Genomic DNA, 57671 nt, shown 5'->3' on the forward strand with positions numbered 1-57671 from the left:
CGACGTGTGGAGCTGACGAATACTAATCGATCGAGGACTTAACCAAAAAGATCAATGGAGTTCTATCCAGTTTTGAGCGAACAGGCTCATGTCCAGTGATGATGGCGAAGAGGTCACACCCGTTCCCATACCGAACACGGAAGTTAAGCTCTTCAGCGCCGATGGTAGTTGGGGGTCTCCCCCTGTGAGAGTAGGACGTCGCTGGGCAACACGGAGGTCATCCCGAGAGGGGTGGCCTTTTTTGTATGCTTAGATGTGGAAGGCGTTCGCCCAGAAATGCTTCGGAGATCAGGCGTACCCATAGAGGCGTCCTCTGCCTCTGTGGGTGCGAATGATCTTTGAATGTATTTCTAACGCCTGCAACTCGATTACGAGTCGAAGCGCAACTGACTCTTAGGGCAAGCCTTTTAATGGTAGAAGGGCCTTTCTAGCAAGAGCATATATGGTGGAGACTATTGGTGCAGATACTTGAAAGTGTGGCCGATATTCGAGCAACTGCGGCCGATAAGCTGTCATCTGCAGCAGATACTCAAGGAACTACGGCAGATACTTGTAGATGCGACCGATATTCGAGCAACTGCGGCCGATAAGCCGCCATCTCCAGCAGATACTCAATGAACTGCGGCAGATACTTGGCGATACGACTGAAACTAGAGCCACTGAAGTAGGTACTCCATGCAGGTCTCGACGCAAAAGCGTCATCTGCCGACGTAAACTCGATATCTGCCTCCGTAAACGAATCATCTGCCGCCGATTCGCATAGGACCGAACTACGTCTCGACGCAAAAGCGTCATCTGCCGACGTAAACTCGATATCTGCCCGCGTAAACGCTCCATCTGCCGACGATTCGCCTATGACCGATCCAGGTCTCGACGATTCCGGTCGATCTGCCGACGTAAAATTGGCAACTGCCTCCGTAAGCGTTGCATCTGCCGACAATTCGCATCGAAGCAGCAATCACCGGCCCACTTTTTAGATCACCGCAAGTCATTTCCATAGCCACCCAATGAAAAATTCTCCTCAAATGAATGAATGCCCCAAAACCAGCCCTTTCTAGAAAATCCCTAAAACCATCAAAGCTCTTAAATCCCTACACCTTTTAAGGGTCCTGGAGCCGTTAAGCCATACTAACACTATCCACTTCACTCCAAACAAAAAACCTCCCTCCACCAAGGTGGAGAGAGGTCTTCAAAACAAGATTATTCATTGATTGTTACATCACGAAGTTGGTAGATACCGTCAGTGCCGATATCAAATCCTTGTACGTTGTCAGAAATACCAGTTAGGTACTCTGTGTGAAGTAAGAACGCCATTGGAGCATCGTCAGTTAATAACTGAGCTACTTCAGCGTAGATTGCTTCACGAGCAGCTGGATCTGTCTCACGGCGACCTTGGTCAAGTAGTTCGTCCACTTCTGGGTTTTCGTAGAATGAACGGTTACCTGGGTTCCCTTTTTGTGAAGAGTGGAATAATGCATACATACCGTAGTCAGCGTCACCAGTTGGGTTAGACCAACCAAGGATGAACATGTCGTGCTGGCCAGCAGCAGTTTGCTCTAGGTACGTACCGAACTCCATAACTTCGATTTCAACAGTGATGTTCAATTCAGCTAGAGCTTCTTGAACAAGAACTGCGATTGCTTGACGTTGTGGGTTATCGTTTGTCCATAGAGTTGTTTCGAAGCCGTCTGCCATACCTGCTTCTTCAAGTAGAGCTTTTGCTTCGTCCATGTTGTACTCAATTGCATCGATGTCTTCAGTGTAACCGAAGATACCAGGTGCAAGAGGTCCAATTGCTGGAATACCGTAGTTGTCATAGATACCGCTGATGATAGCTTCGCGGTCGATTGCTTTAGAGATAGCTTGACGCACTAATGGATCATCAAATGGAGCTTTTTCTGTGTTGAAACCAAGGTAAGCTAAGCTTGAAGAAGCTTTTTGGTTTACAGAAGCCACACCAGAGTTGTTGATCCGTTCTACTTCGTTTGGTTGAACTGGATCGATGATATGAACGTTTCCAGTTTCAAGGTCTGCTGCACGTACTTGAGAGTCAGGAACCACGCGGAATGTAACTGAATCTACTTTCGCGCCTTCTTCACCCCAATAGTCTTCGTTCTTTACAAGTTTGATTTCAGAACCTGGGTTCCAAGATTCAAATTTGAAGAAACCAGTTCCAACCGGGTTTTCTGAGATAACAGAACCTGGGTCAGCCCCGCCATTTAATGCTTCATAGTCAGCCTCGATAGAAGCTGGAGACACCATACCGCCACCGTTGTGTGAAAGGTGAGCAAGTAGTGGTGCAAATGGGTATTCCGTTGTGATGTTGACTTCGTAGTCGCTCACAACTTCAACGTTTGTAATCATTTCGAATAAGAAGAGACGTGGAGAAGCAACAGCTGGATCAAGGATACGATCCAAGTTCATTTTTACAACTTCTGCGTTGAACTCTTCACCGTCGTGGAACTTAACGCCTTCACGCAATTTGAATGACCAAGTCGTGTCATCCACTTGCTCCCATGACTCAGCTAGTCCTGGAACGATTTCGTTGTTTTCATCACGGTTAACTAGTGTTTCATAGATGTTAGCCTGAACTACTGAAGATGGTACGTCATTTGAACCTGCTGGATCAAGTGAAGATGCATCAGATAGAACTGCAAGAATTAAATCTCCGCCCTCAGCGCCTTCAGACGCAGTGCCTTCAGAACCTTCAGTTCCTTCTGTTTCTTCTGTTGGTTCTTCTGAAGTGTTTTCAGAATCACTACCGCCTGCACAAGCTGCTAAAACTAATGCTAGCATAAGTGTTAACAGAAGGAACAAAAGCGACTTCTTGTTAATAGCCATACGTGAATTGCCCCCTATACATTAAATGTTTTGAATATTAGAGTGAACATAATATTCAAAAAATAATATAGCACACTACAGAAAATGAAACAAGGCAATATCTTACAATTAAACAATCTTTAAGATAGATGATTCGACTTATAAAAAAGAAAAAAATAATATTTTTATGATTTTCTTGCCAATAAAATACAATTAACAGATAAAATAAATATTTTAATATAGTTCTAATTGCGAATGAATGCGCTTTCTCTTATAAATAAGATGTGTCTAATATAATATTCTTATTATTTATATTTTCAGATTATTTTATTTCTCCCTCTTTGAACAAAATTTCGAATCTAGTCAGACAAGCGTGAATCTTGTAAAATAAGCTAGTCTACGTTTTTGACAGAATAGTTAAATAAGAAAGGGTGCTTACTTCATGAGTGAAGAAACAGTGAATCATCCTGTGACTGCCAAAAAAGTGAATCCGCAGCTTGAAAGCTTCAAACAGTTTTGGCGTCGACTTGCTAAAAACAGAGCGGCACTCATTGGTGGGATCATGATTCTGTTTTTTGTGATCATGGCTTTCCTTGGTCCTTGGATCATTTCCACATTTACAGATTGGGAGCCTAACAAGACAAGTGTGGCTAATAAGTTGCAAGGTCCATCAGCTGAACATTGGTTTGGCACAGATAGTTTTGGACGTGACATTTTTACACGTATTGTATTTGGAATGAAATTGACTCTATATGTTGGATTCCTTTCAGTATTCGTCGGGGGGATTGTCGGAGTAATTCTCGGGATTGTCTCGGGCTATTATGGAGGAAAAGTCGATACGATCATCATGCGTCTGATGGACGTCTTACTAGCGTTCCCTGGTATCCTTTTAGCCCTTGCTATTGTGGCAGTACTTGGAGGAAGCTTGACGAACGTGATTATCGCAGTAGGGATTTTCTCAGTACCTGCATTTGCGCGGATTGTTCGAGGATCTACTCTATCCGTCAAGAAGCTTGAATATATTGACGCTGTCAGAGCCCTTGGTGCTTCAGACTTCCGTATTATCTTTAAACATATTTTGCCGAACGTTATGTCACCAATCATCGTACAAGCCTCGTTACGTATCGCAACCGCGATTCTGACAGGAGCAGGTCTAGCTTTCCTTGGATTAGGTGCGCAACCACCAGCTCCAGAGTGGGGGGCTATGCTGAATGAAGGACGTCAGTATATGTATGAAGCAGGACATGTCGCGTTGTTCCCGGGATTAATGATTGTTGTCGTAGTACTTGCATTCAATATCTTTGGTGATGGCGTGAGAGATGCATTAGATCCAAAAATGAAAAAATAGGGGTGATTAACGTTGACTAAATATATTATCCGAAGACTTCTTCAGACCATTCCAGTATTAATCGGTGTAACGATTTTAGTATTTTCGTTAATGCACCTCGTACCTGGTGACGCTGCAAAAATCATTGCAGGTGAAGGGGCATCCGATCAGACAGTAGAAAACATTCGTGAACGATTAGGTTTGAATGACCCGCTTTACGTACAATATGGAACATTTGTTGGAAACGCAGTTCAAGGAGATCTAGGGTCTTCTATTCGCTCAGGTCGTCCAGTCATGGACGAAATTGGTGCGCGATTCTGGGTTACATTTGAATTAGCATTTTACTCTACAATTGTGGCGGTATTCTTAGGGCTTATTGCAGGAATTATCTCTGCAGTCCGGCATTACACCTTGACCGACGTGACCGTAATGATTATTGCGTTATTCGGTCTTTCCATGCCCAACTTCTGGTTTGGACTCTTATTGATTCAATGGTTTGCAATCGGAAACTGGATGCCAGAATCACTCGAATTCCTGAAGATGCGGCCATCCGGTTGGGGAGATGACTGGAGACAGGTTGTCTTGCCAGTACTGACACTTGGAACTGGTGGAGCGGCCATCATTGCACGTATGACCCGGTCTTCGATGCTTGAAGTCATTGGACAGGATTACATTCGTACAGCGCGAGCGAAAGGGTTGACGGAACGGATTGTCGTATACCGTCACGCTCTCAAAAATGCCTTGATTCCAGTAGTGACAGTAGTAGGACTTGAGTTCGGTGGGTTCCTTGGAGGCGCCGTGCTTACGGAGACGATTTTTGCCATCAACGGAATGGGGCGTCTGACGATCGATGCAATTCGTACACGTGATTTCCCGATGGTACAAGGGACTGTGCTTGTGATTTCAGTGTTGTTCGTAGTTGTAAACTTATTAGTAGACGTTTCGTATCGCTACTTGAATAAACGTATTGATTTAAATTAGGAAGGAGTGTCTCGAGTTGATTTCAAAAGATAATGTACTTGAAGTGAGAAACCTGCAGACGTCCTTCTCTACAGATAAAGGTGAAGTACGTGCAGTAGACGGTGTGAGCTTTGACGTACCGAAAGGGAAAACGATCGGAATCGTAGGTGAATCCGGTTCTGGGAAGAGTATCACATCACTTTCCATCCTCCGTTTACTTGCTGAGAATGGGAAAATCAAAGGTGGAGAGATTCGCTACAAAGGCGAAGATTTGACAAAGGTCAGTGAAAAGCGGATGCGCGAGCTTCGAGGAAATGAGATTTCGATGATTTTCCAAGAGCCGATGACGTCGTTGAATCCCGTATACACAGTGGGACAACAAATCAGTGAGGCGCTGATTTCACACCAAGGAATGAACAAAAAACAAGCTATGGTGCGCTCGGTAGAACTTCTGAAATTAGTTGGAATTCCGTCACCTGAAAAACGTGTGAAAGCGTATCCCTTTGAGTTGTCAGGTGGTATGCGTCAACGTGTGATGATTGCGATGTCACTAGCGTGCGATCCTGAAATTCTAATCGCAGATGAACCGACTACGGCACTTGACGTGACGATTCAAGCACAGATCTTAGAATTGATTAAAGATCTTCAAGAACGTCTCGGAATGTCTGTTATTTTCATCACACATGATCTAGGTGTTGTAGCAGAAACATGTGACTATGTTGCCGTTATGTATGCGGGTCAAGTAGTAGAGTATTCGGATATCCGGACGCTCTTCAAACAGCCGAAGCATCCTTACTCGATTGGTCTATTGAATTCATTGCCCCGTCACGATATTGACCAAGAAAAACTCATGCCAATCAAAGGGAATGTTCCAAGTCCACATGAGATGCCTACAGGCTGTCGTTTTGCTCCACGCTGTCCTGCAGCTACTGATCTGTGCCGTGCGAAGATGCCGGAACTGATGACCGATGACTCAGGTAACCAAATCCGCTGCTGGATCTACTCAGACGAGTGGCCAGGTGAGAAGGAGGTAAACGTTTATGGCGAAACAAGAATTGCTAAAGGTTGAAGGCCTGAAACAATACTTCCCTATTAAAGGTGGCTTTTTAGGTCGCACAGTCAACCATGTCAAAGCAGTAGATGATATCAGCTTTACGATCTATGAAGGTGAGACAGTTAGTATCGTAGGAGAGTCTGGTTGTGGAAAATCAACAACAGGGCGGTCTATTCTCCGTCTTGAAGAACCAACAGAAGGAAAAGTCGAGTTCCAAGGCGTAGACTTAGCAACCATCAGTAAGCGTCAAATGCGTGATTACCGCAAAGATTTGCAGATTATCTTCCAAGATCCGTATGCTTCTATCAATCCTCGCCAGACAGTGGCATCTGTATTAAATGAAGCGATGGAGATTCAAAATGTGTTGCCTGCAAACAAACGCCGTGCTCGCATTGAAGAGTTATTAGAAACTGTAGGACTTCTGCCGTATCAAGCAGACCGTTTCCCGCATGAATTCTCTGGTGGACAGCGTCAGCGTATTGGTATTGCGCGTGCGCTTTCTGTCGATCCGAAGCTGATCATCTGTGATGAAGCTGTGTCGGCCCTAGACGTTTCCATTCAAGCTCAAGTGTTGAATCTGTTGGAAGATTTGCAGGAACAGTATAACTTGACGTATTTGTTCATCTCGCATGACTTAGGTGTCGTACGTCATATTTCTGACCGCATCATTGTTATGTATCTCGGGAAGATTGTAGAGATTGCAGACAAGCACAGCTTGTTTGAAAATCCGCAGCACCCGTATACAAAAGCCTTGCTGTCTGCGATTCCGGTACCAGATCCAGATAAGAAGAAAGAGCGTATTGTGTTAAAAGGGGACGTTCCGTCTCCGATTGATCCGCCAGCTGGCTGCCGTTTCCACACGCGCTGTCCGTTTGCGACAGACAAGTGTCGAACGGAAGAGCCGAAATTACGCACTTCAGATTTGATGAAGGAAGGCCATGAAGCGGCGTGCCACTACATGGAAGAGATTTCTGCAGGAGCTATGCAGCCGAATTATTAAGTAGAAAGCCTCGCCCTTTGGGTGGGGCTTTTTTGGTATACTCATCAGGTGAGGTGTTTGTATGAAAAAACAATGGCTGGCAGTTGAAGCAGGCGAAACGATTGGAGAAGCCTACGAACGACTGCAAAACAGTGGGTTTCAAATCGTTGGTCGGCGTGAAGTGCCCGTATTTGAAGAAGTGGACGGACAACCGGTCCCACTTCGCCAACAGATTGAATTTTGTGTGATTCGCCTAAAAGACGAACAATGAATTGTCAGAAAAATTTAATGTTCGGTTATTGGGTTGACTCGAACGAGAATGCCTGCTAAACTAGCGTTAGATTGATGAATAGATTTCCCCATATATGCTTAAGAATTGGCTTAAGTGTCTCTACCATGTCACCGTAAATGACAGGACTATGCGGGAAAGCGGCTTTTGATGTTTCGAGCAGGAAAGGTGTGTTTACTGATGGGTAAATACGTGGATCCTCATGAATTCCTCAAATAGTCTGCTTTCGTGCGTATGTCCGAAGCAGATTATTTGGGGAATTTTTGTTTTCACAAGACCGAATGAAAAGGCGGGAACTCATACATGACAGCAAAAGTTGGCGTTATCATGGGCAGCACAAGCGATTGGGAGACTATGCAACAGGCATGTGACATCTTAGAAGAGCTTTCGATTCCTTATGAAAAGAAAGTCGTCTCGGCTCACCGGACACCGGACCTAATGTTTGATTACGCGGAACAAGCACGTGCTCGCGGGATACAAGTCATTATCGCAGGAGCAGGCGGAGCAGCCCACTTACCAGGAATGGTTGCTGCGAAGACAACACTTCCAGTCATCGGGGTACCTGTTCAGTCGAAGGCACTTAACGGACTTGACTCCTTATTATCGATTGTTCAGATGCCAGGAGGCGTTCCTGTAGCGACAGTCGCCATCGGAAAAGCGGGAGCGACGAACGCTGGGCTTCTAGCAGCACAGATTCTTGGATCTACAGATGCTGAAGTCGCTGAGCGCCTTGAAGTGCGACGGGAGAAGACGCGTCAACTCGTTGAAGAAAGTTCAGGTGACCTACTATGAGTAAAGTCATTTATCCAGGACAAACCATCGGCATCATTGGCGGCGGACAACTTGGCAGAATGATGGCTCTCGCGGCGAAAGAAGCAGGATTTCGAGTAGCCGTTTTAGATCCCGCAATGGATTCTCCTTGTGGCCAAGTGGCAGACATCCGCATCGTTGCAGGCTATGAAGACCAAGAGGCGTTAGCAGAGCTAGCTGAAGTGAGTGATGTGATCACGTATGAATTTGAGAACATCGATTACGCAGGTCTAAAAAAAGTGATGGAATATGCGTATGTTCCACAAGGGGCAGAGCTGATTCGCATCACACAAGACCGTCGAATTGAAAAAACTGAAATTGAAAAAGCGGGGGTTCCGGTTGCACCGTTTACAATCGTAGAAACGGTCGAAGATCTGCACCGAGGCATTGAACAACTTGGGTATCCTGTGATCTTAAAAACAGCTCGTGGTGGTTACGATGGTAAAGGGCAATTGAAGCTCACCTCGGAAGGGGACTTGCACGAAGCCCAAACAATCGTCGAGAGCGTTCCGTGCGTACTCGAGAAGATTATTCCATTCACGACTGAAATTTCAACCATCATCCACCGAAATGCAGCAGGAGAAAGCTATATCCTGCCAATTGCCGAAAATATTCATGTCAATCATATCTTGCATCAAAGTATCGTCCCGGCGCGTGTCACAAACGCCATCGAGAAAAAAGCAGAACTAGCAGCGAAAGCAATCGCCGAGCATTTAGATCTGATCGGAACACTTGCTGTCGAGATGTTCGTTGTCGAAGAAGATTTGATTATCAACGAACTGGCACCTCGTCCGCACAACTCTGGACACTACTCGATTGAAGCCTGCAATGTCTCGCAGTTTCACCAGCATATCCGTGCTATCTGCGGCTGGCCGTTAAGAAAGCCAAGATTGTGGGAGTCTTCGGTGATGGTGAACTTACTCGGGCAACATGTTGTTCCAGCAACGAACCAACTGGCGAAGCACCCGGAATGGTCGCTGCATCTTTATGGCAAACACGAAGCTAAAGAAAATCGCAAGATGGGACACATCACTATCATGACAGATGATATGGAACGAACCTTGTTTGAATTAGAAGAGACCACGATTTGGTCCTAGGAGGAAACTAGATGATTGAACGCTATACGCGCCCCGAGATGGGCAACATTTGGACAGAACAAAACAAATACGAAGCTTGGTTAGAAGTGGAAATCTTAGCATGTGAAGCATGGGCCGAGCTTGGTGAGATTCCGAAAGAAGACGTCAAAGTACTGCGCGAGAATGCTACGTTTTCAGTTGATCGAATTTTAGAAATTGAAGAAGAGACACGCCATGATGTAGTTGCTTTCACTCGTGCCGTATCCGAGACGCTTGGCGAAGAAAAGAAATGGGTGCATTACGGCTTAACTTCTACAGATGTAGTGGACACAGCTCTTTCATATTTGATCAAACAAGCCAATGTCATCTTACGTCGTGACATCGAAAACTTCATTGAAATCTTGGCTGTCAAAGCAAAAGAACACAAATACACAGTCATGATGGGTCGCACACACGGTGTCCATGCGGAACCGACAACTTTCGGTTTGAAGCTTGCGTTATGGCGCGAGGAAATGAAACGCAATCTAGAGCGCTTTGAAGCAGCTGCTAAAGTGATTGAAACTGGAAAGCTTTCTGGTGCTGTAGGGACGTATGCGAACATCGACCCGTTCGTCGAAAGCTATGTATGTGAAAAACTAGGACTTCAGGCAGCGCCGATCTCAACTCAAACATTACAGCGTGATCGTCACGCTCAGTACATCAGCACGATTGCCTTGATCGGTGCTTCGATCGAGAAGTTCGCAACGGAAATTCGTGGTCTTCAAAAATCAGAGACTCGTGAAGTGGAAGAATTCTTCGCAAAAGGTCAAAAAGGCTCATCTGCGATGCCTCATAAACGCAACCCGATCGGTTCTGAAAATATGACAGGTCTTGCACGTCTCCTTCGTGGTCACATGGTAACAGCAATGGAAAACGTTGCATTGTGGCACGAGCGCGATATCTCTCACTCATCAGCAGAGCGCGTGATTCTTCCGGATGCGACAATCACTTTAAACTACATGTTGAACCGTTTCGGCAACATCGTGAAAAACTTGACAGTGTTCCCAGAGAACATGAAACGCAATATGGATTCAACACTTGGTTTGATTTACTCGCAGCGCGTGTTGCTAGCGCTTATCGATAAAGGCATGTCTCGTGAAGCGGCCTATGATACAGTACAGCCACTAGCGATGGAAGCTTGGGAGACGCAGTCTCACTTCAAGCCACTCGTTCAAGGAAATGAAACAATTTCAAGCAAGTTATCAGCTGCAGAAATTGACGATTGCTTCGATTACAACTACCACATTCAGCAAGTAGATGCGATTTTTGAGCGTGTCGGCTTAACCAACTAGGAGGGTTTTTCGTGCAAAAAGGTGCTCTAGTTTATGAAGGGAAAGCAAAACAGCTTTTCTTAACTCCGGATCCTGAGGTCCTATATGTCCAGTACAAAAACAGTGCTACAGCGTTCAATGGCGAGAAGAAAGAAGAGATTGAAGGCAAGGCACAGCTCAACAACCAGATCACGGCGCTGTTATTCGAAAGACTAAAAGAGCAAGGAATTCCTTCTCACTTCATCGAGCAGTTGTCTCCGACCGAGCAGCTTGTTCGCAAAGTGGATATCATTCCACTTGAAGTCGTCGTCCGTAACATTGCAGCAGGGAGCCTAGCGAAGCGTCTTGGATTTGATGAGGGCCAGCCGCTTAAGCAGCCGCTCGTTGAGTTTTATTACAAAGACGACGCGCTTGGTGATCCACTGCTGACAGATGCGCATATTGCCCTACTGGAGCTCGTTTCAGAAAGTGAAAAACAATCACTAGAGCACTTGGCACGACAAATCAATACCGCTCTTCAAGAGATTTTTGTTTCTATCGGAGTCACTTTGGTCGATTTCAAAGTAGAATTTGGCCGCACGGCAGACGGTGAGATCCTGCTTGCTGATGAAATTTCACCAGACACGTGTCGCTTATGGGACAAAGAGACGAATCAGAAATTAGATAAAGATGTTTTCAGACGCAATTTAGGTAATTTAACAGACGGCTATTCCATTATTCTTTCTCGACTAGGAGGCAATTCTCAATGAAAAAAGTAAATGTCTATGTCACGTTACGTGAAAGTGTTCTTGATCCACAAGGTTCTGCAGTCAAAGGTGCTCTCCATGCAATGGATTACACGGAAGTTCAAGATGTCCGTATTGGAAAGTTTTTAGAGCTTCAAATTGAAGAAGGCACACGTGATTTAGACCAAGTCGTAAAAGAGATGTGTGAACGCCTGCTTACGAATACGGTCATTGAGGATTACCGCTACGAGATTGAGGAGGCGGTCTCGCAATGAAATTTGCAGTGATCCAGTTCCCAGGATCCAACTGTGATCTTGATATGTACCATGCCATCAAAGACGAGCTTGGCCAAGATGTCGAGTATGTCTGGCATGACAAAGCCGATCTCAGTGGATTCGATGCGATTTTATTGCCAGGGGGCTTCTCTTATGGAGATTACCTACGATGCGGGGCTATTGCCCAGTTCTCTAACATTATGGCAGAAGTGAAACAAGCAGCAGCAGCCGGAAAACCAATTCTCGGTGTCTGCAATGGCTTCCAAGTGTTAACGGAAGCACGTCTGTTACCAGGTGCTCTCCTTCGCAACAAGAACTTGAAGTTCATTTGCCGCACGGTAGAACTTGAAGTCGTGAACAATGACACGATCTTCACAGCAGAATACCAAAAAGGGCAACACATCCAGATTCCAATAGCACACGGAGAAGGCAACTATTTCTGTGATGACGAGACAGCGAAACAGCTAGAAGCCAACAATCAGATCGTCTTCAAATATACAGGCGAAGGTCCGAACGGCTCGGTTTCCAATATTGCAGGAATCATCAATGAACAAGGCAATGTCCTTGGCATGATGCCTCACCCAGAGCGCGCAGTACATGAAGTCATGGGTGGTACAGACGGCTTAGCTTTGTTCCGATCAATCTTAAAACAGTGGAGGGAATCCCATGTCAGTCATGCTTGAACCATCAGCTGAACAAGTGAAAGAAATGAAGCTTTACGCCCAAATGGGGATGTCAGACGAAGAGTTTGAGCTGGCAACGTCGATTCTTGGACGCACACCGAACTATACAGAGACAGGACTGTTTTCGGTCATGTGGTCTGAGCACTGTTCGTATAAAAATTCAAAACCAGTCCTTCGCAAGTTCCCGACGACGGGTCCTCAAGTGTTACAAGGTCCGGGAGAAGGCGCGGGGATTGTCGATATTGGAGATGGCCAAGCGGTCGTCTTCAAAATGGAATCTCACAACCACCCATCTGCTATCGAACCGTACCAAGGCGCAGCTACAGGTGTGGGCGGTATCATCCGTGATGTGTTCTCGATGGGAGCACGTCCTATCGCACTTCTCAACTCTCTTCGTTTTGGAGAGCTCAAGACGCCTCGCGTGAAGTACTTGTTCGAAGAAGTCGTTGCAGGGATTGCAGGTTACGGAAACTGTATCGGGATTCCGACAGTCGGAGGCGAGATCCAGTTTGACCCTTGTTATGAAGGAAATCCACTTGTAAACGCTATGGCTGTTGGACTGATCAATCACGAAGACATTCAGCGCGGGATTGCTGCTGGAGTAGGAAACACAGTACTCTATGCGGGTGCTAAAACTGGACGTGACGGAATTCACGGAGCTACGTTTGCTTCTGAAGAGTTGAACGAAGAGTCCGAGAAGAAACGTCCAGCGGTTCAAGTAGGCGATCCGTTCATGGAGAAACTATTACTAGAAGCGTGCCTAGAAGTCATTAAATCGGACGCTCTTGTCGGGATTCAAGATATGGGAGCAGCAGGACTAACGTCTTCTTCTGCAGAGATGGCTTCAAAAGCAGGGTACGGAATCGAGATGCATCTTGACCGCGTGCCACAACGCGAGACTGGAATGACCGCTTATGAAATGATGTTGTCTGAGTCTCAAGAACGCATGTTGTTGGTCGTGAAAAAAGGACGCGAACAAGAAATCGTTGAGATCTTCGAGAAATACGACTTAGATTGTGTTGCAGTTGGACAAGTAACGGATGACAAGATGCTTCGTTTGATTCATCACGGCGAAGTAGTTGCAGAAGTGCCAGCAGATGCACTTGCAGAAGAAGCACCGGTCTACTACAAACCGAAACAAGAGCCAGCTTACTTTAAGAAGTTCAAAGAGCAAAAGAACGAGGAACCAAAAGTAGAAGACGTCGGGCAGACTTTGAAAACATTGTTGTCTCAACCGACGATTGCTTCTAAAGAGTGGGTTTATGATCAATACGATTACCAAGTACGTACGTCAACAGTTGTTACACCAGGATCAGACGCAGCAGTTGTTCGCGTCCGAGGTACCAACAAAGCACTTGCGATGACGACAGACTGTAATTCTCGTTACATTTACTTAGACCCAGTCACTGGAGGCAAGATTGCAGTTGCTGAAGCAGCACGTAATATCGTTTGTTCTGGAGGAAAGCCACTGGCTATCACGGACTGCTTGAACTTTGGGAATCCAGAAAACCCAGAAATTTTCTGGCAGTTGGATCAATCAGCCGAAGGTATTTCAGCAGCGTGTCTAGCACTTGATGCGCCAGTTATTGGTGGGAACGTCTCGCTATACAACGAGCGTAGCGGAACTGCGGTTTACCCTACACCGACAATTGGTATGGTTGGTCTCGTTCAAGAATTAGAACATGTGACTACACAATATGCAAAAAAAGCAGGAGACCTCGTTTACATCATCGGAGACACGATGACTGAATTTGGCGGTTCTGAACTTCAAAAATTAGTGGACGGTGCGATTTCTGGTCAAGCTCCAACAATTGATTTAGATATCGAAGCACGCCGTCAACATCAATTGCTGACTGCTATTCGTTCAGGTTTAGTCGCTTCTGCTCATGACGTGTCAGAAGGCGGAATGAGTGTTGCGCTAGCTGAAGTCGTTTTCGGAACAGAATTAGGTTTAGATGTAACTCTAGAAGGGTCTGCAGTTACAGCACTATTTAGTGAATCTCAATCACGTTTTGTCGTTACGGTTTCTCCAGAGCACGCAGAAGACTTTGAAGCGGCGATGCCAGAAGCGAAGCGTGCAGGTGTTATTACAGCATCTCCATCTTATACGGTGAAATCTACTACGGGTGAGGTCTGGATCGACCAACCAGTAGCCGAGCTGTTTGCAGCTTGGAAAGGAGCTATTCCATGCTTACTGAACTCAGAGGACTAAATGAAGAGTGTGGCGTATTTGGCGTGTGGGGTCATCATGACCCTGCACCCATGTGCTATTACGGGCTACATGCCCTCCAACACCGTGGACAAGAAGGTGCTGGAATCGTAGCAACTGACGGAGAATTCTTACGTGCTGTTCGCGGAGAAGGACTCGTCAATGATGTGTTTGATGAAACGAAACTAAAAGCTTTGCAAGGAAAAGCTGCCATCTCGCATGTACGTTACGCCACAGCGGGTGGCTCCGGTCTTGCTAACGTGCAACCTTTGCTATTCAATTCCACAACAGGGTCTCTAGCAATTGCTCATAACGGCAATATCGTTAACGCCACCGATTTGAAACGCAGTCTAGAGCGTCAAGGAAGTATCTTCCAAACAACGTCTGATACAGAAGTATTGGCACACTTGATCAAACGCAGTCATTTGCAGTCGTTTGAAGAGCGCGCTAAGCAGGCTCTGCGCTTACTTAAAGGAGCATTTGCTTTCTTGATTTTGACGGAAGACTTTTTAATGGTCGCACAAGACCCAAACGGGATGCGTCCTCTTTCACTTGGAAGATTGAACGGTGGCTTTGTCGTTGCATCGGAAACGAGCGCGTTCGATTTGATTGGAGCAGAAGTCTTGCGTTCGGTTGAACCTGGAGAAATGTTGATCATTGATGATACAGGTGTCCGCTCGTCGTTCTATACAGAAGAGCGTGGACGTGCGATCTGTTCTATGGAATATATCTACTTCTCTCGTCCGGATTCGGATATTGACGGTATCAACATTCATACGGCTCGTAAGCGCCTCGGTATCCAGCTCGCAAAAGAGATTCAAGTTGAAGCAGACATTGTTACTGGTGTACCAGATTCTAGTATTTCTGCAGCCATCGGATTCTCCGAGCAAACGGGGATTCCATACGAGATGGGACTAATCAAAAATCGCTATGTCGGTCGGACGTTCATTCAGCCGTCTCAAGAACTTCGCGAACGGGGCGTAAAAATGAAGTTATCTCCTGTCCGCCAAGTCGTTCAAGGAAAACGCGTCGTCATGGTGGATGACTCAATCGTCCGTGGTACAACTTCTCGACGTATCGTCAATATGCTCAAAGAAGCGGGAGCAAAAGAAGTTCACGTGGTCATCAGTTCACCTCCGCTGAAAAATCCATGTTTCTATGGAATCGATATCAGCTCGGATTCGGAGCTTATTGCAGCGAATCATTCGATCGAAGAGATGCGCGACATCATTGGAGCCGACTCGCTGTCATTCTTATCTGTAGAAGGGTTATTACAAGCGGTAGGCCGCTCACCAGAGTATAAAAACTGTGGCCAATGCCTCGCTTGTTTCACAGGAGAGTACCCGACATCGATCTATTCCGATACAAAATTACCTCATGAAAAAGAATTTGTGCGCTAGGAGGCCCTACCATGTCAAAAGCATATGAACAAGCAGGAGTGAACATCGAGGCTGGCTATGAAGCCGTCAACCGCATGAAAAGCCATGTGGAACGGACAACGCGTCTTGGTGTGCAAGGAACTTTCGGAGGCTTTGGAGGCCAATTCGATCTATCAGCACTTGGCTTAAAAGAACCCGTTTTGATTTCAGGGACGGATGGCGTTGGCACCAAGCTGAAGCTTGCGTTCTTAGCTGACAAGCACGACACGATTGGGATTGACTGCGTAGCGATGTGTGTCAACGACATCGTGGCACAAGGGGCAGAGCCGTTATTCTTCTTGGACTATGTAGCGTTAGGTAAAGCGATTCCAGAAAAGATCGAGCAAATCGTCAAAGGTGTAGCAGACGGATGCGTGGAAGCAGGTGCTGCTTTAATCGGCGGCGAGACTGCTGAAATGCCTGGCCTTTACGAAGAAGACGAGTACGATTTAGCAGGATTTGCAGTCGGTGCTTGCGAAAAATCGGACGTCATTACAGGCGAAGCCATTGCAGCTGGACAGACACTGATAGGACTTTCTTCTAGTGGAATCCATTCCAATGGGTACTCGCTTGTACGTCATATCTTGTTCTCGCAGCATCAAGTGGAGCTTTCGGATTCCGTTCCATTTGATGAAGAATTAAGTTATGCAGATGTTCTGTTAGAGCCGACGCGAATCTACGCAAAACAAGTAGCCGCAGTCAAACGGCAAGTAAAAATCAAAGGAATGGCTCATGTCACGGGTGGCGGTTTCTACGAAAACTTACCTCGCATGTTGCCAAGTGGCTTAGGAGTCAAGATTCAACTCGGCGCTTGGCCGGTGCCTGAAATTTTTACTCATCTTAAAGAATTAGGTCAGCTTCAAGATAAAGACTTGTACGGTGTGTTCAATATGGGTATTGGGTTTGTCTTGGCGGTCGACGAAAAAGACGCGGAGACCACACTCTCTGCTCTTCACGAAATGGGCGAGCAAGCCTTCGTAATCGGTACCGTGACGGAACAACCAGGCGTTGCATTTACAGGGACTCATGATGGGAGTCTGTCCTCATGACCGTTCGTTTTGCGATATTCGCGTCAGGAAATGGCTCGAATGCACAAGCTCTTTACCAGGCGATTCAAGACGGTAAGCTTCGAGGAGAACTAGTAGGGGTGTTCAGCGATAAGCCGGACGCCTTTGTTCTTGAAAGGGCTGCTTCTTGGGGAGTGCCGATGTTTCATTTGGCTCCAAAGTCGTTCGTATCAAAAGAGGCTTATGAACAAGCGTTGCTTGACCAGTTGCGTAGCTGGCAAGTAGACTTTTTAGTACTTGCGGGATATATGCGTTTGATTGGATCCACGTTACTAAACGCGTTTCCGAACCGCATCGTCAACATCCACCCGTCGTTATTACCTGCGTTTCCGGGGAAAGATGCGATCGGGCAGGCGCTAGAGCATGGAGTCCACGTAACAGGTGTCACAGTACATTTCGTTGATGCAGGAATGGACACGGGTCCAATCCTAGCTCAACGTGCCGTTGAAGTACAAGCTACACGAGAACAAACCGAGGCGTGCATCCACGCTGCGGAACATGAATTATACAGAGAAGCACTAGACCAGCTATGGAATGAGGAGAGAATGAAATGAAACGAGCATTACTCAGTGTGTCAGATAAAGTAGGAATCGTCGATTTTGCTAAAGAACTCGTCGAACTTGGATATGAACTGTTGTCTACAGGTGGAACGAAAGCGGCTCTTCAAGAAGCTGGCATCCCTGTAACTGCAGTAGGAGACGTTACCGGCTTCCCAGAGATTTTAGAAGGCCGCGTCAAAACACTTCATCCAAAAATTCACGGAGGGTTGTTATCGAAACACGACGATCCTGCGCACTTGGCACAACTTGAAGAGCATGCGATTCAACCAATTCAAGTGGTCTGTGTCAATCTGTATCCATTCCAGTCGACGATCCAGCGTCCAGATGTCACTCCGGAACTGGCAATCGAGAACATCGATATCGGTGGTCCAAGTATGCTTCGTGCCTCTGCGAAGAACCATCAGTATGTGACGGTCGTAACAGATCCGGCAGATTATGCTGTCGTGCTTTCTGAACTACGAGCAGACGGGCAGACAAAACTGACGACACGTCAGCGTCTAGCAGCTAAAGTGTTTCGTCACACAGCCGCTTATGATGCATGGATTGCTGCGTATCTAAGTGATATGGCTGGAGACGAATTCCCAGAATCTCTAACATTGACGTATGAAAAGAAACAAGACCTGCGTTACGGGGAGAATCCACATCAACTCGCTGCTTTCTATCAAAACAAGATGGGCTCTGTATTCTCTATTGCAGCGGCAACTCAGCTTCACGGAAAAGAACTTTCTTATAACAACATCCAGGATGCGAATGCAGCCATTCAACTCGTTAAAGAGTTTGAGCAACCGGCAGCAGTAGCAGTTAAACATATGAACCCATGTGGCGTTGGTGTTGGGTCTACGATTGCTGAAGCTTTCCAAAAGGCGTATGAAGCGGATGAGACGAGCATCTTTGGTGGTATCGTGGCATTGAACCGTGAAGTGGATGCCGCAACTGCGAAAGTATTGGGCGGAATCTTCTTAGAAATCATCATCGCTCCTTCGTTCTCAGAGCAGGCACTTGCTATGCTGACAGCGAAGAAGAACATTCGCTTGCTGACGATTCCTTTCGAAGAAGGCAGTCAAGAAGCATTCAACGTCGTTTCAATTGAAGGCGGACTTCTAGTTCAGTCACCGGATACAGCATCTTTAGCTCATGCGAATGTGGAAGTCGTAACAGATCGAGCGCCTTCTGATGAAGAGTGGGAAGCGTTAGAACTTGGCTGGAACGTAGTGAAACACGTTAAGTCCAATGCCATTGTCGTTGCAAACTCACAAATGACTTTAGGTGTTGGAGCAGGTCAGATGAACCGTGTGGGAGCTGCGAAGATTGCTTTAGATCAAGCAGGTGCGCAGGCGAAAGGTTCCGCTTTAGCGTCCGATGCGTTCTTCCCAATGCCAGATACGGTAGAAGCAGCAGCTGAAGCAGGTATTACGGCAATTATCCAACCAGGAGGTTCTGTCAAAGATCAGGACTCGATTGACAAAGCCAATGAGTTAGGAATCGCAATGGTCTTTACAGGCATTCGTCATTTCAAACACTAGGAGGAAATCGAATGAAAGTACATGTGATTGGAAGTGGCGGCCGTGAGCACGCCATCGTTCGACAGTTTAAAAAATCACCAAGCGTGACAGAAGTTTTCGCTGTACCAGGAAATGACGGCATGCGTAAAGACGCTACTTGTGTGGAGTTATCCCAGCTCGATTTTCCAGCACTTGTTGAACTCGTGAAACGCGAAAAAATCAGTTTCACTTTTGTTGGCCCAGAACAGCCACTATCAGAAGGGATTGTAGATTATTTCCAAGCGGAAGGTCTCACCATCTTTGGTCCAACGCAAGCAGCTGCTGAACTAGAAGGCAGCAAAGCTTATGCAAAAGATTTGATGCACCGCTACGAGATTCCAACTGCTTTTTATGAAGTGTTCGATCAAGTGGAACCAGCGCTTAGCTATATTCGCGAGCACGGTGCCCCGATTGTGATCAAAGCAGACGGCTTAGCAGCTGGTAAAGGCGTTGTGGTCGCAATGACTTTAGAAGAAGCCGAAGAAGCGGTCCGCTCGATGCTCGATGGCCAGCGGTTCGGTGACGCTTCAGCTCGCATCGTGATTGAAGAATTTTTGGAAGGTGAAGAGTTCTCGCTTTTAGCGTTCGTCCACGATGGACACATCATTCCGATGCCGATAGCTCAAGATCACAAACGCGCATTTGACGGAGACCAAGGACCGAATACAGGAGGCATGGGTGCGTATTGCCCAGTTCCTCATCTTCCAGAAGAGTTAACGCAACAAGCGCTTGATACCGTCGTCACGAAAACCGTTCAAGCGATGACAGAAGAAGGACGTCCATTTACAGGCATCCTATACGCAGGACTGATTGCGACAACTGAAGGTCCAAAAGTGATTGAGTTCAACACACGCTTTGGAGATCCGGAGACACAAGTCGTGTTGCCAAAACTGACATCTGATTTTGGCAAGCTGATCGTCGACTTGCTTGAGGGACAGCATCCGCAAGCGGAGTGGGATGACCTGCAACATATCGGTGTTGTGGTTGCATCAGAAGGCTATCCCGAGGAACCGGTCAAAGGACAGTTACTTCCTGAGTTGCATCAACTGAGAGACGTAGAAGTATTTCATGCTGGAACTAAATTTGCAGAGGCCGATGAAGGTGAGCGCTACTATGGAAATGCTGGCCGCTTGATTCTCGTTTCTGCAGCAGCAACTTCACTACAAGAAGCTTCTGAGCATCTCTATACACAATTACAAGCTCTCTCTTGGCCATCTTGTTTCTATAGAAACGATATTGGCTGGCGTGCAATGAAACATTAACCCGATTTCACCGTCTTCTCTATTGTAGAGAGGGCGGTTTTCCTTTACTTTCACGCTTCACTTTACTAAAGTGCTATGATACACTAGAAAAGAATTGTCTAGAGAGAGGGTGTTACCAGATGCAATACCCGATTTGGAAAATTGAAGAGATACGTCACCAACTTGAGGTGGTGAATGGAGACGGCGCGCCAGATATTTTAATTCAAAATGCGACTTACTTACACAGCCATTTAAAAACATGGGTCACCGGCAACATCTGGATCGTCAAAGACCGGATTGTCTATGCTGGAAAAGAACTACCTGCTTCGACTGAAGGAACAGAAATCGTGGATGCAAGCAATCAAAAGATCGTACCTGGATACATTGAAGCGCACAGCCATCCGTTCCAACTGTATAACCCGGAAACATTTTCGGATTACGCAGCTCAAACAGGCACAACGATGCTGGTGAGTGACAATCTCCCGCTGTTTTTGACGATGGAAAACAAGAAAGCGTTTTCATTTATGGATAGTCTGCGTAAACTACCATTCTCCTTTTATTGGTGGGCTCGGTTCGATTCGCAAACGGAGCTTGAACACGAAGAGGAGCTGTTCTCAACAAAAGCCATCACTGAATGGATTGAACGTCCAGATGTGATTATGGGCGGTGAACTCACTGGGTGGCCGCGTTTACTCAGCGGAGACGACCAGATGCTGTATTGGATGCAAAAGGCAAAAGCTAATGGAATGAAAATAGAAGGGCATTTTCCGGGAGCTTCGGAGCGTACACTGACAAAGATGCGTTTACTAGGAGCAGACGGAGACCACGAGGCCATGACGATTGAGGAAGTCGAGAAGCGGATCGTGCACGGGTATGCCGTCACTTTGCGTCACTCATCGATCCGACCCGACCTCCCGCATCTTTTAAAACAAATCGTCGAAAAGGACTGGAAGATTTTTGATCACTTAATGATGACAACAGATGGTAGTACACCTGGCTTCCATAAAGACGGCGTCATGGATAAATGCATTCAAGTCGCTTTAGATGCTGGAGTAAAACCAGTGGATGCTTATTTGATGGCCACATTTAATCCGGCCAAATACTACAACCTATCAAATTTACACGGAGTTATCGCAACAGGTCGCTTGGCATCGCTCAACTTCTTACAAGACGAGCACACACCGACACCGGTAAGTGTGTTATCTAAAGGTGTCTGGGTAAAACGAGACGGACAGAGACAACTGACGTTCAATGGAACAGATTTCTCCATGTTCGACCGGGGACCACTAAATATCGAACTGGCAGAGACCGATTTCCAGTTCTCGATGCCGTTTGGCCTGGAGATGATCAACGACGTCATTATCAAGCCCTATCGTGTCAGTATCGATACGACGCATGAGCGCTTATCGGATGAACATGACCAATGTTTCTTAGTGCTCATCGACCGTAATGGAGAGTGGAAAGTGAATACCTTATTAAAAGGATTTGCTTCCAAGTTGCAAGGCTTCGCATCCTCGTATTCCAATATGGGAGATATTTTGCTGATTGGAAAAGATAAAAATGAAATGCGCAATGCCTATAAGGCGATTCAGCAGACAAACGGTGGCATCGCCATCAGCCAAGACGGAGCGATTGTTTCTCAAATCGACCTTCCGATTGGAGGCGGTTTGTCGCCACTCATAATGGAAGAATTGATGGAGCAAGAACAGCATTTGAAAGAGACGCTGTCAGAGCTAGGTTTCCACCATGGAGACGCGATTTACACGTTATTATTTTTACAAGCAACCCATCTTCCGTATGTTCGAGTGACGCAACGAGGGATCGTGGACGTATTAAAAAAACAAGTCCTGTTCCCGTCTGTGATGCGCTAGGGGGGAAAAAAGAATGAAAAAATGGCTTGTGTTCGTTTTCGTGTGTTTGCTCACACTAACTGGCTGTAAAGACGAGGGAGCAGTGCCGCATTCAGAACAGCAAGGCACAGGAAGCGATGGACAGTCGGAATCGCTTGACTTCAAAACGCCTCTTTCAGGCGAAGCAGTGGCGGTACAGTCTACCGAGCGACCTGTTGTTGTCACCATCAACAACCATCCGCTGGCTAGGCCTCAGTCGGGTCTAGAACAAGCAGATGTCGTCATCGAACTCATTGCGGAAAGTTCCATCACGCGTCTGCTGGCCGTCTATCAGAGTGAATTGCCAGAGCGCGTCGGTCCTGTGAGAAGTGCAAGGGATTACTTCATCGATTTGGCAAAGGGATACAAAGCATTTTATGTGGCGCATGGTTACAGCCCCGAGGCGAAACAGATGTTGGATGCAGGCGTCATCGACCATGTGAATGGGATGCAGTATGATGGCACCTATTTCACACGCTCATCAGACCGGAAAGCACCGCATAACTCGTACACGTCAGGAGAGGCCATTGAAGCAGCTGCTGAAGAACGAGGTGCGACGCTGACACTTGCTGCGAGTCAGATGCCGAGCTATTCATTTGACGAAGACGTGCAAGTGGGAGAGCCAGCAACTGAAGTGACCATTCGCTACAGTGACGATGCCAACTTTACGAATGTTTATACTTACGACGAGATGACAGAGCGCTATACCCGATCTTCTGGCACTACTACGACAGTCGATGGAGAGACCGGAAATCCTATAGAGCTTTCCAATATCGTCGTGGTAGAAGTCCCTCACCAAACGATTGACAACGAAGGCCGGCAAGCCCTAGATTTAGAAAGCGGCGGAAATGCCTGGCTGTTTCGAGACGGCGGCATGATCCAAGGTACTTGGAAGCTAGGTAACGGCCTCATTCGCCTCTATGCAGGCGACCAAGAGATGACATACAAACCCGGCCAGACGTGGATGTCCATCATTCCGACGGCACGAGGGTTTCAAACTATGGTAACGTATACCGAGTAAAGGAAGGGATTCGATGCAAGTTGAAAAAATTAGAGGTCATCAGACCGATCAACTATTTAAAGCTGTATTAGAACTAAAAGACATTGAGGAGTGCTATCGCTTCTTTGATGATCTTTGTACCATCAGCGAGATCCAGTCGCTTGCACAGCGTTTTGAAGTAGCGCATCTTCTGCGTCTTCAAAAAACGTATGAGACGATCAAAGATCAGACCGGTGCAAGTACAGCAACCATTTCTCGTGTGCGTCGTTGCTTTGATTATGGCAATGACACATACGATGAAATGTTAGGCAGATTGTATCCAGATGAACCGTCATTTAAGCCGACAACAAAAGGCCGTCGCTCGTGACCACAAACAGGTTTCCCTTTAGGGTGACCTGTTTTTTTGGTATACTGACACTACATACTAAACTCGACATGGAATCGACCCAGAGCGGGTCGATTTCGGCATGTCTGACTGAAGAAGGTGCACCTCATGCTTACGAACTATACGGAATGGCAACATGTATTTAAACTAGATCCTGCAAAGACTTTGACTGATGAACAGCTTGAGCAAATCTGTGAGTCCGGAACGGATGCACTCATCGTTGGCGGCTCCGATAACATCGAATTAGATGATGTGTTAGACCTGCTTATGAAAATCCGCCGTTATGCACTTCCTGTCTGCCTCGAACTGTCTACCCTCGATATGATCACACCTGGATTTGATTATTATTTGATTCCCTCTGTCTTAAACAGCCCAGACACCAAATGGGTGAAAGATTTTCACCATCAAGCGTTAGTAGAGCATGGTGATTTTATGAACTGGGAAGAAGTGTTTATGGAAGGTTATTGTGTACTCAATGCAGACGCTAAAGTGGCTCACGTCACTCAAGCGAAGACGGATCTCTCAAAAGACGACGTGATTGCCTATGCGCGTATGGCGGAGCATTTGTTTAGGTTGCCTATCTTTTATTTGGAATACAGTGGCACCTATGGAGATCCACAAGTGGTGGAAGCGAGCAAAGACGTGCTTCACAACACCCGACTCTTTTACGGTGGGGGTATTGAAACGCCTGAACAAGCTACGGAAATGGCAAGACATGCTGACACAATCGTTGTCGGAAACAGTCTCTATACAAACCTAAAGCAGGCGCTTGCGACGGTAAAAGCCGTCAAGTCCCTATACGCACAGGAGGAACTATGAAAAGTATTACAAACCAACTACTAGCCGGCATGAACCCAAAACAAGAAGAAGCAGTAAAACATACAGAAGGTCCTTTACTAATTATGGCGGGTGCAGGGTCTGGAAAGACTCGAGTACTTACGCATCGCATTGCGTACTTGATCGTCGAAAAGCAAGTTTACCCATCAAAGATTTTAGCCATCACGTTTACAAATAAAGCGGCAAAAGAAATGAAGGAGCGGATTGACGGCATCCTCGGAGACGGCTTCGGAGACCAGATGTGGGTCTCTACATTCCACTCCATGTGTGTTCGCATCCTGCGACGTGATGCAGACCGCATCGGCTATTCTAAAAACTTCACGATCCTTGATGGCACCGATCAGTTAAGTGTCGTCAAAGCCATCGTGAAACAAGAAAATATTGATTCAAAAAAATACGAGCCTCGAGCTCTACTCGGCATCATCAGCAGTGCGAAAAACCAGCTGAAGTCAGCAGATGACTTTTTAGCTGAAATGAATCCGATGAACCCTTACGAAAAGATTGCGGGACAAGTGTATAAAGCCTATGAACGTCGCTTGAAGAAAAACCAATCGATGGATTTTGATGACTTGATCATGCGAACGATTGATTTGTTCACGCGAGTTCCAGAAGTTCTGGAATTCTATCAAAACAAATTCCATTACATCCATGTGGATGAGTATCAAGATACAAACAAAGCCCAGTATCAGCTTGTCGAGATGCTGGCGGAAAAGTTTAAAAACATCTGTGTCGTGGGAGACTCAGACCAGTCTATCTACCGCTGGCGTGGCGCCGATATCGGCAACATTCTATCATTTGAAAAAGATTATCCGAACGCAAAAGTCATCATGCTCGAGCAGAACTATCGATCGACAAAACGCATCTTGCAGGCAGCTAATGAAATCATCGGCAACAACAAAAGTCGGTATCCGAAAGTGCTTCGAACCGATAACGCAGATGGTGAAAAAGTGCAGTTATACCGTGCGTATAACGAGCAAGAAGAAGCGCAGTTTGTCGTCGGTAAGATTCAACAACTGATGCAAGACGAAAATCTTCATTATCGAGATTTTGCGATTCTCTATCGCACCAACGCACAGTCGCGTGCTATGGAGGAAACGCTCGTCAAGTCGAACATGACCTATAAAATCGTAGGGGGCACCAAGTTCTACGACCGCAAAGAAATTAAAGACTTATTAGCGTATTTACGTCTCATTGCCAACAACGATGATGATATTTCTCTCGCTCGTATCATCAACGAACCAAAACGCAATATCGGAGCCACGTCGTTTGAACGCATCGTGACGTACGCACTGATGCACGACATGACAGTATTCGAAGCTCTTGAAAATGCGACTTTGATTCCAGGGATGACAGGTCGCGGACTGAAGTCTGTCACCGATTTCTTCACGCTTATCGATCAGCTAACGGCCATGCAAGAGTATCTCGCCGTGAGTGAAATTGTGGAAGAAGTCATTGAACGCTCCGGCTACCGAGAAATGCTAAAACGCGAAAACAGCATCGAATCAGAAAGCCGCTTAGAAAATATTGAAGAGTTCTTGACGGTTACAAAGGCTTTTGAAGAACGTAGTGACGACAAGACACTCGTTGCGTTTTTAACGGATCTTGCTCTCATTTCAGATATTGATACGCTCGACCAACAACCCGATCAGAGTCAAGGAAGCATCACATTAATGACGCTTCATGCAGCCAAAGGTCTAGAGTTCCCAGTCGTGTTCTTGATCGGAATGGAAGAAAATATCTTCCCGCACAGTCGTTCTATTGGAGACGAAGATGAGATGGAAGAGGAACGTCGTCTTGCGTATGTAGGTCTCACGCGGGCTGAACAACGGTTGTATTTGAGCTGTGCACAGACACGCATGATCTTCGGCCGCACAAGCATGAACCAACCGTCCCGATTCATCGGTGAAATCTCTTCAGACGTCATTGAACCAGTTGGAGGAGAACGGGCTAGCCAAGTCCATCCTTCAGTTGCCGGGAATCGCTACATCAAACCAAGAAAAGTGGCGCCATCTCATCCTGTATATACAGAGTCAGGTGGCGATAAACTAGAATGGCAAGTCGGTGACAAAGCTTCTCACAAAAAGTGGGGGGTTGGTACGGTCGTCAGTGTCCGAGGAGAAGGAGAGAACCGTGAGCTTGATATCGCCTTTCCAAAACCGACAGGCATCAAGCGACTGCTCGCTAAATTTGCACCGATTGAAAAACAGTAGGAGGAATCATCCATGGAACACGTTGAACAACGTATGAAAGAGTTGCATGACCTACTGCATGAGTATGGCCATGCCTATTATGTTCTGGACGAGCCGATTGTATCGGACGCCGTGTATGACCAATATTTACGTGAGCTAATGGAACTCGAAGAACAACACCCATCGCTTATCTTGCCGGATTCTCCTACACAGCGAGTCGGTGGTAAGCCATTAGAAGGGTTTCAAAAAGTGCGTCACCGTACACCGATGCTAAGTTTGTCTAATGCCTTTTCAACAGAAGACCTTAAGGAGTTCGACCGTCGCATTCGAGAATTAGTTGGCGAGGACTTCCGCTACGTCTGTGAGTTAAAAATCGATGGCTTAGCTGTCAGTTTATTATACGAAGACGGGAAGCTAGTCCGCGGAGCAACTCGTGGAGACGGAACTACAGGGGAAGATATCACAGCGAATATCCGCACGATCCGTTCCATTCCGCTTCGTCTGAAAAAGAATGTCACGCTCGAAGTACGTGGAGAAGCGTATATGCCGAAATCGTCATTCCAAACACTCAATGAGACGCGCAAAGATCAACATCTCGAGTTGTTTGCGAATCCGCGAAATGCAGCGGCAGGCAGTTTGCGTCAACTGGATCCTCAAATTGCTGCAAGTCGACAGCTTTCGGTGTTTATTTACGGATTAGGAAACCCAGAAGAACTCGGGATCCAGTCACATTCTGAGGCGCTCGAGTACATGAAAGACCTTGGATTCTCGATGAACCGCGAGACGACGATCTGTGAAACTATTGGCGAGGTTGAGACGTTCATACAAACATGGACGGAAAAGCGCCAAGAGTTGCCTTATGAGATAGACGGTATCGTCATTAAAGTGGATAGTTACGATCAACAAGAAGAACTTGGATTTACAGCGAAAAGTCCGCGTTTTGCAACTGCATACAAGTTTCCAGCTGAGGAAGTCGTAACAGAGCTCTTAGATATTGAATGGACGGTAGGCCGTACGGGAGTCGTGACACCGACAGCGATTTTAAAAGCGGTTCAAGTGGCAGGAACTACAGTACGTCGTGCATCTCTTCATAACGTCGACTTAATTCAAGAAAAAGACGTTCGCATCGGAGATACAGTTATTATCCGTAAAGCTGGGGACATCATCCCGGAAGTTGTCTCAGTTATCGATAAAGAACGTAAAGCGGATTCAGAGCCGTATGTGATGCCGACTCACTGCCCTGTATGTGACAGTGACCTTGTGCGTATCGAAGAAGAAGTAGCGCTGCGCTGTGTCAATCCAACGTGCCCTGCCCAGATCACAGAAGGAATACGCCATTTCGCCTCTCGAAATGCCATGAACATTGATGGACTTGGTGAGAAAGTCGTGGAGCAGTTGTTCCAGAACCAGTTGATTCATGACGTCGCGGATCTCTATACATTGACTGTTGAACAACTAATAGAACTAGATAGAATGGGAACCAAGTCTGCAGAGAATCTCGTGAAGGCGATTGCTGTGACAAAAGAAAATTCGCTCGAGAAGCTGTTGTTTGGACTTGGGATTCGTCATATTGGCGAAAAAGCCGCGCGTCTTCTGGCTGAAGAATTCGGCACATTGGATGCACTGATTGCAGCATCACGAGAACAAGTTACGGCGGTTCATGAAATCGGAGACAAAATGGCAGACTCCCTCGTCACATACTTTGAGCAACCGGAAACGGTAGAACTCATGCACAAACTGAAGAACGCAGGAGTTAACACTTCGTACTTGGGACAACGCATTGATAAAGAAGCTGTTGCCGATCATCCTTTCTTTGGGAAGACAATTGTACTGACTGGAAAACTGGAGCAGATGGGTCGCAATGAGGCAAAAGAGCAGCTACTTGCTAAAGGTGCTAAAGTGTCTGGAAGCGTCAGTAAAAAGACGGATCTCGTCATTGCGGGAGAAGACGCAGGCTCGAAGCTTGAAAAAGCCACGGAACTTGGGATAGAAGTCTGGACGGAGCAGCAGATGATGGATGCTCTGGCAGATTAGGAAGGAAGAACTTACATGAAGAACTATGTACTAGGACTTGCGGTAGTAGGACTGCTATTGACCGCTTGTACACCTCAACAAGAAACGGAAGTCGTACAAGACCCTCAAGAATCAGAGGCACGGTCAGTTGTGTTGCCTTCTGTGCGTTTAGATGACAATTACTATTCTACGATTCTCCCTTACGCTGAAAGTAAAAGCCGCGGGTTAGTCGTATCCAATATGGCAACTAAGTATGACATCGTAGAAGTAGAGAAAGGCCTGATGCGCCTCTCTCAAAATGAATACCCAACAGACAAGTATTACTTCCAGGAAGGACAGTATCTAGACGGGTCCACGATCAGTTCTTGGCTAGCTCGAAGCAATCAAACAGAAGACGGTCTGAATCCGGATGATCAAGGCTTGGTAGGACGAGAAAAAGCTCAAAAAGCGCCAGTCTACTTGTCACACATCGTGGAACAAAATTATTTAGTGTTAGAAGAAAATACAATGAAGCTTGCTGGAATCTCTATCGGGCTCGCTATGAATTCCATCTATTACTATACGGAAGTGGATTACGGCCCGGTATTTGAACAGCAAATTTCAGATGCAGAAATCACAGAAAATGGCCGTCGCATGGCTCAAGAAATCGTCAGCCGCATGCGTAAAATGCCAGGTCTTGAAGACATCCCGATTACAGTTGGCCTGTTCAAACAAAATAGCCGAAATGCGATTGTTCCAGGTACTTACTTTAGCTATGGTGTCTCCACTAGCGGCTCAGAGATTAACGACTGGACAGCAATCAATGAAAAATACGTGACATTCCCGACCAATGATTCGAGTGAACAATACCGAGACATGGATACGGCGTTCCGTAACTTCAAACAAGACGTAGAAACGTATTTCCCGAACTATACAAGCGTCATTGGAACAGCCTTCTATAAAGACGACTACTTGCAGAAACTAACGATTGATATTCCGATTCAGTTTTTCGGAAAAGCTGAAATCATTGGGTTCACTCAATACGTCTCGGGATTAATCAATGCTCATTTCGTGACGGACCTCCCGGTAGAAATCACAATCACTTCGATTGAAGGCGAGCAGGCTCTCATCAAACGAGATGCCAACCAAGAGGAACCGTTCGTTCACATCTACGAATAGAGTGTACTCTGTTCAAGTAAAGCAAAAAATGATATGATGGGCTGTATGATTGAATTTGATGGAGGTGTCCCCCGTGGCAACAATCACAAAAGAAGAAGTGCGTCACGTTGCGCATTTGGCGCGTTTGGCGATTACAGAAGAAGAAGTGGAACATTTCACAGAGCAGCTTGCTAAAATTGTTCAATTTGCAGACAAGCTGAATGAATTGGACACGACAAATGTAGAACCAACTACACATGTCCTTCCTTTAGAAAATGTTTTACGTGAAGACAAATCCGTTGCTGGTCTAGACCGCGACGTTATGATGAAGAATGTAAAAGAACAAGAGGCAGGACAAGTAAAAGTCCCTGCCATTATGGAATAGAGAGGCGGACCGAAATGGCTTATTTTACGCAGTCAGCAAAACAGCTGCAAGAAAAAATTGCGGCAAAAGAACTTTCTGTTCGTCAAGTGACAGAAGAAGCATTCGCTCGTATTGAAGCAGTGGATGCAGATGTACAAGCATTTTTAGCACTGAACAAAGAGAAAGCATTAGAGCAAGCAGATGCGATGGATCAAACACCTCTAGAGGACCGCGGTCCTTTATTTGGGTTGCCAATCGGTGTCAAAGACAACATCGTAACAGAAGGTTTAGAAACAACTTGTGCCAGCAAAATCTTAGAAGGCTTCAATCCAATCTATGATGCAACAGTTGTTCGTAAACTTCGCGATGCAGGATTGATCACTGTTGGAAAAATCAACATGGATGAATTCGCGATGGGATCTTCGAATGAAAACTCGGCTTATAAAAAAACGAAAAATCCATGGAACTTAGAACACGTACCTGGTGGTTCTTCAGGTGGCTCTGCTGCCGCTGTAGCGGCAGGCGAAGTTCCTTTTGCACTAGGATCCGATACAGGTGGTTCGATTCGTCAACCGGCTGCTTTTTGTGGTGTTGTAGGAATGAAACCGACATATGGTCGTGTCTCTCGTTTTGGATTAGTGGCATTTGCCTCTTCTCTAGATCAAATCGGACCGATTACTCGTACAGTTGAAGACAACGCATTGTTACTTGAAGCTATTTCGGGTGTCGATGAAATGGATTCCACTTCAGCGAACGTAGAGGTTCCAAAATTCTCTGAAGCCATTGGCAAGTCTATTAAAGGACTTCGCATCGGTGTACCTAAAGAGTACATGGGTGAAGGAGTCAGCGAAGAAGTACGCGCTTCAGTCTTAGAAGCATTAAAAGTATTAGAAGCGCAAGGCGCAGTATGGGAAGAAGTGTCTCTTCCACACTCGGAGTATGCCTTAGCGACTTACTACTTATTGTCTTCTTCTGAAGCGTCTTCGAACTTAGCTCGTTTTGACGGCATTCGTTACGGTTACCGTGCAGAAGAAGCGAAGAACTTGTTGGAGCTCTATAAATTAACACGTGCACAAGGCTTTGGAGACGAAGTGAAGCGTCGTATTATGCTTGGAACATATTCTCTAAGTGCCGGATCTTATGATGCATACTACTTAAAAGCACAAAAAGTTCGTACGTTGATCAAGCAAGACTTTGAAAACGTATTTGAAAACTACGATGTCATCGTCGGTCCAACTACCCCAACTCCAGCATTTAAAGTCGGAGAAAAAGTAGATGATCCATTAACGATGTATGCGAATGATATTTTGACAATCCCGGTCAACCTAGCAGGAGTACCAGGAATCTCGATTCCTTGTGGTTTTGCAGATGGCTTGCCACTAGGCCTTCAAATTATCGGAAAACACTTCGATGAGTCTACGATTTATCAAGTGGCGTCTGCCTATGAGTCGGCAACAGAATTTCACAAACAAACTCCGGCTTTAGGGGAGGTAAAGGCATAATGAACTTTGAAACGATCATCGGACTAGAAGTCCACGTAGAATTAAAAACAGAATCTAAGATGTTCTCCCCGTCACCTGCTCACTTTGGTGCAGAGCCGAACACGAACACACACGTAATCGACCTTGGCTACCCTGGTGTCCTTCCTGTCGTCAACAAGACAGCAGTAGAGTGGGGCATGCGTGCAGCAATGGCGTTGAACATGGATATTGCACCTGTCACTAAGTTTGACCGTAAAAACTATTTCTATCCGGACAATCCAAAAGCGTATCAAATCTCTCAGTTTGATAAACCAATCGGTGAAAACGGCTGGATCGAAATTGAAGTAGACGGAAAGACGAAGCGTATCGGAATCACACGTCTTCACTTAGAAGAAGATGCTGGGAAACTTTCGCATACCGACCAAGGCTATTCACTTGTTGACTTTAACCGTCAAGGGACACCTCTAGTTGAAATCGTATCCGAGCCAGATATCCGCACACCGGAAGAGGCCTATGCATATCTAGAAAAATTAAAATCCATCATCCAGTTCACAGGTGTTTCGGACTGTAAGATGGAAGAAGGCTCACTTCGTTGTGACGCCAACATTTCTTTGCGACCATATGGTCAAGAGAAGTTTGGAACAAAAGCAGAACTTAAAAACTTGAACTCCTTCAGCTACGTGAAAAAAGGTCTGGAGCATGAGCAGATTCGTCAGGCTGAAGTGTTAAAATCAGGTGGCGAAATCCTTCAAGAGACACGTCGTTATGACGAGTCTACAGGGAAGACGATTTTGATGCGTGTCAAAGAAGGAGCGGACGATTACCGTTACTTTCCAGAGCCGGATCTCGTAAAAATCGTCATCGACGATGCTTGGATGGACCGCGTTCGTGCAGAGCTTCCTGAACTTCCGGATGCTCGTAAAGCGCGTTATGTAAACGAGTTAGGTCTGACAGAGTATGATGCTCGCGTCATGACCCTTACAAAAGAAATGTCCGATTTCTTTGAAGAGACGATTGCTCTTGGTGCGGATACGAAACTATCAACGAACTGGTTGATGGGTGATGTGTCTGCTTACTTGAATGCAGAGCAAAAAGACTTGAAAGATACGAAACTGACTCCAGCTGGTCTTGCCGGAATGATCAAATTGATCGGAGACGGCACCATCAGTTCAAAGATTGCGAAAAAAGTATTCAAAGAGCTTGTGGAGAACGGTGGTACAGCAGAAGAAGTCGTCAAAGCAAAAGGTCTTGTACAGATCTCTGACGAAGGTGCACTTCGTGACATTGTCACTCAAACTCTTGATGCGAACCCGCAGTCTATTGAAGACTTCAAAAACGGGAAAGACCGTGCTATCGGCTTCTTAGTCGGTCAAATTATGAAAGCAACAAAAGGCCAGGCGAATCCGCCGATGGTCAACAAGCTGTTGAACGAAGAAATTCAAAAACGCTAAACTACTGGCTCGTCCTACCTTAGGGCGAGCCTTCTTTTGGGAAATTATGCTATGCTAAAAACAAGGAGGGGTTTACCTATGAAAAGTGAACAACAGTATTTTGAAGAAGGGCGTCCACTTGCCGTTTATATGGACGAGATGACTACAAAAAAAGAGCAATCGTTCCACGTCTATGAAAGCTTTGAAGTGCCAGCGGATGATGAATTTATCACACGTCTACGTGAAGCAGACGTACATATTTTAGGCATTACAGAAGACTGGTGCGGAGATGCTATGATGAACAACGCTGTGCTTCGTAAGATTGCAGAAGCGGCAGATGTAGATGTACGCGTTGTGTTGCGTGATGCAGACACGGACCTCATTGATCGCTATCTCACAAACGGCGGACGTTCTATTCCGAAGTATCTCGTTTTAAATAAAGAGGGAGAAGTTGTCGCGACATGGGGCCCTCGTGCAGATCTTGTACAAGAATATGTCATGAATGAAAAAGCAAAGCTTCCTGAGCCGGGTTCAGAAGGCTTTGAAGAAGCACAAAAAGCTGTATTCCAAGAATTGACGACTCAGTTAGAAACGAATACAGACTTCCATATGGCGACGTATAGCAGTATTCGTGAAGCGTGGTTTGCAAAACTTACTTCATAAGGAACCTGTTGTCGTATTATACTGTCTATAGCAGAGAGAATGTGAAGAAAGAAGGTCCATGCAATGCAGCGTGCACGAATTATTTACAATCCTACTTCGGGGCGAGAGCTATTTAAACGCCATCTCCCGGAAGTGTTAGAAGCAATGGAGCTAGCGGGATATGAAACCTCCTGTCATGCCACTACGGGCGCAGGTGATGCCACAGAAGCTGCGAAGCGGGCAGTGGAAAACGGATTCGATTTAATAGTAGCAGCAGGCGGAGATGGCACATTAAATGAAGTCGTGGCTGGAGTGAGTCTCTTCGACAAACGTCCTAAGCTCGGCTTAATTCCTATGGGAACAACCAATGATTTTGCTCGTGCTCTCCATATTCCAAGAGACATCCAGCAGGCCGTCAACATCATTACAGCAGGACAATCCGTGCCTGTAGATGTGGGCCGCGTAAACGATACCTTCTTTATCAATATTGCTGGTGGAGGCCGAATTACAGAATTGACGTATGAAGTACCAAGCCGCTTGAAAACAGTGCTTGGTCAGCTTGCTTATTACTTAAAAGGCATCGAGATGTTGCCATCCATCCGGGCTACAAAACTACGCATTGAATTTGATGACGAAGTGTTTGAAGAAGAAGCGATGATGTTCTTGATCGGTTTGACAAACTCTGTTGGTGGCTTTGAAAAGCTTGCCCCAGATGCGAGCATCAACGACGGACAGTTTACGTTACTCATTTTAAAGAAAGTTAATATGGCGGAATTCATTCGCTTGGCGACCTTGGCGATTCGCGGAGAGCATTTGAATGATCCTCACGTGATTTACCGTAAAGCCTCCAAGATTCGTGTCCTTTCTGAAGAGACGGTCTCTCTGAACTTGGACGGTGAGTACGGTGGAACGTTACCTGCCGTGTTCGAAAACTGGGCACGTCATATAGAAATCATGGCACCTGTTGATTTGTTACCTGAACAGGACCGTGTAGAACGGGATTAAAACGGACAGCGAAAGCTGCCCGTTTTTTCACTATTTTGCGTCTTTTCTCATACTGTCATAACCCTGTAACAAGTTGCTAGAAAACTAGTTCGGCTGATTAGATTAAAGCTACAAGAGTAGGGTAAAATAAAGCCATATAGCACGAACTGTACGTTAGTCTAAACACTACTTGAGGTGAACGAAATGGGAAATGAAGAAGCTGTATTTTTTAGTCGGCTGCTCACGGAAATGACACTCTCGTTCCACATTATTTATGCAACCATCGGCGTTGGGGTGCCTTTAATGATCATGCTGGCACAGTACGTCGGTATCAAGAAAAACGACGAGCACTATATTTTGATGGCACGTCGTTGGGCACGAGGTTTTGTGATTACCGTTGCGGTTGGGGTTGTGACGGGTACCGCCATCGGATTGCAATTGTCGCTTTTGTGGCCAAACTTTATGGAACTCGCCGGGCAAGTGATTGCCTTGCCATTGTTTATGGAAACTTTTGCGTTTTTCTTTGAAGCTATCTTCTTGGGAATCTACCTCTACACCTGGGACCGCTTTGAAAACCAGAAGAAGCACTTATTGCTACTTGTTCCTGTGGCAGTGGGGGCAGGGATGTCTGCAGTCTTTATCACAATCGTGAATGCGTTCATGAATGCTCCGCAAGGATTCGATATGGTAAACGGAGAACTAGTGAACATCAATCCGCTGCTTGCTATGCTGAACCCGGCGATGCCAACGAAAGTGGCACACGTTGTGTCAACGGCTCTTATGACATCGGCATTTGTGTTGGCAGCTATCGGAGCTTTCCGATTGCTAAAAGGCTCGAATCACATCTATCACAAAAAAGCTGTCTACTTGATGGTGAAAGTAGGTCTCGTCTTTTCTGTCGCTACAGCGATCATTGGAGACTTTTCAGGGAAATACTTGGCAGAATACCAACCAGAAAAACTAGCTGCTGCAGAATGGCACTTTGAAACTTCAGATAGTGCACCGCTGATTCTGTATGGTGTGTTAGATGATGGAGAAGTAAAATATGCCATCGAAATTCCTTATGCATTAAGTATCTTGGCCCATAATGATCCAACAGCGGAAGTCATTGGTCTTGATCAGTTCCCTGAAGACGAACGACCGCCGCTCTATATTCACTATTTCTTTGACGTCATGGTCACTATTGGAATGTTCATGGTCATGCTATCAGCCTTCTATGTTGTAGCGAAATGGCGCAAGTGGAAGTTTGCAAACTCTCGCTTTATCCTGTGGCTCATCGTAGCGGGAGGACCACTCAGCTTGATAGCCATTCAAGCGGGTTGGTGGATGACAGAAGTAGGTCGTCAGCCTTGGATCCTGCGCGGTATTATGACCGTAGATGAAGCTGCCACATCAAGTGGTAGCGTCGATATCATGGTCATTGCGTTCGCGCTGTTGTATTTGATCTTGGGTATCGGTAGTGTGGTCGTATTGCGCCGCATGTTCCGCAACAACCCAGTAGAAAAAGAACTGGACAAGATGGAAGCAGAGCGATTGGCAGGTGAGTCGAAATGACGTTAACTCTTGAAATTATCGGAATCACAGTATTGTGGTTCTTCTTATTCGGGTATGTCATTGTCGCTTCGATTGACTTTGGCTCTGGTTTCTTCAATGCCTATAGCTTACTTACAAATCGCCAACATATTTTAACGAAAATTATTCAGCGCTACTTGTCACCTGTGTGGGAAGTCACCAATGTATTCCTCGTGTTCTTCTTTGTAGGAATCATCGGGTTCTTTCCGAAGACGGCATTCTACTACGGGACGACGCTGCTCGTCCCGGCAAGTATTGCCATCATTCTTCTAGCGATCCGAGGCTCGTATTATGCGTTTGAAACTTACGGATCTCGAGGTCATAAAGGCTATTCATTCATGTACGGAGTTGCAGGCTTGTTGATTCCTGCGTCACTTTCAGTAGTCCTCACGATTTCTGAAGGCGGTTTTATCGATATGATTGACGGCCAACCGGTCCTTGATTATCAAGAGTTGTTTTTAAGTCCGCTTACTTGGAGTATCGTAGTACTTGCGATTTCAGCTACGCTCTATATCTCTGCTGTGTTCTTGACTTGGTATGCGAACAAAGCAAAAGATGGGGAAGCTACAAAACTTCTACGTAAATATGCGTTGATCTGGTCGTTACCGACGATGATTACAGCTACGGGAATCATCGTAGAACTTCGTGCACACAATCCAGAGCACTATGCGAACATTTTAGATGTCTGGTGGGCATTCTTGATCTCAGGTCTATTGTTCATAGGAACTGTCTACTTGTTATGGACAAAACGGAGCTACGGCTTTGCATTCTTATTGCTAGTCGGTCAGTTCTTCGTTGCTTTCTTTGCATATGGCTGGTCGCATCGTCCGTATCTGCTGTATCCGTATTTAACGATTTACGATAGCTTCACGAATGAAGCGATGGCTATTGCATTAATCATCGCATTTATCGCAGGTCTTGGGTTGCTGCTACCATCCCTATACTTACTGCTTCGTCTGTTCTTGTTCAACAAGGAGTATGTAGTCGGGAAAAAAGAAGACAATCACGCTTAGGAGGAATTCTCATGACGAACTTTTTGATTTTCTATGCCCCGTTCCTTGTGTTGTTCGGTTCTATTGCGGCCGTCTTCTGGTGGGCTCCAAAAGACGGAATCATTCGAAAAGAAGAGTAGAGACAGCTCCTGCCGCGGCAGGAGTTTTTTCGTGTTATAATGGGACGATATTGAGTAAAGAACGGAGTTAATCGAATGACTGTAACTAAAAACGACCGCCTCACGGTGTTTGTAGAAGATTTGACACATGACGGCCAAGGTGTAGCTAAAGTAGACGGCTATCCACTTTTTATTAAAGGAGCCTTACCGGATGAAGAAGTAGAAGTTCATGTGGTAAAGGCATTGAAAAAGTATGGGTTTGCAAAACTCATTGAAGTCTTAAAGCCTTCCCCGTTTCGTGTAGCGGCGCCTTGTCCAGTCTTTGAGACATGTGGAGGCTGCCAATTGCAACACTTGAGTTATGAGGGGCAACTGATGGTTAAAGAGAAGCAAGTTCGCAGTGCGATGGAACGCATCGGTAAGCTTCATACGACTGTACTACCTGTAAAAGGGATGGAAAACCCTTGGCGCTACCGGAACAAGTCTCAGATTCCATTTGGGATGGAAGACGGTCGCGTCGTAGCGGGATTTTATAAGAGCGGGTCACACGAGATTGCGGATACGCCAACGTGTTTGATTCAAAGTGAAGCAGCAGATCGTCTGATGGTCGCGTTGAAAGAACGTGCCTTAGAGTTTGGTTTGCAACCTTACGATGAGAAGACGGGTCAAGGGCAACTGCGCCATTTAGTGGTCCGTACAGGATACGTCAGTGGCGAGACGATGGTCGTCCTTGTGACGAAATCACGTAAGATTTCTCAACCAGAAAAATTGATTCAACTGATTCGCGACATTGAGCCGTCTACGGTATCGATTGTTCAAAATATCAATCCAGCGCGGACCAATGTCATTTTTGGAGACCAGAATTTTGTGCACTGGGGTAAATCACATATCGTTGATTCCATCGGTTCCATCCAATTTGAAATTTCGGCTCGCTCGTTCTACCAGATCAATCCTGTACAGACGCAAGTATTGTATCAACAAGCGCTTGATTATGCGAAGTTGACGGGAGAAGAGACTGTGATGGATGCGTACTGCGGGATTGGTACCATCTCACTGTTCCTCGCACAGCGTGCAAAATCAGTTCTCGGTGTTGAAATTGTGCCACCGGCTGTGGAAGATGCACGTCGCAATGCAGTTCTAAACGGCTTTGACAATGCGACTTTTGAAATCGGAGCAGCAGAAGATGTCATCGATGCCTGGTACGAAGCGGGTCAACTTCCTGATGTCGTCGTCGTGGATCCTCCTCGTAAAGGACTCGACGGCAAATTGATTGATACACTCATTACGCACAAGCCACGTCGTATTGTCTATGTATCATGTAACCCAGCGACTCTCGCGCGTGACTTGCGCTTACTTGAAGACGGAGGCTATACAGTCCATGAAGTGCAACCTGTGGACATGTTCCCTCACACGACACATGTGGAATGTGTCACGTATTTAACGATTTAGTAGGAGGATTTGAAACACAATGAAAGAAAACTTTTGGCAGGACCTTCCGCGTCCCTTTTTCGTTTTAGCACCAATGGAAGATGTGACGGATGTGGTGTTTCGCCATGTGGTAGCAAAAGCAGGACGCCCTGACGTCTTTTTCACGGAATTCACAAACTCAGACAGCTATTGTCACCCAGACGGCATCCAAAGCGTCCGTGGCCGTCTGACGTTCACAGAAGATGAACAGCCTATGGTCGCGCACATTTGGGGAGACAACCCGGACTACTTCCGTCAGATGAGTGTTGGAATGGCGGAGATGGGCTTCAAAGGCATCGATATCAATATGGGATGTCCCGTTCCAAACGTCGCCACTCGAGGAAAAGGAAGCGGTTTGATTCTTCGACCAGATACAGCAGCGGAGCTGATTGAAGCGGCGAAAGCTGGCGGTCTTCCAGTGAGCGTAAAGACGCGTCTAGGCTATTCAGAGATTGAAGAGTGGAAAGAATGGCTTGCGCATATCCTAAAGCAAGACATCGCCAACTTGTCGATTCATCTACGAACTCGCAAAGAGATGAGCCAGGTGGACGCGCACTGGGAACTGATTCCTGAAATCAAAGCCTTGCGTGATGAACTGGCGCCACAAACCACCTTGACGATTAACGGAGATATTCCTGACCGAGCAAAAGGACTGGAACTCGCTGAGAAATATGGTATCGACGGTGTCATGATTGGTCGAGGCATCTTTAAAAATCCATTCGCGTTTGAAAAAGAACCACGGGAGCATACGAGTGAAGAGTATCTGGAGTTGCTCCACTACCAGCTCGATCTTCAAGATCAGTACGCAGAACAAGTGCCGCGCTCCATTTCAGGCCTTCATCGCTTCTTCAAGATTTATGTGAAGGGCTTCCGTGGGGCAGGAGAGCTTCGCAATCAGCTCATGAACACGAAGTCGACGGAAGAAGTGCGTCGTGTGCTGGCGGAGTTTGAGGCAACGAATGAATAGGGACTCTTTTCGCTTCTTTCGGGAGCGAGAAGAGTTTTTTTGTGTTTTAAGAAGAATAATAGAGTGGGTGAGCGGGCGTTCATCGACAAATTTGGGATTTTATTAGACGAATTAGAAAGTGCTTTAAGCAAATTTAAGGTTCTATTACTCAAATTAGACCCTCTTTTCGACTGAAGACTTCTGAACGCCCTACACATCTAAGTGGAATCGAGTTGCGCCTCCTAGAAATTCCCGCAAAATACCAACGCGTCTCATGAAGCCAAAAGCGCTTCACAAGCCACGTCGGCATTTTACAAAATTTCTGGACAGTCGGCTCCACATCTAAAAGTAATCGAGTTGCGAACGCCAGAAATCCCCGCAAAAACCGGTCGCATCCATAGAGGCAAAAAACGCCTCTACGGACACGCCCAGTTTTTACAAGATTTCTAGAGCGGCGTTCTCCACATCTAAATATAAAAATCACAAAATTCGTATTTCTCCTGTACAAGTTGTATACTGTTTGTACAATGTTACAAAAAGGAAGGACCACTATTATGGAACTGACTCAATCGTACACCGCATTACCTGGAACTTTTTACAAACACGTTTTACCTACACCAGTTGCAGATCCGCAGCTTGTGATCTGGAATGACACATTGGCAAAAGAGCTGCAATTCAATGAAGAGCCTATGAGCTATACAGATTTGCTCGCTGGTAACGAGACTGGCTCTTTACATCCGATCGCTCAAGCCTATGCAGGACATCAATTCGGAAACTTTACCATGCTTGGGGATGGGCGTGCGCTTCTTTTAGGGGAGACAATTACCTCAGAAGGAACAACTTTAGACATCCAACTTAAAGGTAGCGGTCGCACACCTTTCTCTAGAGGAGGAGACGGCCGTGCTGCTCTCGGCCCGATGCTGCGGGAATACGTCATCAGTGAAGCGATGCATCACCTCAAAATTCCAACCACTCGCAGTTTAGCGGTGGTCTACAGCGGTGAAGGCATCCAGCGAGAAACTGTGAAGCCAGGCGCTGTCCTTACTCGAGTGGCAAAAAGCCATTTACGAGTCGGCACGTTCCAATACGCTTCGCAATTTGGATCAAAAGAAGATCTACAAGCGCTCGCGGATTACACTTTAAATCATCTTCAACTACCGACCAATCCAGCACCATATGAGAGTTTGTTGCATCATGTAATTTCGAAACAAGCGGAGCTTCTAGCCAAGTGGCAACTCGTCGGTTTTGTTCATGGAGTGATGAACACAGACAACATGGCGATTAGCGGAGAGACGATTGATTACGGACCATGTGCCTTTTTAGATACGTATAATCCAGCCACTGTCTTCAGTTCGATTGATCAGCAAGGTCGCTATGCCTATGGAAACCAACCCGGGATTGCCGGGTGGAACTTGGCTCGATTTGCAGAAAGCCTAGTGCCCCTTTTAGCCGACACACAAGAACGAGCTATTGAAATTGCACAGAACCAATTAGATCAGTATCCTGTGTTATTCCAGCAAGCCTATAATAAGGGACTTGTGGCTAAAATCGGTGGAGAAGAGGAAGACCAAGAAGCCCTTCGTCTTGCTACGGAGTTCCTCAAACTCATGGAAAAGCACCAAGCGGACTTCACGCTGACGTTCAGGGCTCTAACATTAGAAGACACGCATGACCGTTTCTTCCAACAACAAGATGTAAATGAATGGCTTACGAAATGGGAACATCACACATCTTCCCAATCAGCAGAGCAACGGGCAGCTCGAATGAAACAAGTCAATCCAGCCCTTATTCCACGAAACCATCTGGTGCAACAAGCACTTGATGAGGCAGAACAAGAGGGAGTAATGGAAAAAGTTATCGCTTTATTAGAAGTTCTTGAGAATCCGTACGCTTATTCAGAGCAACAATTGCAACTAGAACAGCTTCCACCCCACAATGGAGGCCCGTTTGTAACTTATTGTGGCACATAAGAAAAGGAGTGATGAGTATGAGATTTTCTGATCATGTAGTTGTCGTCAATGGAGGTACTTCAGGAATTGGAGCAGAAGTCGTTAAGCAATTCGCAAACGAAGGGGCAACTGTTTACTTTACAGGCCGCAATGAAGAGAAAGCCGCTAACGTAAAATCGAGTAATGCCCACTTTGTTGCAGTGGAAAATCAACACCCTGAAGAAATTGAGCGTTTCTTCCAACATGTACTAGAGGAAGAAGGGAGAATCGATATTCTCTTCAATAATGCAGGTGTACTATCCGTGGCAACTGGCCCATTATCGAGAGTGAAACTAGACAAATGGCACGAGTTAATTGCCGTAAACCAAACGGCCATCTTTCTTTATATGCAGCAGGCATTGCAAGTAATGTCCAAGCAAAAATCCGGAGTGATTATCAACAATGCCGCTATTTTAGGCGGAGCGAAAATCAATCCCATGTTGCCGGCCTACAGCGGAACAAAAGCTGCCGTCATTGCCATGACGAAAAGTGCGGCTCTGCGTCATGCTGCAGAAGGAATTCGCATCAATAGCATTTCTCCAGGACCGACAGAGACGGACCTCGCCGTCAAAGCTTACGGAAGCCAGCGTGCTTTTGACGAAAATTCGTCTCACCATCCTCGAGGGCATTATGCAAAACCAGAAGAAATCGCACCAGCCGTGTTGTTCTTAGCGTCTAAAGATGCCAGCTATATAAACGGTACCGACTTAGTCATTGATGGTGGGTACTCCTTAAAATGAACTGTGGATTTTCACAGTTTATTTTTTTTGAAAAAGATTTACCTTTTGCAATAGATTCCATACACTCAAATAAAAGGGGGAGGCAGCGCAATGACAACATATGATTCACTTTGGAAATCACAAATCATCCAAGAACCACAGGCCGTGGTCGACCAAGCCACAGTACTGCTATCCTCAGAAGAAAACACTTTAGAAGAACAAGCAGAGCTCCATTATTGGGTTGCTCTCAGCCATCGCTATTTGACAAAGATGGATCAATGTCTTCATCATGCGTATGAATCCGAATATCGTTATGAAAAACTCAGTGATATTGATGGGTTGGCCAAAGTGACCAATCTTATTGGTGTCGTGTATTTTTATAATGGATATTATGAAAAAGCTATACGCTATTTTTTTACAGCGAAGGATTTAGCGCAACAGCAACAGAACTTCCCTACACTATGCAGAATTGAAAACAACATCGGTGAAGTATATAGAGAAACGGAAGAGTTTGGGTTATCTGAACTTCATTACCAGCAAGCTTTAGACTATGCCAAACAATCTGAGGAGCCTTATTTTCAGGCAATCATTTTAGAAAATTTAGGCCAGCTGTCTTATCATCATGATGAACTCGAGAAAGCAGAATGCTATTTATTTGAAAGCAGAGCTTTATTACAGACACTGCATGATCGGTCTGCTTTAGCGGATGTCGAGAACAAACTCGGACTTGTCTTTATGAAAAGAGGACAGGTGGATCGAGCAGAAGAACATTTCCGAATGGCGTTTCAGCAGATACAGCCAGACGGGAACCAACTGTATCTCACAGAGATATTAATGAACTTAGCAGAACTGTTAAGTGAGTATGATCAGAGTTATTTGGAACTTTTACAGGAAGCTGAAAAGTCGGCTGTCTCTATAGAAGCGCATCATTTGTTAAAGAAAATCTATCAAAGACTTTCTAGTTACTTTGAGGAGAGACAAGACTACAAGACAGCCCTCTCTTACTACAAACTAGTTCATCAGACAGAACAGATAGTGGAGTCTTCTTCGATGCGTACCAAATTAGAATTACTTCGAGTCGAAGTCAATCATAGCCAAGATTTGAATAAGATGAGTGCTTTAAATGAACAATTATCCTATGAAATTAACCAATTAAATGAAGAAGTGTATATGGACGAGTTGACTAAGGTGAAAAATCGTAAAGGATTGCATCAATATCTTGCATCTTCGCAAGCGGCCACTTATTTGCTTGCATTACTCGACATTGACCACTTTAAAATCTTCAATGACAGCCATGGCCACCTCGCTGGCGATCATGCATTACATCAAGTGGCGCAGGCCTTACTCAGGGCGGTGACAACAGCATCATATGAGGCTTGTGTCGCTCGATTAGGTGGGGAAGAATTCATTGTCATAGTTCCAGTGCTCCAAGGCACGGATGTACAAAAAATCCTTACAGAGATTCAAAGAGAAATTCAAGTGTTAAAGCTTCCGTATTCGGAAGACAACAAAGCCCAAGTCGTCACAGTGAGCGGAGGGGCACTTGTAACCTCAGAAGATGTGAATGAACATTTCATGGAACTCTATAAAAAAATGGATGAACTGTTGTATCAAGTGAAGCAGAATGGACGCAATCAAATTCTCTTGCAACAATTCCGACAAAACTAATGGACATTTCTAAAGTCATCCTTTGCTTTTCGAGATCAACCTTCAGTACTATTAACAGTACGGAGGGAATCCTATGAAGCAGAAAGCCTATGATTTTTTAACTTTATATTGTCGTGAACTAAACAAAGAGCCCGCCTTCTTTACAGAACGCTGGATGCAGATAGAATCCCAAATTGAAAACGAGGGAACTTATACGCTGACTGATGAAGAGCTCGACTATGGTTCCAAGGTTGCTTGGCGTAACAGCAACAAATGTATCGGCCGTCTTTTCTGGCAGACCATGCATGTCCATGATTATCGAAGATTGATTGAGCCAGAGGAAATTATGAAAGCTCTTGTCCATCACATTCAGTACGCAACCAATGGTGGCAAAATCAAACCTACGATTTCCATATTTCATCCAAGCGTCCGTATTTGGAATCACCAGTTGTTGCGATATGCCGGATATGAACGAGATGGAACCATTATTGGAGACTCAGACTCACTTGCCTTTACTAAAATCTGTGAAGAATTAGGATGGAAAGGTACAGGGACGTCTTTTGAGCTATTACCTTTAGTAGTTCAAATCGGAGAAGCGCCACCATTTTGGACAGAAATCCCTAAAGACGTCGTGCTGGAAGTTCCGATTAGTCATCCTGAAAATGATCAGTTTACAGAGCTTGAATTGAAATGGTATGCAGTTCCCATCATCTCTTCCATGAAATTAGAGGTTGGCGGCATCGAGTTTCCAGCAGCGCCGTTCAACGGATGGTATATGGGAACTGAAATTGGAGCTCGCAATCTGGCTGATGAACACCGCTATAATCAACTTCCGAAAGTGGCGGAGTTGTTTGAACTCAATCAACAATCGGCATCAAGCTTGTGGAAAGATCGAGCGCTAGTAGAACTTAATCTTGCGGTCTTGCACTCATTTAAAACTGCGGGTGTTAGTATTGTCGATCACCATACAGCAGCTGTGCAGTTTAGACAATTTGAACAGCAAGAACAGAAGCAGGGGCGAGACGTGACAGGAATGTGGAGCTGGTTGATTCCACCATTGTCTCCGGCAGCTACTCATGTTTTTCATAAGCCTTATAATAATCAGACGAAATCTCCAAATTTCTTCTATCAAAAAAATCCTTACTAAATAGAGGGTGGGACATAACTAGTATGTTTCACTAAAATAGTAGAGATGGATGATTTTAATAGAGTGCAGGGGTGACTCCAGCGGGGTTAAAAGCGGGAGCTGAGACCTTGGCTCAGCCCGCGCCCGCGGAACGCTTCCCCTGCACGTGATAGTATGTAATATAGGCAGTTTCTCAAAAGAGAAACTGCCTTTTCTAGGTTATGTCCCAACCACTTTTTCATTAATAAGTCGTAACTTTAATCAATTTTTGGAATGTATAAATCCAACGTTGCCACCAGGTGAACTCATTTTGGTACTCATCTAGATTTACGGTGTACTCTGCGTCCTCGTTACTCCATAACCGTTCAAAGTAAGCAGTAAACTCACTCGACAAGTCACTTTCAAGTGGTGAAATGACGCGAATATTGGTTTCTAGGTTGTAATCATCCAACGTGCGCTCCGTATAATTGGCAGAACCACTTGAAATGATGGAACGGTCCGTTTGAATATGAATAGCTTTAGAGTGGTATTGGCCCACTACTGTGTTATACCATCGAATTTCTAGCTTTCCATCCGTATCTTCGACAAGCTCTTGAGCAACGGGTCGGTTTGGCAGACCAGATTTTTGTCGTCCGAATGAGTTTTCATTTGGATCTAAAATCATGCGAACTTGAACACCTCGGTTTGCCGCGTCTATTAGTGCGTTGACTATGTCTCGTTTTGCAATAAAGAACATCATTAAGTCAATCCGGTCACCTTCTTGAGTCGCCTCAATATCTGTTAAGAGAGCATCCAAAATTTTCTTTTCCGTTAAGATTTGTCCCTCATACTCAAACTCTTCTTCTTGAGCTTCTTCATTCACTCGTGGAAGTTCAGGACCTCCTGAAAACTTTGTCACAGCTTCTTCTGATTCTAAGAGATCATTTAATAGCGCTGCTCCAGTAAAACGAAGTGCGATATTCCCATGAAGGCCGCTTGCATCATGCGGGTTGGCTGAAGAAACCATGCCTTCTTTTTCCGTGATGACCACTTTTCTGTGATTAGCTTTCACATTAAGTAAAGTGAGGTAGGAAGCTAAAGTCATCTTAGGAGCTTCACTTGCCATAGCATTAGGAATCCATCCATTATCTCCGGTATCAAACCATTGAAAGAAAGTCCGGTAAAGTCCAGAGTAAATCGGAGTAGAGTCGCGAAGTGGATCAAGATTTGTATAGACAATTTCCACTCCTGCATCGCGCATTTTTTTAAACCACTCGTTCTCATAAGACCCGTACCCTCTGTTTATAGGATCTGTGATAAAGATGACGGGCATATCGGGATGTTGTTGTTTTTTTGTAGCCATAGCAGAGGAAAGGTCCTCTGCAATTGAAGGAAAGCCCTCGTCTTTTTCATAAAATCCGTCCATTAAAAACATATCCACCACTACAAATTCTTCAGCGGAATCAATCATCTCGTAAATGGAATTGAAAATGTCATTATCTGTTTGTCGAGTATCACCTGTGTCATCCAGAGCATAGGTTAGATCTGTTACCATTTCAATTTCAGAAATAGGGTGTAAGTCTCCATTGTATGAAACACCATCAGGCAATGGCTTAAAGGTATGCCAAAGAATCATGCCAGCATAAATCACAATTAGTACAGCTAGTAGTGAAAATACGATTCTTTTTCTCTTGGACCATCTCTTAAATCTCCCCATTTGTCATTCCTCTTCCCTAGTCATTATGTATAGTACTTTCTTATCACAAATACCCATTCCACCAAACAAAAAAACGTGTACACAATGTGTACACGTCAGTTTAAAAGAGTCGCAAGGTTTAAGCGTTTACCAAGAGCCTTTATGATAGGGATTCCGATCAGCATAACAATCAGTTCACCTGCGCCTACTGTTAACCAAGTCAAATAGAAAGGTAGTGCGTAGACGAGTACGAGTTCATAAGCAATGATAAAAGTAGTTAGAGTGAATACTACTGCTGTTACTATCATTTTATGAGTCTCAGATTTAAGGCGAGGGATGATCAATAGTACAACACCAAGTGAGATGACAGAATGTGCAACACCAAACGTCAAATCATAAATCCCTAAAGGTGAAAACAGATTGGTAATAAATACACCGGCTACGATTCCAAAGAAGTATCGTTTGTTAAAAACGATCAAGTGATTGAACATCTCGGCGATACGAAATTGAAGATTTCCGAAAGCAAGTGCTGGAATGGCCAACGAGACAGCTACATAAAGCGCTGCGATGATCGCATTCACTGTTAAAGTTTTCATTTTCATATTTCTAAGCTCCTTAGTTTTTTTACGTGGGAGGTTCTCGAACCACGAATTCACAAATGTTGATTTTACAACAAATCAGAATGCTCGTCAATAAAGGTTTAATACAGGTGAATAAGAGAAAAAAATAGAAACAAAGTAGTTGAAGTTTTATACCCCCTATGGTATATTCTCAATAACAACAAATTAATTTGATTAACGGAGGTTTTCAATCATGTTATTTCGTTCCTTTTTCGATGAAAAGTTAGCACAATATACGTACTTAGTAGGATGCCAACGAACAGGAGAAGCGTTAGTCATTGATCCAGCACGTCAAGTGGATGAGGTAGTGGAAGCAGCTAAAAAAGAAGGACTCCATATAACAGCTGCAACAGAAACACATATCCACGCCGATTTTGTATCAGGTTCACGTCAATTAGCAGAACAATATGGAGTCAAGTTGTACTTGTCTGACGAAGGCGATGAAAATTGGAAGTATGGCTACACAGACGGCTTGAATGTAGAGCTTTTAAAAGATGGATCTAAATTTTCAATTGGAAACATCGATTTTGAAGTCATGCATACCCCGGGGCATACCCCAGAGAGCATTTCATTTGTCTTAACAGACCGGGGAGGCGGCGCATCAAAACCGATGGGAATCTTTACAGGTGACTTCGTATTTGTAGGAGATGTGGGTCGTCCAGATTTACTTGAAAAAGCAGCTGGTGCTGCCGGAACTGCAGATTCAGGAGCACGTGACATGTATCGATCGGTTCAGCGCTTCAAAGAATTACCCGACTACTTGATGGTTTGGCCAGCACATGGTGCGGGTTCTGCATGTGGGAAGTCACTTGGAGCAGTTCCCTCTTCAACAGTAGGTTATGAAAAGCAATTCAACTGGGCTATGCAAATCAATGATGAACAAGCTTTTGTTGATGAACTATTAAAAGATCAACCTGAAGCACCTATTTATTTTGCGGAAATGAAAAAAGTAAACAAAATCGGTCCTGCGGTCTTACAACAAGACAAACGAGTCCCTGATTTTTCTGCACAAGAGGTTAAAGAGGCACTATCGCAAGAAAAAACTTTAGTCATTGATACGCGTCCTGCTACAATCGCAGAAAAAACGCTTTTACCAGGTTCGATCAATGTTCCTTATAACAAATCGTTCACTAACTGGGTTGGCTGGCTTGCAAACTATGATGAAGATTTAGTCATTATCGGAGAACCATACGAGAAAGAAGAAATCCTAGAATCTCTTCAATCCATTCACTTTGATCGAATCGTTGGGTATGCTTCTGTTGATGTTGCTGCAGAATGGGAGGAACACGACTCTTACGAAACCTTGACCGTTAACGAGTTTACGGAACAAGCAAAAAAACAAGACACTTATGTACTCGATGTACGAAATGACGTGGAATGGGGAGATGGTCATTTAGAAGAAGCCCATCATCATTTCTTAGGAAAAATTCGTGACACAGAATTACCTAAAGACAAAACACTTCTTGTCTACTGTCAAGGTGGTGCTCGCTCTGCAATCGCTTCTAGCGTACTGAAATCTCGTGGGTTTGAAGATGTAAAACACATGGCAGGCGGTTATGGCGCCTACCTACGTGAACAAAACTAATTTAGAAAGAAGGAACTACTATGCAAAATCAAGTAACCGTTTATTCAACTACAACATGTCCTTACTGTGACATGATGAAACACTTTTTAGATCAACAAAACATTCCCTATACAAACGTTGACGTTCAAAAGGACCCTATCGCAGCCAACCGATTGGTAGAGACAACTGGACAGATGGGCGTTCCTCAAACAAATGTCAATGGCCAGTGGGTACTTGGGTTTGATCCGAACCGTGTCATGGAACTACTCCAAAAATAAAGAAGGCGAAACTTATGGACTTTCCAAATGAAGTGAAGAATAGACTGCGACGAGCGGAAGGTCAGTTGGCTGGAGTTCTTCGCATGATGGAAGAAGGGCGAGAGTGCAGTGACATTGTCACGCAACTCTCTGCCGTCAAATCCGCCTTGGATAAGACAATTGGTGTTGTGGTAAGCACAAATCTAGAAATGTGTGTGCGCGAAAGCGTTCAACAAGGATCAACAGACACAGAAAAACTTGTTCAAGATGCGGTCAATTTACTGATTAAAAGCAGATAGGGGATTTTGAAATGGAATGGATTTTTATCGCGGCGATTGTAGGGTTTATCGCATGGCGCATGATGGGATCAAAAAATGTACCATCCATCAACACACAAGATTTAAAAAACGTATTACAAGATAATAGCAAACAGTTTATCGATGTTCGAACTCCTGCTGAATACAAAGGGCGTCACATCAAACAATTCAAAAATATGCCCCTAAATACGTTACCAAACCAACTTGGCAAGCTCGACAGAGAAAAAGAAACCATCGTCATCTGCCAGTCTGGTATGAGAAGTTCACGTGCATGCCAAATTTTGAAGCAAGCAGGTTTTACAAATGTAACCAACGTTCGTGGCGGAATGAGTCAGTGGAACGGTTAAGCATTTTATTTTGAAGTTGAGCTTTATAGGTCTAGACTAAGAGAGGAAAGGTCGTGAAATTAATGACTAAACTCTCTTTTTTAGATTTAGCTTCTGTGCGAGAAAATGAGACCTCAGCAGACAGCTTCCAACATAGCAAAAGATTAGTCCAACAAGCAGAACAATTAGGGTATCACCGCTACTGGGTAGCAGAACACCACAACATGCAAGGTGTTGCGAGCTCTGCAACTTCAGTATTGATTGGCTATCTAGCGGGCCATACGAACTCGATTCGCATTGGAGCAGGGGGCATCATGCTTCCGAATCACGCGCCATATGTGATTGCAGAACAATTTGGTACATTAGATGCCATGTATCCAGGAAGAATCGATTTAGGACTTGGTCGAGCACCAGGAACAGATATGATGACGGCTCGGGCATTGCGACGAGATCATCAAGGAGCCGACGATTTTCCTGAACTCGTTTCTGAGCTCTTGCATTACTTGGCTCCAGTTGATGAAAGTCGCATACCAGCCGTAATGGCAGTGCCAGGAGCTGGTGCAGACGTTCCTGTATGGTTGCTTGGGTCGAGTACGTTCAGTGCGCGACTTGCAGCTCAAATGGGTCTTCCATTTGCGTTTGCAAGCCATTTTGCGCCGGATCAATTGATGCAAGCCCTTGAACTGTATTACCGCAATTTTAAACCGTCATCTTATTTAGATCAACCATATGCGATGGCAGCAGTCAATGTGGTGGCAGCTGCTTCGGATGAAGAAGCGGAGCAACTAAGCACCACTCTCATCCAACAGTTCTTATCTATCATTCGAGGGCACAAGCACAAGATGCGTCCGCCTATTGCGATGGATCAGTTAGATTGGACGCCGTCTGAGCAAATGATGGTGGAGCGTACGGTTAGAGCTCGAATTGTAGGTTCTGAAGAGACCGTGCGTGAGCAATTGGAAGCGTTCAAAAAACAGACAGGTGTGCAAGAAATCATGATCAGTACTCCGATTTACGATGTTGAAAAACGTCTAGAATCCATGGCTATCACGATGAATGCTACAAAATAAAAGTTCGGAAGCTCCACGAGGGCTTCCGAACTTTTTTATATATTCACTTCGATTTCTCCCGTGAACACAGTTGTGGCCGGACCGCGCATGTAGATAGTCTCCTCTGAATAATAGATGTCAAGATCTCCACCCAGGAGATGGACCGTGATCCAACTCTCGGGTTTACAATGACCAGTTACTACAGCGGCGGCGACTGCTGCGCAGGCTCCTGTTCCGCAAGCCAGTGTTTCTCCAGAACCTCTTTCCCAAACTCGCATGGAGATTTCAGTAGGGGAATGGACAACGACAAACTCTGTATTAATTCTCTCTGGAAAGGCAGGGTGAAGTTCAAAGATAGGTCCTAGACTAGGAAGATGGAGTGATTCGATCTCTTCCATAAAAAGAACTCCGTGTGGATTTCCCATACTTAGGGTTGTAATTGGAAAAGTTCCTTGTGAAGTTTCAAATGGATGGGCGATCCACTGGTCTTCGTTACTGCTTACTGGAATTTCAGGAAGAGCAAAGCTAGCTGGTCCCATATCTACAGTGGCTATGCTTTCTACTGGCGTCACAGAATTCATGACAATCGTTTTAGTACCGCTCAACGTATCGATTAAAAGAGTTTCTTTTTCAGCGATTTTCGCATCGACGATATATTTGGCAACACAACGAATCGCATTGCCACACATCCGTCCCTCACTTCCGTCTGCATTGTACATACGCATGCGGGCATCTGCACCTTCTACTGGATCGATAATCACAAGTCCATCTCCCCCAATACCAAAGTGGCGGTCTGCCAGCTGAATGGCCAATTGTTCGGCTTGTTTAGCATCTAACTTATAATCAAACCCATTGATATAGACGTAATCATTACCGGCTCCTTGCATCTTGGTGAATGATAGTTTCATGTGGTCGCCTCGTTTCTTTTGCATTGTTTAGTCTATTGTAGTGGATAGAAGGCGAAGAAGAAATAAAAAAACCAGCCAAGTGGCTGGTTAGGGGGCACTGTTGAATGTGTCGCCACCTTGAATGGTGCCGTTTTCGTACCCTTTATAAAACCAAGATTTTCGTTGTTCAGAAGTTCCGTGGGTGAAGCTTTCTTCTACCACGTATCCTTGCGCACGTTTTTGTAACGTGTCGTCTCCAACTGCAGCAGCTGCAGCGAGGGCTTCATCAATGTCACCTTCTTCTAAATATCCAAGGCCTTCAGCGTGGTGAGCCCAGACTCCTGAGAAATAATCTGCCTGTAGTTCAAAGCGCACCAAATATTTATTGAATTCTTCTTCCGATAAGCGTTGACGGAGTGGCATGACCTTGTCGGTAGTGCCTAAAAGCGTTTGAACATGGTGTCCTACTTCGTGTGCCACTACATAGGCCATTGCAAAATCACCAGGTGCATCATATTTCGTAGAAAGTTCCGTATAAAAACTCAGATCAATGTACAACTTGTAATCTCCTGGACAATAGAAAGGACCAACGGAAGCACCAGCTGTTCCACAAGCGGAGTTCACTTGCCCTGTGTACAAAACTAAAGTTGGTTCTGTATACTCTAAGCCATTTTCTTCAAAAATTTCGGTCCAAATCCGTTCTGTGTCAGCGAGTACAACGGAAACAAATTCGGCTGCTTCGTCTTCTTGTGCTGTGGTTTGAGCTGGAGCTGCTGTCTGACCACCAGAGATTTGGTCTAGGACTACACCTGGGTCTCCACTCACAAATGCAAAAATAATAGCGATAATCAATCCAAGACCTCCACCGATTCCGGCAATTCCTTTACCGCCCATCCCTCGTCGGTCTTCTACGTTACTACTTCGTGCTCTCCCTTGCCATTTCATAGAGATCCCTCATTTCTTTATACAAATTCTATTCTTCTATTCCCACAAGACAGAGACCTTAGACAAGACCCCTTAAGTTTTTTTTCCGTATGGATTGATTTATACTAGATGACAGGAGGGATGACATGCAATTTCAAATTGTTGGTGGCGGGATTGCGGGTGCATCCATCGCGTATCATTTAGTGAAAGACGGTCATGATGTAACCGTTTATGACCGATCCGATAAAGGACAGGCAACTCAAGTTTCCGCAGGAATTATTTCCCCTTGGGTATCCCAAAGAAGAAACAAACTGTGGTATCAACTTGTTCGAACAGGAGCCGCATACTATCCCACGTTTATTCAAGAAGTAGAGGATTTAACAGGAAGCAGAACAGGCTATCAACGGACAGGAGCCGTCTTGTTTTTTAGAGACGAAGAAGTCCTTCCTAAAGCTTATAAACGAATCCGTTCTAAGCAACAAGACGCTCCCGAAATGGGGGAGTTAAGTTACCTGACTCCAGAAAAACAGCGTGAATTTTTCCCACAGTTGACGACTGAATTTCCATCCCTTTTCTTAACAGGAGCTGGAATGGTAAATGGAGCCCAGCTTCTTGATGCCCTAAAAAAAGCAATCGTGCAGTTAGATGGTAAGTGGATTTCTAGAAACGCTGTACCTGAACCAGGCCAAGGGATTACTATTTATGCGGGAGGTGCTTGGGGGAACGAGTATCAAAAAAAGGTGCCCATCTCTCATCAGCGGGCTCAACTTCTTCGCTTCACTTTAGATTCTGACAAGGTGTATCCAGTAGTCATGGGATTGAAGACGCATTATATCGTGTCATTTGGAAACGGCAGATTTGCCATCGGAACTACCCATGAAGATACAGATTCCTTTGACAGCAGTCCAACAGAGGAAGCAACGGCAGAGCTTCTCGATCTTGCAAAGATGTATTTCCCTGGACAAGAGTTGAAGGATCTAGAAATGGCAGTGGGCTTGCGACCTTACACGCCAAATTTCTTGCCAGTTATCGAGTATGTCAATGATCAGACAATCGTCGTGAACGGGCTAGGTTCTTCTGGTCTGACAGCTGCTCCGATTTTAGGGAAAGAATTAAGTGCTAGCTATTCAAACAAACCCGTGCATTTGCCTTTGGAAGCTTTTCGATTAGAGGAGGGGACAGATGGCTCATAAAATTGCTTACTATCAAGTAGAGCGCCAAATTGATTTTCATTTTGTACAGAAGAGGGAAGAGTCTACGGAATATTTACACGCAACGCCTGAAGGGATTTCTTGCAAAAGACGCAGGTATTCATGGGAGCAGTTACACGATATTTCCTATAAACCGTTCTCAAGCGGGGAGGGTCTTCTCTATCTGCACACATTTCAAGGAATGTTCAGCTACAGAGTAAAAGACAATCCTCAGCACTTCGTAAACTATGTCAAAGAACAAGTGGAGCGAAACTAGATGAAACTTCTTGTCTTGAGGACCGTATTAGTAAGTGAAAGGGAGGCGTTTACATGTTAGTGACCACTACAAACACAGTAGAAGGTAAAAAAATCGCGACGTATCATGGTATTGTTACAGGGGAAGCCATTATGGGGGCTAATGTTGTACGAGATCTTTTTGCATCTGTCACAGATATCGTAGGAGGCCGGAGTTCGGCTTACGAGAACAAATTATCTGAAGGTCGCCAAATTGCGTTAGAAGAAATGAAAGTGAAAGCTAATCAGTTAGGTGCAGACGCTGTCATTGCAGTAGATCTTGATTTTGAGACACTGCGTGAAGGCATGATGATGTGCATCGCGACAGGAACTGCTGTTACATTTGAAAAATAAAAAAGCATCCGTTTTGAGTTTTTACTCGAGACGGATGCTTTCTTTTCTGTTCTGATAGGACGTAGCATTTATCAGGCCACCAATAAGTAAAACAGCTGCCGACAAATAGAGCCAAATCATCAAGATGATAATCCCCGCAAGCTGGCCGTAGATTTGAGTGTATGATACATAGCCAACCACTTGCCCGTAGAACCATGAAATAAACTGCCAGCTAAGTGTGGTGAATAAGGCACCGGGCACAATAGTTCGGATAGCCAGACGCTTTTTAGGTAAGATCGAGTAAAAGAACACAAAGAACAAAAACAAGAATAGACTTCCTGTAATCCATTTTAAAATAGGCCATAAAGTGATCCATAACGACCAAGTCTCCAATTCCCCAGCACGTGCAACAAACCATAAAAGTCCTTTTTCTACGATAGGGACAAATAAAGACACAGGAATCATAATCATAAAAATGGCTGTTACGCCAAGATCATGAAGAAGAGTCCGCCAAAAGGGAAGGGTAGTCTCTTTTTCATACGCTGCAGCAAAGCTTCGAGCAAGTGACTGAACCGCCATGCTTGCAAGCCAGAATGCAGAAATCAAACTGATGGAAAGGACACCACTTTGGGTTCCTTCTAAGATCCGTAACACGTTGTTTTCGATGAAAGTATAAGTATTTCCCGGAGCGTAAGGTTCAATAAATAATAATAGAGAATCTAAATTTATTGGTAAAAAATTGAGCAAGGATAAGACAAATAATAAGAATGGGAAAATCGAGAGCATCAGATAGTAAGCTGTCTGTGCAGCTTGATCATAATATCGTTCTGAGAAAAAACGGCCTAGTGCCGTTTTAGCAGTGCCCATAAGCTGTTGCATCATCATCACCTGTTTTCTAAAAACTCTAACGTAAAGATAGCAGTGTCTCTTAGTATACGCAAGAAATTAGACGAGGGACATGTCAGTATGACATGTCCCTCTAGTATGGTAAAACGATTAAATTGAACTCTTAAAAAAACTTCTGATTGCCGCGGAAATTGTTCTACTGGTGTCTTCTAACTTAAGCAACGAAAACCCTACCTACTTTTTCGTCATTGCGGCCCTATAGCCGCGCCAGTAAAGAATAAGCATCTTCAAAAACATGAGCAGAATGCCAGATTCAACTCAATAGTCTAACCATTTAACTTCCTCATCTTACCATGGAATATTCGTTCTGTCAAGCTCGCAGCTTGACACGCTGAAAGAATGCATCGTAGAGTGCGCGTACGATTTTCTCTTTATCTTTCTCAAGAACTCCAAATACAAGACTCACTTCGGAGGAACCTTGATTGATCATTTCAATGTTGGCTCCTGTCTGAGAAATCGCTAATGTAGCACGGGCAGCGAGGCCAGTAGAGTTTCGCATTCCTTCACCAACTAGAACGATCATGGACAGGCCGTGTTTAAAATAAGCTACTTCGGCTCCAAGCTCTTGAAGGACTCGGTTCACAATGCGCTGTTCTTTTTTCGGAGTCAAGTAGTGACTCCGGATGATGACCGATATGTCATCGAGTCCCGAAGGTGTATGTTCATAAGAGATGCCTTCTTCTTCGATAATCTGAAGTAGCTTTCTACCAAATCCGAGCTCCCTGTTCATCAAATACTTGCTCACATACAAAATAGAGAAGCCTTCGTCTGCAGTGAGACCTGTCACGGGACGGTCAGTAAGTAATCGATGCGCTACAATCTTCGTACCAGGCGCACTAGGATTGTTTGTGTTTTTTATTTCTACTGGAATTTGTTTTCGGTACACAGGCATAAGTGCTTCGTCATGAATCACAGTAAAACCCGCATAAGACAGTTCGCGCATTTCTCTATACGTAATGAGCTCGATTTGCTCAGGTCGATCAATGATATTTGGATTGGCAGCGTAGACGAAGTCTACATCTGTAAAGTTTTCGTAAAGTTCTGCATCGACCGCTGCAGCAAGTATGGAACCTGTAATATCCGAGCCACCTCGTTCAAATGTACGAAGCTTGCCGCTCTGAGTATAGCCGTAAAAGCCTGGGACTACGAGAATTTCAGTCGTGTCTTTCAACTTTCGAAGTTCTTTATACGAGTCTTCAAGGAGTTGAGCACGCTCACTAGGCTCTGTCATTAGAAGACCAATGTCTTGGGGATCCGCAAAGCGCGCCGAAATACCTTGTGAAGACAGGTAGGCTGCAAAAAAACGCGCGCTGAACTCTTCCCCAAAGGCTTTGACTGCATCTAGCCGACTGTTGAGGTCTCCTTCACTTGACTCTAGGCGAGTCCATAGTTCGGATGTAGCGAAGTCTACGAGTTCCACAGGTAAATCAAGGTCTTGTTGGATAGACAGAAACCGTTCTATAACAACGGTAGCAGCATTTTCTTTAGGAAACTCATAAAATGCGTCGATTAAAAGGTCCGTAACTTTTTGGTCGTTAGAAAACCGTTTTCCGGGAGCTGACACTACTACTATGCGTCGTGCTGGATTCGTGGTCACAATGGCTTTAACTTTTTCAAATTGACGAGCATTCGCCATAGATGTACCACCAAATTTACAAACGATCATAGCCGTTCCTCCTCGGATTGTTCTGTGTGTAAAAACAAATGAATGTTATGAGTGTACAAAAGGGTGCGAGGGAAGTCAATAAAATTAATTTTTATGACAGCGTTTACAAGTTGTCTGAAAGTATTGACAATAAAAAATAGCTTGTTAGACTAAGGATAACTTCAGATCGATTCAACTATTTGGATAGAGACATGTTAAAAAAATCGTGTGCTATAGAGAGCTGATGGTCGGTGAAAATCAGTCACACCTTTTTTAATTCCACTCTTGAATAGGCAGACGGAAATGTCTGTCCGTGTAGAAGACGTTACCTTCTTTCATTAAGATACTGATTGCAGTCAGTAAATGAGGGTGGTACCGCGTGAGCAAAGCTCTTCGCCCCTTGTCAGAGGACA

General features: G+C 45.2%; 53 protein-coding genes, 1 rRNA gene, 2 riboswitches and 1 other annotated feature. Of the genes, 47 read left to right on the forward strand and 7 right to left on the reverse strand.

Features of this window, described 5'->3' with window-relative positions:
- The first annotated feature begins 91 nt into the window (after positions 1–91).
- Positions 92–207: ribosomal RNA gene (gene rrf, locus CQS04_RS12450) — 5S ribosomal RNA — on the forward strand.
- A 993-nt stretch (positions 208–1200) separates the two neighbouring features.
- Here rrf and CQS04_RS12460 read toward each other — a convergent pair.
- Positions 1201–2841: a glutathione ABC transporter substrate-binding protein gene (locus CQS04_RS12460; protein ID WP_100354453.1), complete on the reverse strand. Its 1641-nt coding sequence runs from the start codon at positions 2839–2841 to the stop codon at positions 1201–1203.
- Between the two features lie 421 nt (positions 2842–3262).
- Here CQS04_RS12460 and nikC point away from each other — a divergent pair, with 421 nt between their 5' ends.
- The 38 genes from nikC to CQS04_RS12645 all read left to right on the forward strand — a co-directional run bounded on the left by nikC (position 3263) and on the right by CQS04_RS12645 (position 45292).
- Positions 3263–4168: a nickel transporter permease gene (gene nikC, locus CQS04_RS12465; protein WP_100354454.1), complete on the forward strand. Its 906-nt coding sequence runs from the start codon at positions 3263–3265 to the stop codon at positions 4166–4168.
- A gap of 12 nt (positions 4169–4180) precedes the next feature.
- Complete coding sequence (locus tag CQS04_RS12470) at positions 4181–5128, forward strand: ABC transporter permease (protein ID WP_100354455.1); 948 nt, start codon at positions 4181–4183, stop codon at positions 5126–5128.
- 19 nt (positions 5129–5147) lie between these two features.
- Positions 5148–6176: an ABC transporter ATP-binding protein gene (locus tag CQS04_RS12475; RefSeq protein WP_100354537.1), complete on the forward strand. Its 1029-nt coding sequence runs from the start codon at positions 5148–5150 to the stop codon at positions 6174–6176.
- The gene (locus CQS04_RS12480; protein WP_100354456.1) at positions 6148–7161 is read left to right on the forward strand and encodes an ABC transporter ATP-binding protein; all 1014 of its coding nucleotides are present in this window, start codon (positions 6148–6150) and stop codon (positions 7159–7161) included. The genes CQS04_RS12475 and CQS04_RS12480 overlap by 29 nt, the downstream gene beginning before the upstream one ends.
- 61 nt (positions 7162–7222) lie before the next feature.
- Positions 7223–7411: an NETI motif-containing protein gene (locus CQS04_RS12485; RefSeq protein ID WP_100354457.1), complete on the forward strand. Its 189-nt coding sequence runs from the start codon at positions 7223–7225 to the stop codon at positions 7409–7411.
- Between the two features lie 68 nt (positions 7412–7479).
- Positions 7480–7580: riboswitch (purine riboswitch) on the forward strand.
- Positions 7581–7732: 152 nt separating this feature from the next.
- Positions 7733–8221: a 5-(carboxyamino)imidazole ribonucleotide mutase gene (purE, locus tag CQS04_RS12490; protein WP_100354458.1), complete on the forward strand. Its 489-nt coding sequence runs from the start codon at positions 7733–7735 to the stop codon at positions 8219–8221.
- A complete protein-coding gene (purK, locus tag CQS04_RS12495) occupies positions 8218–9336 on the forward strand; it encodes a 5-(carboxyamino)imidazole ribonucleotide synthase (RefSeq protein ID WP_100354459.1) in 1119 nt (372 codons plus the stop codon). The genes purE and purK overlap by 4 nt, the downstream gene beginning before the upstream one ends.
- Positions 9337–9347: 11 nt before the next feature.
- A complete protein-coding gene (gene purB / locus CQS04_RS12500) occupies positions 9348–10646 on the forward strand; it encodes an adenylosuccinate lyase (RefSeq protein WP_094944641.1) in 1299 nt (432 codons plus the stop codon).
- Positions 10647–10657: 11 nt separating this feature from the next.
- Complete coding sequence (gene purC / locus CQS04_RS12505) at positions 10658–11374, forward strand: phosphoribosylaminoimidazolesuccinocarboxamide synthase (RefSeq protein WP_100354460.1); 717 nt, start codon at positions 10658–10660, stop codon at positions 11372–11374.
- Positions 11371–11625, forward strand: a complete 255-nt coding sequence (purS, locus tag CQS04_RS12510) for a phosphoribosylformylglycinamidine synthase subunit PurS (protein ID WP_094944644.1) — start codon at positions 11371–11373, stop codon at positions 11623–11625. Before purC ends, purS begins: the two co-directional genes overlap by 4 nt.
- Positions 11622–12308 (forward strand): phosphoribosylformylglycinamidine synthase subunit PurQ, encoded by a 687-nt coding sequence (gene purQ / locus CQS04_RS12515; RefSeq protein ID WP_100354461.1) that lies wholly within the window; start codon positions 11622–11624, stop codon positions 12306–12308. Before purS ends, purQ begins: the two co-directional genes overlap by 4 nt.
- Positions 12292–14520, forward strand: a complete 2229-nt coding sequence (gene purL, locus CQS04_RS12520) for a phosphoribosylformylglycinamidine synthase subunit PurL (protein WP_100354462.1) — start codon at positions 12292–12294, stop codon at positions 14518–14520. Before purQ ends, purL begins: the two co-directional genes overlap by 17 nt.
- Positions 14496–15917, forward strand: coding sequence for an amidophosphoribosyltransferase (gene purF, locus CQS04_RS12525; protein WP_094944648.1), 1422 nt, complete (start codon positions 14496–14498; stop codon positions 15915–15917). Before purL ends, purF begins: the two co-directional genes overlap by 25 nt.
- A gap of 11 nt (positions 15918–15928) precedes the next feature.
- Positions 15929–16984 (forward strand): phosphoribosylformylglycinamidine cyclo-ligase, encoded by a 1056-nt coding sequence (gene purM / locus CQS04_RS12530; protein WP_100354463.1) that lies wholly within the window; start codon positions 15929–15931, stop codon positions 16982–16984.
- A complete protein-coding gene (gene purN, locus CQS04_RS12535) occupies positions 16981–17556 on the forward strand; it encodes a phosphoribosylglycinamide formyltransferase (protein ID WP_094944651.1) in 576 nt (191 codons plus the stop codon). The genes purM and purN overlap by 4 nt, the downstream gene beginning before the upstream one ends.
- Positions 17553–19085 carry a bifunctional phosphoribosylaminoimidazolecarboxamide formyltransferase/IMP cyclohydrolase gene (gene purH, locus CQS04_RS12540; RefSeq protein ID WP_100354464.1) on the forward strand — a complete coding sequence of 511 codons (1533 nt, stop codon included), beginning with the start codon at positions 17553–17555 and terminating at the stop codon, positions 19083–19085. The genes purN and purH overlap by 4 nt, the downstream gene beginning before the upstream one ends.
- A gap of 11 nt (positions 19086–19096) precedes the next feature.
- A complete protein-coding gene (gene purD, locus CQS04_RS12545; protein WP_100354465.1) occupies positions 19097–20365 on the forward strand; it encodes a phosphoribosylamine--glycine ligase in 1269 nt (422 codons plus the stop codon).
- 119 nt (positions 20366–20484) lie between these two features.
- Positions 20485–22215 (forward strand): adenine deaminase C-terminal domain-containing protein, encoded by a 1731-nt coding sequence (locus tag CQS04_RS12550; RefSeq protein WP_100354466.1) that lies wholly within the window; start codon positions 20485–20487, stop codon positions 22213–22215.
- Positions 22216–22228: 13 nt separating this feature from the next.
- Positions 22229–23254, forward strand: a complete 1026-nt coding sequence (locus CQS04_RS12555; protein ID WP_100354467.1) for a DUF3048 domain-containing protein — start codon at positions 22229–22231, stop codon at positions 23252–23254.
- Positions 23255–23267: 13 nt separating this feature from the next.
- Positions 23268–23600, forward strand: a complete 333-nt coding sequence (locus CQS04_RS12560) for a YerC/YecD family TrpR-related protein (protein ID WP_094944658.1) — start codon at positions 23268–23270, stop codon at positions 23598–23600.
- Between the two features lie 126 nt (positions 23601–23726).
- Positions 23727–24437 carry a heptaprenylglyceryl phosphate synthase gene (gene pcrB / locus CQS04_RS12565; RefSeq protein ID WP_094944660.1) on the forward strand — a complete coding sequence of 237 codons (711 nt, stop codon included), beginning with the start codon at positions 23727–23729 and terminating at the stop codon, positions 24435–24437.
- Positions 24434–26665, forward strand: a complete 2232-nt coding sequence (gene pcrA / locus CQS04_RS12570; RefSeq protein ID WP_100354468.1) for a DNA helicase PcrA — start codon at positions 24434–24436, stop codon at positions 26663–26665. Before pcrB ends, pcrA begins: the two co-directional genes overlap by 4 nt.
- A 12-nt stretch (positions 26666–26677) precedes the next feature.
- A complete protein-coding gene (gene ligA / locus CQS04_RS12575; RefSeq protein ID WP_100354469.1) occupies positions 26678–28678 on the forward strand; it encodes an NAD-dependent DNA ligase LigA in 2001 nt (666 codons plus the stop codon).
- Positions 28679–28693: 15 nt separating this feature from the next.
- On the forward strand, positions 28694–29815 hold the full coding sequence (locus CQS04_RS12580) for a CamS family sex pheromone protein (RefSeq protein WP_100354470.1): 1122 nt from the start codon (positions 28694–28696) through the stop codon (positions 29813–29815).
- 73 nt (positions 29816–29888) lie between these two features.
- The gene (gene gatC, locus CQS04_RS12585) at positions 29889–30179 is read left to right on the forward strand and encodes an Asp-tRNA(Asn)/Glu-tRNA(Gln) amidotransferase subunit GatC (protein WP_100354471.1); all 291 of its coding nucleotides are present in this window, start codon (positions 29889–29891) and stop codon (positions 30177–30179) included.
- A gap of 14 nt (positions 30180–30193) precedes the next feature.
- Positions 30194–31660 (forward strand): Asp-tRNA(Asn)/Glu-tRNA(Gln) amidotransferase subunit GatA, encoded by a 1467-nt coding sequence (gene gatA / locus CQS04_RS12590; protein WP_100354472.1) that lies wholly within the window; start codon positions 30194–30196, stop codon positions 31658–31660.
- Positions 31660–33090, forward strand: a complete 1431-nt coding sequence (gatB, locus tag CQS04_RS12595) for an Asp-tRNA(Asn)/Glu-tRNA(Gln) amidotransferase subunit GatB (RefSeq protein ID WP_100354473.1) — start codon at positions 31660–31662, stop codon at positions 33088–33090. The genes gatA and gatB overlap by 1 nt, the downstream gene beginning before the upstream one ends.
- Positions 33091–33168: 78 nt before the next feature.
- Positions 33169–33732, forward strand: coding sequence for a thioredoxin family protein (locus CQS04_RS12600; protein WP_100354474.1), 564 nt, complete (start codon positions 33169–33171; stop codon positions 33730–33732).
- Between the two features lie 63 nt (positions 33733–33795).
- Positions 33796–34716, forward strand: a complete 921-nt coding sequence (locus tag CQS04_RS12605; RefSeq protein ID WP_100354475.1) for a diacylglycerol kinase — start codon at positions 33796–33798, stop codon at positions 34714–34716.
- Positions 34717–34899: 183 nt separating this feature from the next.
- Complete coding sequence (locus CQS04_RS12610; protein ID WP_100354476.1) at positions 34900–36249, forward strand: cytochrome ubiquinol oxidase subunit I; 1350 nt, start codon at positions 34900–34902, stop codon at positions 36247–36249.
- Positions 36246–37280, forward strand: a complete 1035-nt coding sequence (locus CQS04_RS12615) for a cytochrome d ubiquinol oxidase subunit II (RefSeq protein ID WP_100354477.1) — start codon at positions 36246–36248, stop codon at positions 37278–37280. The genes CQS04_RS12610 and CQS04_RS12615 overlap by 4 nt, the downstream gene beginning before the upstream one ends.
- 11 nt (positions 37281–37291) lie before the next feature.
- Positions 37292–37399, forward strand: coding sequence for a cytochrome bd oxidase small subunit CydS family protein (cydS, locus tag CQS04_RS14060; protein WP_425430248.1), 108 nt, complete (start codon positions 37292–37294; stop codon positions 37397–37399).
- Between the two features lie 75 nt (positions 37400–37474).
- Entirely contained in the window at positions 37475–38827 is a 1353-nt protein-coding gene (gene rlmD, locus CQS04_RS12620; RefSeq protein WP_100354478.1) for a 23S rRNA (uracil(1939)-C(5))-methyltransferase RlmD, read from the forward strand.
- A gap of 19 nt (positions 38828–38846) precedes the next feature.
- On the forward strand, positions 38847–39812 hold the full coding sequence (locus CQS04_RS12625; protein ID WP_100354479.1) for a tRNA dihydrouridine synthase: 966 nt from the start codon (positions 38847–38849) through the stop codon (positions 39810–39812).
- A gap of 533 nt (positions 39813–40345) precedes the next feature.
- A complete protein-coding gene (locus tag CQS04_RS12630) occupies positions 40346–41761 on the forward strand; it encodes a protein adenylyltransferase SelO (RefSeq protein WP_100354480.1) in 1416 nt (471 codons plus the stop codon).
- 17 nt (positions 41762–41778) lie between these two features.
- The gene (locus CQS04_RS12635; protein WP_100354481.1) at positions 41779–42519 is read left to right on the forward strand and encodes an SDR family NAD(P)-dependent oxidoreductase; all 741 of its coding nucleotides are present in this window, start codon (positions 41779–41781) and stop codon (positions 42517–42519) included.
- 90 nt (positions 42520–42609) lie between these two features.
- Positions 42610–44166, forward strand: coding sequence for a GGDEF domain-containing protein (locus CQS04_RS12640; protein WP_100354482.1), 1557 nt, complete (start codon positions 42610–42612; stop codon positions 44164–44166).
- A 73-nt stretch (positions 44167–44239) separates the two neighbouring features.
- The gene (locus CQS04_RS12645; protein ID WP_100354483.1) at positions 44240–45292 is read left to right on the forward strand and encodes a nitric oxide synthase oxygenase; all 1053 of its coding nucleotides are present in this window, start codon (positions 44240–44242) and stop codon (positions 45290–45292) included.
- Positions 45293–45512: 220 nt separating this feature from the next.
- On the opposite strand, the gene CQS04_RS12650 is transcribed toward CQS04_RS12645, so the two are convergent.
- Positions 45513–46967: a phospholipase D family protein gene (locus CQS04_RS12650; RefSeq protein ID WP_100354484.1), complete on the reverse strand. Its 1455-nt coding sequence runs from the start codon at positions 46965–46967 to the stop codon at positions 45513–45515.
- Between the two features lie 95 nt (positions 46968–47062).
- Complete coding sequence (locus CQS04_RS12655; protein ID WP_100354485.1) at positions 47063–47548, reverse strand: QueT transporter family protein; 486 nt, start codon at positions 47546–47548, stop codon at positions 47063–47065.
- Between the two features lie 7 nt (positions 47549–47555).
- Positions 47556–47600, reverse strand: a riboswitch (PreQ1 riboswitch).
- Positions 47601–47759: 159 nt separating this feature from the next.
- Between CQS04_RS12655 and CQS04_RS12660 the strand changes: the two genes are divergently transcribed.
- The 5 genes from CQS04_RS12660 (at position 47760) to CQS04_RS12680 (ending at position 51100) form a co-directional block, all read left to right on the forward strand.
- A complete protein-coding gene (locus CQS04_RS12660) occupies positions 47760–49151 on the forward strand; it encodes an MBL fold metallo-hydrolase (protein WP_100354486.1) in 1392 nt (463 codons plus the stop codon).
- Between the two features lie 20 nt (positions 49152–49171).
- Complete coding sequence (locus CQS04_RS12665) at positions 49172–49408, forward strand: glutaredoxin family protein (protein WP_100354487.1); 237 nt, start codon at positions 49172–49174, stop codon at positions 49406–49408.
- A gap of 14 nt (positions 49409–49422) precedes the next feature.
- Positions 49423–49686 carry a metal-sensitive transcriptional regulator gene (locus CQS04_RS12670; RefSeq protein WP_100354488.1) on the forward strand — a complete coding sequence of 88 codons (264 nt, stop codon included), beginning with the start codon at positions 49423–49425 and terminating at the stop codon, positions 49684–49686.
- Positions 49687–49697: 11 nt separating this feature from the next.
- On the forward strand, positions 49698–50051 hold the full coding sequence (locus CQS04_RS12675; RefSeq protein WP_100354489.1) for a rhodanese-like domain-containing protein: 354 nt from the start codon (positions 49698–49700) through the stop codon (positions 50049–50051).
- A gap of 62 nt (positions 50052–50113) precedes the next feature.
- Positions 50114–51100 (forward strand): LLM class flavin-dependent oxidoreductase, encoded by a 987-nt coding sequence (locus CQS04_RS12680; protein WP_100354538.1) that lies wholly within the window; start codon positions 50114–50116, stop codon positions 51098–51100.
- Between the two features lie 35 nt (positions 51101–51135).
- Here CQS04_RS12680 and dapF read toward each other — a convergent pair whose 3' ends face one another.
- Entirely contained in the window at positions 51136–51987 is an 852-nt protein-coding gene (gene dapF / locus CQS04_RS12685) for a diaminopimelate epimerase (protein WP_100354490.1), read from the reverse strand.
- A gap of 87 nt (positions 51988–52074) precedes the next feature.
- Complete coding sequence (ypfJ, locus tag CQS04_RS12690) at positions 52075–52911, reverse strand: KPN_02809 family neutral zinc metallopeptidase (protein WP_100354491.1); 837 nt, start codon at positions 52909–52911, stop codon at positions 52075–52077.
- 125 nt (positions 52912–53036) lie between these two features.
- Here ypfJ and CQS04_RS12695 point away from each other — a divergent pair, with 125 nt between their 5' ends.
- Genes CQS04_RS12695 through CQS04_RS12705 form a run of 3 tightly spaced genes read left to right on the forward strand, consistent with a single transcriptional unit; the run spans position 53037 to position 54728 of the window.
- Complete coding sequence (locus tag CQS04_RS12695) at positions 53037–54083, forward strand: NAD(P)/FAD-dependent oxidoreductase (RefSeq protein ID WP_100354492.1); 1047 nt, start codon at positions 53037–53039, stop codon at positions 54081–54083.
- Positions 54073–54357: a hypothetical protein gene (locus CQS04_RS12700; protein ID WP_100354493.1), complete on the forward strand. Its 285-nt coding sequence runs from the start codon at positions 54073–54075 to the stop codon at positions 54355–54357. Before CQS04_RS12695 ends, CQS04_RS12700 begins: the two co-directional genes overlap by 11 nt.
- Positions 54358–54410: 53 nt before the next feature.
- Positions 54411–54728, forward strand: a complete 318-nt coding sequence (locus CQS04_RS12705) for a YbjQ family protein (protein ID WP_100354494.1) — start codon at positions 54411–54413, stop codon at positions 54726–54728.
- A gap of 21 nt (positions 54729–54749) precedes the next feature.
- Here the strand turns inward: CQS04_RS12705 and CQS04_RS12710 are convergent, their stop codons facing one another.
- Entirely contained in the window at positions 54750–55586 is an 837-nt protein-coding gene (locus CQS04_RS12710; protein WP_245858817.1) for a YihY/virulence factor BrkB family protein, read from the reverse strand.
- A gap of 337 nt (positions 55587–55923) precedes the next feature.
- On the reverse strand, positions 55924–57279 hold the full coding sequence (locus CQS04_RS12715; RefSeq protein ID WP_100354495.1) for an aspartate kinase: 1356 nt from the start codon (positions 57277–57279) through the stop codon (positions 55924–55926).
- A 171-nt stretch (positions 57280–57450) separates the two neighbouring features.
- Positions 57451–57662, forward strand: a binding site (T-box leader).
- Positions 57663–57671: the final 9 nt, after the last annotated feature.

This window comes from Chryseomicrobium excrementi, assembly GCF_002798305.1.
Taxonomy (GTDB): Bacteria; Bacillota; Bacilli; order Bacillales_A; family Planococcaceae; genus Chryseomicrobium; species Chryseomicrobium excrementi.

Coding starts and splice junctions, on each gene's coding strand:
- CQS04_RS12460 (WP_100354453.1), bottom strand. CDS start 2,841: ATGGCTATTAACAAGAAGTCGCTTTTGTTCCTTCTGTTAACACTTATG.
- nikC (WP_100354454.1), top strand. CDS start 3,263: ATGAGTGAAGAAACAGTGAATCATCCTGTGACTGCCAAAAAAGTGAAT.
- CQS04_RS12480 (WP_100354456.1), top strand. CDS start 6,148: ATGGCGAAACAAGAATTGCTAAAGGTTGAAGGCCTGAAACAATACTTC.
- CQS04_RS12485 (WP_100354457.1), top strand. CDS start 7,223: ATGAAAAAACAATGGCTGGCAGTTGAAGCAGGCGAAACGATTGGAGAA.
- purE (WP_100354458.1), top strand. CDS start 7,733: ATGACAGCAAAAGTTGGCGTTATCATGGGCAGCACAAGCGATTGGGAG.
- purK (WP_100354459.1), top strand. CDS start 8,218: ATGAGTAAAGTCATTTATCCAGGACAAACCATCGGCATCATTGGCGGC.
- purB (WP_094944641.1), top strand. CDS start 9,348: ATGATTGAACGCTATACGCGCCCCGAGATGGGCAACATTTGGACAGAA.
- purS (WP_094944644.1), top strand. CDS start 11,371: ATGAAAAAAGTAAATGTCTATGTCACGTTACGTGAAAGTGTTCTTGAT.
- purQ (WP_100354461.1), top strand. CDS start 11,622: ATGAAATTTGCAGTGATCCAGTTCCCAGGATCCAACTGTGATCTTGAT.
- purL (WP_100354462.1), top strand. CDS start 12,292: ATGTCAGTCATGCTTGAACCATCAGCTGAACAAGTGAAAGAAATGAAG.
- purF (WP_094944648.1), top strand. CDS start 14,496: ATGCTTACTGAACTCAGAGGACTAAATGAAGAGTGTGGCGTATTTGGC.
- purM (WP_100354463.1), top strand. CDS start 15,929: ATGTCAAAAGCATATGAACAAGCAGGAGTGAACATCGAGGCTGGCTAT.
- purN (WP_094944651.1), top strand. CDS start 16,981: ATGACCGTTCGTTTTGCGATATTCGCGTCAGGAAATGGCTCGAATGCA.
- purH (WP_100354464.1), top strand. CDS start 17,553: ATGAAACGAGCATTACTCAGTGTGTCAGATAAAGTAGGAATCGTCGAT.
- purD (WP_100354465.1), top strand. CDS start 19,097: ATGAAAGTACATGTGATTGGAAGTGGCGGCCGTGAGCACGCCATCGTT.
- CQS04_RS12550 (WP_100354466.1), top strand. CDS start 20,485: ATGCAATACCCGATTTGGAAAATTGAAGAGATACGTCACCAACTTGAG.
- CQS04_RS12555 (WP_100354467.1), top strand. CDS start 22,229: ATGAAAAAATGGCTTGTGTTCGTTTTCGTGTGTTTGCTCACACTAACT.
- CQS04_RS12560 (WP_094944658.1), top strand. CDS start 23,268: ATGCAAGTTGAAAAAATTAGAGGTCATCAGACCGATCAACTATTTAAA.
- pcrB (WP_094944660.1), top strand. CDS start 23,727: ATGCTTACGAACTATACGGAATGGCAACATGTATTTAAACTAGATCCT.
- pcrA (WP_100354468.1), top strand. CDS start 24,434: ATGAAAAGTATTACAAACCAACTACTAGCCGGCATGAACCCAAAACAA.
- ligA (WP_100354469.1), top strand. CDS start 26,678: ATGGAACACGTTGAACAACGTATGAAAGAGTTGCATGACCTACTGCAT.
- CQS04_RS12580 (WP_100354470.1), top strand. CDS start 28,694: ATGAAGAACTATGTACTAGGACTTGCGGTAGTAGGACTGCTATTGACC.
- gatA (WP_100354472.1), top strand. CDS start 30,194: ATGGCTTATTTTACGCAGTCAGCAAAACAGCTGCAAGAAAAAATTGCG.
- gatB (WP_100354473.1), top strand. CDS start 31,660: ATGAACTTTGAAACGATCATCGGACTAGAAGTCCACGTAGAATTAAAA.
- CQS04_RS12600 (WP_100354474.1), top strand. CDS start 33,169: ATGAAAAGTGAACAACAGTATTTTGAAGAAGGGCGTCCACTTGCCGTT.
- CQS04_RS12605 (WP_100354475.1), top strand. CDS start 33,796: ATGCAGCGTGCACGAATTATTTACAATCCTACTTCGGGGCGAGAGCTA.
- CQS04_RS12610 (WP_100354476.1), top strand. CDS start 34,900: ATGGGAAATGAAGAAGCTGTATTTTTTAGTCGGCTGCTCACGGAAATG.
- CQS04_RS12615 (WP_100354477.1), top strand. CDS start 36,246: ATGACGTTAACTCTTGAAATTATCGGAATCACAGTATTGTGGTTCTTC.
- cydS (WP_425430248.1), top strand. CDS start 37,292: ATGACGAACTTTTTGATTTTCTATGCCCCGTTCCTTGTGTTGTTCGGT.
- rlmD (WP_100354478.1), top strand. CDS start 37,475: ATGACTGTAACTAAAAACGACCGCCTCACGGTGTTTGTAGAAGATTTG.
- CQS04_RS12625 (WP_100354479.1), top strand. CDS start 38,847: ATGAAAGAAAACTTTTGGCAGGACCTTCCGCGTCCCTTTTTCGTTTTA.
- CQS04_RS12630 (WP_100354480.1), top strand. CDS start 40,346: ATGGAACTGACTCAATCGTACACCGCATTACCTGGAACTTTTTACAAA.
- CQS04_RS12635 (WP_100354481.1), top strand. CDS start 41,779: ATGAGATTTTCTGATCATGTAGTTGTCGTCAATGGAGGTACTTCAGGA.
- CQS04_RS12640 (WP_100354482.1), top strand. CDS start 42,610: ATGACAACATATGATTCACTTTGGAAATCACAAATCATCCAAGAACCA.
- CQS04_RS12645 (WP_100354483.1), top strand. CDS start 44,240: ATGAAGCAGAAAGCCTATGATTTTTTAACTTTATATTGTCGTGAACTA.
- CQS04_RS12650 (WP_100354484.1), bottom strand. CDS start 46,967: ATGGGGAGATTTAAGAGATGGTCCAAGAGAAAAAGAATCGTATTTTCA.
- CQS04_RS12655 (WP_100354485.1), bottom strand. CDS start 47,548: ATGAAAATGAAAACTTTAACAGTGAATGCGATCATCGCAGCGCTTTAT.
- CQS04_RS12660 (WP_100354486.1), top strand. CDS start 47,760: ATGTTATTTCGTTCCTTTTTCGATGAAAAGTTAGCACAATATACGTAC.
- CQS04_RS12665 (WP_100354487.1), top strand. CDS start 49,172: ATGCAAAATCAAGTAACCGTTTATTCAACTACAACATGTCCTTACTGT.
- CQS04_RS12670 (WP_100354488.1), top strand. CDS start 49,423: ATGGACTTTCCAAATGAAGTGAAGAATAGACTGCGACGAGCGGAAGGT.
- CQS04_RS12675 (WP_100354489.1), top strand. CDS start 49,698: ATGGAATGGATTTTTATCGCGGCGATTGTAGGGTTTATCGCATGGCGC.
- CQS04_RS12680 (WP_100354538.1), top strand. CDS start 50,114: ATGACTAAACTCTCTTTTTTAGATTTAGCTTCTGTGCGAGAAAATGAG.
- dapF (WP_100354490.1), bottom strand. CDS start 51,987: ATGAAACTATCATTCACCAAGATGCAAGGAGCCGGTAATGATTACGTC.
- ypfJ (WP_100354491.1), bottom strand. CDS start 52,911: ATGAAATGGCAAGGGAGAGCACGAAGTAGTAACGTAGAAGACCGACGA.
- CQS04_RS12695 (WP_100354492.1), top strand. CDS start 53,037: ATGCAATTTCAAATTGTTGGTGGCGGGATTGCGGGTGCATCCATCGCG.
- CQS04_RS12700 (WP_100354493.1), top strand. CDS start 54,073: ATGGCTCATAAAATTGCTTACTATCAAGTAGAGCGCCAAATTGATTTT.
- CQS04_RS12705 (WP_100354494.1), top strand. CDS start 54,411: ATGTTAGTGACCACTACAAACACAGTAGAAGGTAAAAAAATCGCGACG.
- CQS04_RS12710 (WP_245858817.1), bottom strand. CDS start 55,586: ATGCAACAGCTTATGGGCACTGCTAAAACGGCACTAGGCCGTTTTTTC.
- CQS04_RS12715 (WP_100354495.1), bottom strand. CDS start 57,279: ATGATCGTTTGTAAATTTGGTGGTACATCTATGGCGAATGCTCGTCAA.